The organism is Micromonospora polyrhachis, assembly GCF_014203835.1.
Lineage (GTDB): Bacteria > Actinomycetota > Actinomycetes > Mycobacteriales > Micromonosporaceae > Micromonospora_H > Micromonospora_H polyrhachis.
Genome location: NZ_JACHJW010000001.1, coordinates 2,017,508 through 2,075,178 on the forward strand (window position 1 = coordinate 2,017,508; position 57,671 = coordinate 2,075,178).

Annotated in this window: 47 protein-coding genes and 1 pseudogene (2 of these 48 running past the window's edge); 17 read left to right on the forward strand and 31 right to left on the reverse strand. The window is 70.0% G+C overall.

Annotated elements, in window-relative coordinates:
• Window positions 1-102, reverse strand: partial view of a DUF6912 family protein gene (locus FHR38_RS08290; RefSeq protein WP_184534119.1) — the beginning only. 411 nt of this gene lie to the left of the window's left edge; 102 of the gene's 513 nt are visible here — the first part of the coding sequence; the start codon lies at window positions 100-102; its stop codon lies off the left edge, out of view.
• 216 nt (window positions 103-318) lie between these two features.
• Here FHR38_RS08290 and FHR38_RS08295 point away from each other — a divergent pair, with 216 nt between their 5' ends.
• Together FHR38_RS08295 and FHR38_RS08300 are read left to right on the forward strand one after the other, a co-directional pair.
• Window positions 319-549, forward strand: a complete 231-nt coding sequence (locus tag FHR38_RS08295; protein ID WP_184534120.1) for a helix-turn-helix domain-containing protein — start codon at window positions 319-321, stop codon at window positions 547-549.
• Window positions 550-688: 139 nt separating this feature from the next.
• Entirely contained in the window at window positions 689-1,339 is a 651-nt protein-coding gene (locus FHR38_RS08300) for an Rv3235 family protein (RefSeq protein WP_184534121.1), read from the forward strand.
• 84 nt (window positions 1,340-1,423) lie between these two features.
• Here FHR38_RS08300 and secA read toward each other — a convergent pair whose 3' ends face one another.
• Complete coding sequence (secA, locus tag FHR38_RS08305; protein ID WP_184534122.1) at window positions 1,424-4,279, reverse strand: preprotein translocase subunit SecA; 2,856 nt, start codon at window positions 4,277-4,279, stop codon at window positions 1,424-1,426.
• 172 nt (window positions 4,280-4,451) lie between these two features.
• Between secA and FHR38_RS08310 the strand changes: the two genes are divergently transcribed.
• A complete protein-coding gene (locus FHR38_RS08310; RefSeq protein ID WP_184534123.1) occupies window positions 4,452-5,723 on the forward strand; it encodes a GNAT family N-acetyltransferase in 1,272 nt (423 codons plus the stop codon).
• A 90-nt stretch (window positions 5,724-5,813) separates the two neighbouring features.
• Here FHR38_RS08310 and hpf read toward each other — a convergent pair whose 3' ends face one another.
• From hpf to mtrA, 5 genes are all read right to left on the reverse strand, one after another.
• Entirely contained in the window at window positions 5,814-6,470 is a 657-nt protein-coding gene (gene hpf / locus FHR38_RS08315) for a ribosome hibernation-promoting factor, HPF/YfiA family (RefSeq protein ID WP_184534124.1), read from the reverse strand.
• 282 nt (window positions 6,471-6,752) lie between these two features.
• Window positions 6,753-7,481, reverse strand: coding sequence for a ComF family protein (locus FHR38_RS08320; RefSeq protein ID WP_184534125.1), 729 nt, complete (start codon window positions 7,479-7,481; stop codon window positions 6,753-6,755).
• Between the two features lie 70 nt (window positions 7,482-7,551).
• Complete coding sequence (locus FHR38_RS08325) at window positions 7,552-9,381, reverse strand: LpqB family beta-propeller domain-containing protein (protein WP_184534126.1); 1,830 nt, start codon at window positions 9,379-9,381, stop codon at window positions 7,552-7,554.
• Window positions 9,382-9,386: 5 nt separating this feature from the next.
• Window positions 9,387-11,093 carry an MtrAB system histidine kinase MtrB gene (mtrB, locus tag FHR38_RS08330; RefSeq protein WP_376771392.1) on the reverse strand — a complete coding sequence of 569 codons (1,707 nt, stop codon included), beginning with the start codon at window positions 11,091-11,093 and terminating at the stop codon, window positions 9,387-9,389.
• 55 nt (window positions 11,094-11,148) lie between these two features.
• On the reverse strand, window positions 11,149-11,838 hold the full coding sequence (gene mtrA, locus FHR38_RS08335; RefSeq protein ID WP_184534127.1) for an MtrAB system response regulator MtrA: 690 nt from the start codon (window positions 11,836-11,838) through the stop codon (window positions 11,149-11,151).
• Window positions 11,839-12,099: 261 nt separating this feature from the next.
• On the opposite strand from mtrA, the gene FHR38_RS08340 reads away from it, so the two are divergent.
• Complete coding sequence (locus tag FHR38_RS08340; RefSeq protein WP_184534128.1) at window positions 12,100-12,288, forward strand: hypothetical protein; 189 nt, start codon at window positions 12,100-12,102, stop codon at window positions 12,286-12,288.
• A gap of 278 nt (window positions 12,289-12,566) precedes the next feature.
• On the opposite strand, the gene ahcY is transcribed toward FHR38_RS08340, so the two are convergent.
• The 8 genes and pseudogenes from ahcY to FHR38_RS08380 all read right to left on the reverse strand — a co-directional run bounded on the left by ahcY (window position 12,567) and on the right by FHR38_RS08380 (window position 21,542).
• A complete protein-coding gene (ahcY, locus tag FHR38_RS08345; protein WP_184534129.1) occupies window positions 12,567-14,066 on the reverse strand; it encodes an adenosylhomocysteinase in 1,500 nt (499 codons plus the stop codon).
• A gap of 451 nt (window positions 14,067-14,517) precedes the next feature.
• Window positions 14,518-15,717 carry a mannose-6-phosphate isomerase, class I gene (gene manA / locus FHR38_RS08350; RefSeq protein WP_184534130.1) on the reverse strand — a complete coding sequence of 400 codons (1,200 nt, stop codon included), beginning with the start codon at window positions 15,715-15,717 and terminating at the stop codon, window positions 14,518-14,520.
• Between the two features lies 1 nt (window position 15,718).
• A complete protein-coding gene (locus FHR38_RS08355) occupies window positions 15,719-16,657 on the reverse strand; it encodes a cation diffusion facilitator family transporter (protein WP_184534131.1) in 939 nt (312 codons plus the stop codon).
• 73 nt (window positions 16,658-16,730) lie between these two features.
• Window positions 16,731-17,927: an SIS domain-containing protein gene (locus FHR38_RS08360; RefSeq protein WP_184534132.1), complete on the reverse strand. Its 1,197-nt coding sequence runs from the start codon at window positions 17,925-17,927 to the stop codon at window positions 16,731-16,733.
• Entirely contained in the window at window positions 17,927-18,112 is a 186-nt protein-coding gene (locus FHR38_RS08365) for a Trm112 family protein (protein WP_184534133.1), read from the reverse strand. Before FHR38_RS08365 ends, FHR38_RS08360 begins: the two co-directional genes overlap by 1 nt.
• A gap of 66 nt (window positions 18,113-18,178) precedes the next feature.
• A pseudogene (locus FHR38_RS08370) lies at window positions 18,179-19,683 on the reverse strand (phosphomannomutase/phosphoglucomutase).
• A 3-nt stretch (window positions 19,684-19,686) separates the two neighbouring features.
• Window positions 19,687-20,787, reverse strand: coding sequence for a hypothetical protein (locus tag FHR38_RS08375; protein WP_184534135.1), 1,101 nt, complete (start codon window positions 20,785-20,787; stop codon window positions 19,687-19,689).
• 71 nt (window positions 20,788-20,858) lie between these two features.
• Window positions 20,859-21,542 (reverse strand): GNAT family N-acetyltransferase, encoded by a 684-nt coding sequence (locus FHR38_RS08380; RefSeq protein WP_184534136.1) that lies wholly within the window; start codon window positions 21,540-21,542, stop codon window positions 20,859-20,861.
• Window positions 21,543-22,180: 638 nt separating this feature from the next.
• On the opposite strand from FHR38_RS08380, the gene FHR38_RS08385 reads away from it, so the two are divergent.
• Window positions 22,181-23,917 (forward strand): transposase, encoded by a 1,737-nt coding sequence (locus FHR38_RS08385; RefSeq protein ID WP_184534137.1) that lies wholly within the window; start codon window positions 22,181-22,183, stop codon window positions 23,915-23,917.
• Between the two features lie 643 nt (window positions 23,918-24,560).
• Here the strand turns inward: FHR38_RS08385 and nfi are convergent.
• Window positions 24,561-25,238 (reverse strand): deoxyribonuclease V, encoded by a 678-nt coding sequence (gene nfi / locus FHR38_RS08390; RefSeq protein ID WP_184539406.1) that lies wholly within the window; start codon window positions 25,236-25,238, stop codon window positions 24,561-24,563.
• Between the two features lie 334 nt (window positions 25,239-25,572).
• On the opposite strand from nfi, the gene FHR38_RS08395 reads away from it, so the two are divergent.
• A complete protein-coding gene (locus FHR38_RS08395) occupies window positions 25,573-26,535 on the forward strand; it encodes an SUKH-3 domain-containing protein (protein WP_184534138.1) in 963 nt (320 codons plus the stop codon).
• A gap of 8 nt (window positions 26,536-26,543) precedes the next feature.
• Here FHR38_RS08395 and FHR38_RS08400 read toward each other — a convergent pair whose 3' ends face one another.
• The 4 genes from FHR38_RS08400 to FHR38_RS08415 form a co-directional block, all read right to left on the reverse strand.
• Entirely contained in the window at window positions 26,544-27,983 is a 1,440-nt protein-coding gene (locus tag FHR38_RS08400; protein ID WP_184534139.1) for an aldehyde dehydrogenase family protein, read from the reverse strand.
• A 45-nt stretch (window positions 27,984-28,028) separates the two neighbouring features.
• Entirely contained in the window at window positions 28,029-28,745 is a 717-nt protein-coding gene (locus FHR38_RS08405) for a GNAT family N-acetyltransferase (protein ID WP_184534140.1), read from the reverse strand.
• Window positions 28,742-31,402: a hypothetical protein gene (locus tag FHR38_RS08410; RefSeq protein ID WP_184534141.1), complete on the reverse strand. Its 2,661-nt coding sequence runs from the start codon at window positions 31,400-31,402 to the stop codon at window positions 28,742-28,744. Before FHR38_RS08410 ends, FHR38_RS08405 begins: the two co-directional genes overlap by 4 nt.
• A gap of 135 nt (window positions 31,403-31,537) precedes the next feature.
• Entirely contained in the window at window positions 31,538-31,903 is a 366-nt protein-coding gene (locus tag FHR38_RS08415) for a DUF3499 domain-containing protein (RefSeq protein ID WP_184534142.1), read from the reverse strand.
• A gap of 146 nt (window positions 31,904-32,049) precedes the next feature.
• On the opposite strand from FHR38_RS08415, the gene FHR38_RS08420 reads away from it, so the two are divergent.
• Window positions 32,050-32,499: a metallopeptidase family protein gene (locus tag FHR38_RS08420; protein WP_184534143.1), complete on the forward strand. Its 450-nt coding sequence runs from the start codon at window positions 32,050-32,052 to the stop codon at window positions 32,497-32,499.
• A 63-nt stretch (window positions 32,500-32,562) separates the two neighbouring features.
• On the opposite strand, the gene FHR38_RS08425 is transcribed toward FHR38_RS08420, so the two are convergent.
• The 3 genes from FHR38_RS08425 to FHR38_RS08435 all read right to left on the reverse strand — a co-directional run bounded on the left by FHR38_RS08425 (window position 32,563) and on the right by FHR38_RS08435 (window position 36,835).
• Window positions 32,563-32,820 (reverse strand): WhiB family transcriptional regulator, encoded by a 258-nt coding sequence (locus FHR38_RS08425; protein WP_184534144.1) that lies wholly within the window; start codon window positions 32,818-32,820, stop codon window positions 32,563-32,565.
• A gap of 332 nt (window positions 32,821-33,152) precedes the next feature.
• Complete coding sequence (locus FHR38_RS08430; protein ID WP_184534145.1) at window positions 33,153-35,765, reverse strand: bifunctional FO biosynthesis protein CofGH; 2,613 nt, start codon at window positions 35,763-35,765, stop codon at window positions 33,153-33,155.
• A gap of 98 nt (window positions 35,766-35,863) precedes the next feature.
• A complete protein-coding gene (locus tag FHR38_RS08435; protein WP_184534146.1) occupies window positions 35,864-36,835 on the reverse strand; it encodes a hypothetical protein in 972 nt (323 codons plus the stop codon).
• Between the two features lie 96 nt (window positions 36,836-36,931).
• On the opposite strand from FHR38_RS08435, the gene FHR38_RS08440 reads away from it, so the two are divergent.
• Window positions 36,932-38,068 (forward strand): 2-phospho-L-lactate transferase CofD family protein, encoded by a 1,137-nt coding sequence (locus tag FHR38_RS08440; RefSeq protein ID WP_184534147.1) that lies wholly within the window; start codon window positions 36,932-36,934, stop codon window positions 38,066-38,068.
• Window positions 38,065-39,189, forward strand: coding sequence for a coenzyme F420-0:L-glutamate ligase (locus tag FHR38_RS08445; RefSeq protein ID WP_184534148.1), 1,125 nt, complete (start codon window positions 38,065-38,067; stop codon window positions 39,187-39,189). Before FHR38_RS08440 ends, FHR38_RS08445 begins: the two co-directional genes overlap by 4 nt.
• A gap of 106 nt (window positions 39,190-39,295) precedes the next feature.
• On the opposite strand, the gene FHR38_RS08450 is transcribed toward FHR38_RS08445, so the two are convergent.
• Window positions 39,296-39,910 carry an XRE family transcriptional regulator gene (locus FHR38_RS08450; protein WP_184534149.1) on the reverse strand — a complete coding sequence of 205 codons (615 nt, stop codon included), beginning with the start codon at window positions 39,908-39,910 and terminating at the stop codon, window positions 39,296-39,298.
• Between the two features lie 130 nt (window positions 39,911-40,040).
• Here FHR38_RS08450 and FHR38_RS08455 point away from each other — a divergent pair, with 130 nt between their 5' ends.
• The 3 genes from FHR38_RS08455 to FHR38_RS08465 are packed head-to-tail and all read left to right on the forward strand — an operon-like array spanning window position 40,041 to window position 42,195.
• The gene (locus tag FHR38_RS08455; RefSeq protein ID WP_221448954.1) at window positions 40,041-41,054 is read left to right on the forward strand and encodes an alpha/beta fold hydrolase; all 1,014 of its coding nucleotides are present in this window, start codon (window positions 40,041-40,043) and stop codon (window positions 41,052-41,054) included.
• Window positions 41,051-41,695 carry a class I SAM-dependent methyltransferase gene (locus FHR38_RS08460; protein ID WP_184534151.1) on the forward strand — a complete coding sequence of 215 codons (645 nt, stop codon included), beginning with the start codon at window positions 41,051-41,053 and terminating at the stop codon, window positions 41,693-41,695. Before FHR38_RS08455 ends, FHR38_RS08460 begins: the two co-directional genes overlap by 4 nt.
• A complete protein-coding gene (locus FHR38_RS08465) occupies window positions 41,695-42,195 on the forward strand; it encodes a DinB family protein (protein ID WP_184534152.1) in 501 nt (166 codons plus the stop codon). The genes FHR38_RS08460 and FHR38_RS08465 overlap by 1 nt, the downstream gene beginning before the upstream one ends.
• An 81-nt stretch (window positions 42,196-42,276) precedes the next feature.
• Here the strand turns inward: FHR38_RS08465 and FHR38_RS08470 are convergent, their stop codons facing one another.
• Both FHR38_RS08470 and FHR38_RS08475 read right to left on the reverse strand, forming a co-directional pair.
• On the reverse strand, window positions 42,277-43,377 hold the full coding sequence (locus FHR38_RS08470) for a mannose-1-phosphate guanylyltransferase (RefSeq protein ID WP_184534153.1): 1,101 nt from the start codon (window positions 43,375-43,377) through the stop codon (window positions 42,277-42,279).
• Between the two features lie 55 nt (window positions 43,378-43,432).
• A complete protein-coding gene (locus FHR38_RS08475) occupies window positions 43,433-44,578 on the reverse strand; it encodes a glycosyltransferase family 4 protein (protein ID WP_184534154.1) in 1,146 nt (381 codons plus the stop codon).
• A 149-nt stretch (window positions 44,579-44,727) separates the two neighbouring features.
• Between FHR38_RS08475 and FHR38_RS08480 the strand changes: the two genes are divergently transcribed.
• The gene (locus FHR38_RS08480; RefSeq protein ID WP_184534155.1) at window positions 44,728-45,501 is read left to right on the forward strand and encodes a TIGR03089 family protein; all 774 of its coding nucleotides are present in this window, start codon (window positions 44,728-44,730) and stop codon (window positions 45,499-45,501) included.
• Between the two features lie 61 nt (window positions 45,502-45,562).
• Here the strand turns inward: FHR38_RS08480 and FHR38_RS08485 are convergent, their stop codons facing one another.
• Together FHR38_RS08485 and FHR38_RS08490 are read right to left on the reverse strand one after the other, a co-directional pair.
• Window positions 45,563-47,560 carry an acetoacetate--CoA ligase gene (locus FHR38_RS08485; RefSeq protein ID WP_184534156.1) on the reverse strand — a complete coding sequence of 666 codons (1,998 nt, stop codon included), beginning with the start codon at window positions 47,558-47,560 and terminating at the stop codon, window positions 45,563-45,565.
• A 58-nt stretch (window positions 47,561-47,618) separates the two neighbouring features.
• Window positions 47,619-48,170 (reverse strand): acyl-CoA thioesterase, encoded by a 552-nt coding sequence (locus FHR38_RS08490; RefSeq protein ID WP_184534157.1) that lies wholly within the window; start codon window positions 48,168-48,170, stop codon window positions 47,619-47,621.
• Window positions 48,171-48,193: 23 nt separating this feature from the next.
• On the opposite strand from FHR38_RS08490, the gene FHR38_RS08495 reads away from it, so the two are divergent.
• From FHR38_RS08495 to FHR38_RS08510, 4 genes are all read left to right on the forward strand, one after another.
• Entirely contained in the window at window positions 48,194-48,853 is a 660-nt protein-coding gene (locus FHR38_RS08495; protein ID WP_184534158.1) for a hypothetical protein, read from the forward strand.
• A gap of 85 nt (window positions 48,854-48,938) precedes the next feature.
• Entirely contained in the window at window positions 48,939-49,772 is an 834-nt protein-coding gene (locus FHR38_RS08500) for a hypothetical protein (RefSeq protein WP_184534159.1), read from the forward strand.
• Window positions 49,773-49,799: 27 nt separating this feature from the next.
• Entirely contained in the window at window positions 49,800-50,708 is a 909-nt protein-coding gene (locus FHR38_RS08505; RefSeq protein WP_184534160.1) for a hypothetical protein, read from the forward strand.
• A complete protein-coding gene (locus tag FHR38_RS08510) occupies window positions 50,708-53,014 on the forward strand; it encodes a hypothetical protein (RefSeq protein ID WP_184534161.1) in 2,307 nt (768 codons plus the stop codon). The genes FHR38_RS08505 and FHR38_RS08510 overlap by 1 nt, the downstream gene beginning before the upstream one ends.
• Here FHR38_RS08510 and FHR38_RS08515 read toward each other — a convergent pair.
• The 3 genes in view from FHR38_RS08515 to fxsT are tightly spaced (at most 5 nt apart) and all read right to left on the reverse strand, a layout consistent with a single transcriptional unit that may run on beyond the window.
• Entirely contained in the window at window positions 52,967-54,376 is a 1,410-nt protein-coding gene (locus FHR38_RS08515) for a hypothetical protein (RefSeq protein ID WP_184534162.1), read from the reverse strand. The two genes, FHR38_RS08510 and FHR38_RS08515, sit on opposite strands and share 48 nt — an antisense overlap.
• Before the next feature lie 5 nt (window positions 54,377-54,381).
• Complete coding sequence (locus FHR38_RS08520) at window positions 54,382-55,473, reverse strand: hypothetical protein (RefSeq protein ID WP_184534163.1); 1,092 nt, start codon at window positions 55,471-55,473, stop codon at window positions 54,382-54,384.
• Window positions 55,470-57,671, reverse strand: partial view of an FxSxx-COOH system tetratricopeptide repeat protein gene (gene fxsT / locus FHR38_RS08525; RefSeq protein ID WP_184534164.1) — the 3' portion only. 1,809 nt of this gene lie beyond the right edge of the window; the window shows 2,202 of its 4,011 coding nt (coding positions 1,810-4,011); its start codon lies off the right edge, out of view; it ends in the stop codon at window positions 55,470-55,472. Before fxsT ends, FHR38_RS08520 begins: the two co-directional genes overlap by 4 nt.

The window sequence follows — 57,671 nt, forward strand, 5'->3', positions numbered from 1 at the left end:
GACGGCGTGCGCCTCGGCGACGGTGAGCACCCCGACCCGCCGTAGCTCGGCCAGGAGCGGAACGGTGGCCGGGATATACACCCGGACGGCTTGCTGTGACACCACTGGAGGACTCCTGGTTCGCCGTTGCGCACGGCCTCGGCCGCGCGGTGCCGACCACGTACGACACCGTCCCCTGTCCTACACCGGACCGGCCCGGCCGCCAAACTCATCCGTCCCGGGTGTGTCCAGCGCCGCCCCAGGTCGGGCCTTCGCCGTGGAGGCAACCAGGTGGTCGATGGCAAACTGGGGCAACCGCCCACTACCCCGGGAGTGCATGTGACGCCCAGGTTCCTGCAGTTGTCCGATGTGGCCGCCGAGCTGAACGTGTCGGACTCGCAGGTCTACCACATGGTGCGCAGCGGCGAGTTGCCCGCGATCAAGGTAGGTGGCCGGGGTCAGTGGCGGGTCGAACGCGCCCGGCTGGAGGAGTACATCGAGCAGAAGTACGCCGAGACCGCCGACTGGGTACGGAGCAACCCTCTCGTCGAACGCGAGCCAGATCAGTAATAGATCGCCGCATTTCCCGCGATTGCCGCGGTCGAGCCTGACCTCTATCACCGACCGCATTGACGCCTGCCATCACGTTGGCTACAAATAGAGCCTGTCGGAGGCAAACGAAGGCAAACGCAAGATCACGAGGAGCGGGATGCGCGCCGTCCGGTCCAGGCCCCCAGTCCGTCCAGCCGTACGGCTGCGTGCCGCACCACCACTCGACCCGCCCTACGACGACGACTCCACCCCGCCGACCTGGTCCAGTGGCTCCACCGACCAGCTGCCCTTCGAGCTGACCTCCGCCCGTGGCAGCCGACCCGGCCGGGGACGACCACCGGGCGGCCCACCCCTACCCACGGGCCCGCCCACACTGCCGGTCGAGGCGCTGGCCACCGCTTCGACGGCGGCCCGACAGGCGGCCCGTCGGTTCCTCGGCACCTGTCTGGAGATCCTCAACGGCTACCGACCGGCGAACCAGATCCGGCCATTGGTCCAGCCCGCCGACGCCACCGCGATCATCGGTCAGCTAGCCGTCGGCAACCGCCGAATGGCCGCGCAGCCTGGCCCGGTCAATCGCCCCACCGGCCAGGTCAATCGTCCTGTCGGCCCGGTCAATCGTCCTGCCGGCCAGATCAATCGCCCCGCCGACGTGGTCCGGCTCCGCCTGCTTCGGGTCTGCGAACCCCGACCCGGGGTGGCGGAAGCGGCGGCGGTGCTGCATGCCGCCGGTCGGAGCTGGGCGATGGCGTTCCGGCTCGAACGCCGCCAGGGCACCTGGCTCGGTACGGTGATCCAGCTGCTGTGAACCGTGGCGGGCAGAACCGACGAGACCCGAGGCTCCACCTGTTGTACGAGGTGGAACCCCGGGTCCCCTGGTCGCTGTCTCCGGTCAGGCGGCCCCGCCCGGCGCGCCGTGGCAGCGCTTGTACTTGCGGCCCGAGCCGCACGGGCAGGGTGCGTTACGCGACGGGCCGTTGCCGCTACTCGCCTGGCTCGACGCGGGACGCCGGGCACCGGGCGGTACGGGCGACGACTTGCCCACCCCCAGAGCCGGTGCCTGCGACTGCGGCTGCTGCACGGTCACCCCGCCGGCTCCCGCCTCGCCATCGATGGTGGGGGCGGAGTATTGCAGGCCCCTGGGCTGGGCAGACCGGCCCAGGCCCTTGGCCCGGATCTCGACCGGCGGCTGGTTGAGCACGACCGGGGCCTCCTCCTCGGCCGGCTCCGGCTGCGCCTCCTCGACCTGGACGTCCAGGTTGTAGAGGAAGCCGACCGTCTCCTCCTTGATGCCGTCCATCATGGTGGCGAACATGTCGAAACCCTCGCGCTGGTATTCCACCAGCGGATCCCGCTGGGCGTAGGCCCGCAGCCCGACGCCCTCCTGGAGGTAGTCCATCTCGTAGAGGTGCTCACGCCACTTACGGTCGATGACCTGGAGCAGCACCATCCGCTCCAGCTGCCGCAGGGCCTCCGTACCGAGCTGCTCCTCGCGCCGCTCGTAGGCGGCGTGCGCGTCCTCCTTGAGCTGGGCGGTCAGGAAGTCGGCGTCCAGGCTGTTGCGCTCGCCACCGGCCTCCTCCTCCAGGTCCTCGATGGTGACGCCGACCGGGTAGAGCTGCTTGAGGTTGGTCCAGAGCTGCTCAAGGTCCCAGTCCTCGGGGTAGCCGTCGGAGGTCGCCCCGGCCACGTAGGCGGTGATCACGTCGTCGATCATGTTCTGTACCTGGTCGTGCAGGTCTTCTCCGTTGAGCACCCGGAGCCGCTCGGCGTAGATCACCTGGCGCTGCTTGTTGAGCACCTCGTCGTACTTGAGGACGTTCTTGCGGATCTCGGCGTTCTGGCCCTCGATCTGGCTCTGCGCGCTCTTGATCTGGCGGGTGACCATCTTCGACTCGATGGGCACGTCCTCCGGGATGTTGAACCGCTCCATCACGGCCTCGACCGCACCGGCCCGGAACCGCTTCATCAGGTCGTCCTGCAACGAGAGGTAGAACCGGGACTCGCCCGGGTCACCCTGCCGGCCGGACCGACCACGCAGCTGGTTGTCGATCCGCCGCGACTCGTGCCGCTCGGTGCCCAGCACGTAGAGCCCGCCGGCGGCGGCGACCTCATCGGCCTCCGCGTCGCACTCCTGCTTCCACCGGGGCAGGATCTCCTCGTACGCCTTCGCGTAGTCGTCGGCGTGCTCGACCGGGTCCAGGCCCCGCTGGTGCAGCTCGTTGGCGGCGAGGAACTCGGGGTTGCCGCCGAGCAGGATGTCGGTGCCTCGACCGGCCATGTTGGTGGCCACCGTGACCGCACCCTTACGGCCCGCCTGCGCCACGATCTCGGCTTCCTTGGCGTGGAACTTGGCGTTCAGGACCGAGTGCGGAATGCCCCGGCGGCGCAGCAGTTGCGACAGGATCTCGGAGTTCTCCACCGAAACCGTGCCGACCAGCACCGGCTGGCCGATCTCGTGCCGCTCGGCGATGTCCTCCACCACCGCGTTGAACTTGGCCTTCTCGGTCTTGTAGATGACGTCCGGCCGGTCGAGCCGCACCATCGGGCGGTGGGTCGGGATGGTCACGACACCGACCTTGTAGACCTTGTTGAACTCGCCCGCCTCGGTCTGCGCGGTACCGGTCATGCCGCCGAGCTTGTTGTAGAGGCGGAAGTAGTTCTGCAGGGTGATGGTGGCGAGGGTCTGGTTCTCCTGCTTGATCTCCACGCCTTCCTTGGCCTCGATGGCCTGGTGCATGCCCTCGTTGTAGCGACGGCCGTGCAGGATGCGGCCGGTGAACTCGTCGACGATCAGGACCTCGCCATCGCTGACGATGTAGTCCTTGTCGCGCTTGTAGAGTTCCTTGGCCTTGATGGCGTTGTTGAGATAGCCGACCAGCGGCGTGTTCACCGACTCGTAGAGGTTGTCGATGCCGAGCCGGTCCTCGACCTTGGCGACACCGCGCTCGGTCACCGCGATCGTACGCTTGGCGTGGTCGACCTCGTAGTCGCCCTCGCCGTCCTTGCCCGCCTGCAACCGGGCGACCACCCGGGCGAACTCGCCGTACCAGCGGGCCGAGTGCTCGGCCGGGCCGGAGATGATCAGCGGCGTCCGGGCCTCGTCGATCAGGATCGAGTCGACCTCGTCGACGACGGCGAAGTTGTGGCCCCGCTGGACCAGTTCCTCCTTCGACCAGGCCATGTTGTCGCGCAGATAGTCGAAGCCGAACTCGTTGTTGGTGCCGTAGGTGATGTCGCACTCGTAGGCGGCCCGGTGCTCGGAGGAGGGCCGGTTGGGCAGGACCACGCCGACGCTCAGCCCGAGGAACTCGTGCACCCGCCCCATCCAGGCGGCGTCCCGCTCGGCGAGGTAGTCGTTGACCGTGATGACGTGTACGCCCTTGCCGGAGAGCGCGTTGAGGTAGACCGCCATGACCGAGGTCAGGGTCTTACCCTCACCGGTCTTCATCTCCGGGATGTTGCCGAAGTGCAGCGCGGCGGCACCCATCACCTGCACGTCGTAGGGACGCTGGCCGAGCACCCGATGCGCCGCCTCCCGGGCGGTGGCGAAGGCCTCCGGCAGCAGGTCGTCGAGGGTCTCGCCGGCCTCGATCCGCTCACGGTACTGATCGGTCAGGCCACGCAGCTCTTCGTCGGTGAGGTCGACGTAGTCGTCCTCGATCGAGTTGACGGCAGCGGCGATCGCCTTGAGCCGGCGCACCATACGGCCTTCGCCAGCGCGGAGGAACTTTTCAAGAATCGACACGGATCAACGCTCCCCTAGACAGTCTGCCGAACCATCGTAGGCGCTGTATCGGGCCATTCGTCAGCCGCGCCGCTGACCAGGTTGATCGAATCCGACATTCCACCCCGCTCGCCCCGATCCACGGGGCGAAAATCGGTTACGCCGAGTGCGAACAAACCGCAAGACTCGACGGATGGAACCCACCGAACTCCGCGCCGACGGCCTGCTGCTGCGCCCCTGGCGGCCCGACGACGCCGACGCGGTGTACCGCGCCTGCCAGGATCCGGACATCCAGCGCTGGACGACCGTACCCGCGCCGTACCTGATGGAACACGCCGTCGGGTTCGTGGGCACCATGGCTCCGGCCGGTTGGGCACAGCAGACCTCCGCCCCGTTCGCCGTCTGCGACGTCGAGACCGGCGAACTGCTCGCCTCCTGTGGTCTGGTCACCATCGACCCGGTCCTACGCTCCGCCGAGGTGGGCTACTGGACCGCTCCCTGGGCCCGGGGGCGTGGGGTGGCGGTCCGCGCGACCCGGATGGTCAGCCGGTGGGCCTTCGACGTGCTCGGCCTCCGACGGCTCATCTGGCAGGCCGAGGTGGGCAACCACGCCTCCCGCCTGGTGGCACTGCGGGCCGGCTTCCAGATCGAGGGCAGACTGCGGCTCGCCGACCCCCACCCGCGAGGCGGGCCGGACGGCTGGGTGGGCTCGCTGCTCCCCGGTGATCTGACCGGACCGCCCACGCCAGCGTCGGCCAGCCTCGACTCGCGCGCAGCCGAGCCGACCGACCCCGACTCGCCGGCACCGGGGCCAGCCGGCCCCAGATTGCTCGAAACCCGCCGGGCCGGTGTCTTCGGTCGGCCCCAGCCGACGCTGGCCGGCACCGCCGGAGACGTCAAGATCCAACTGCGGCCGCTGGCCGAGCGGGACGTTGACGCGATCGTCGCCACCTGCCGTGACCCGGAAACCCTGCGTTGGACCAGACTGCCCGATCCGTACCAGCGCTCCGAGGCGGAGTCGTTCGTCCGGGACTTCGGCCCGACCGCCTGGGCCCGGGGCAGCGGTGCCGAGTTCGCCATCGTCGACCCGGACGACAACTATGCCGGGTCGATGTCGTTGCGGCTCTCACCGACCGATCCCGGCCTGGCCGACGTCGGGTTCATGGCCGCACCGTGGATACGCGGCCGAGGCTACGTGCCGGCCGCGCTGGTGGCGCTCTGCGACTGGGGATTCGAGACATTGGGGCTGGACCGGATCGAGTGGCGGGCCCACGTCGGCAACACCGCCTCCCGACGGGCCGCGGAGAAGGCCGGATTCGTGTTCGAAGGCACCGCCCGGAGCGCCCTGAACCAGCGGGGGCGACGAGTCGACGCGTGGGTCGCCGCGATGCTGCCCACCGACCGGCAGCACAGCGAGCGGCAGCACAGCAACCAGCAGCCCACCGACCGGCAGCACAGCGACTGACCACGTACTCGCGTTGGTGGCGGGAATGACCAACGGGTCAGGCCGACCGGACCTCCGATCGGCCTGACCCGTCGGGTCGTACCGCTCGGGTCAGGTCCCGAGGGAGATGATCCCGTAGTCGTACGCCTTACGCCGATAGACGACCTTCGGCCGCCCGGATTCCTTGTCGAGGAAGAGATAGAAGTCGTGGCCGACGAGTTCCATCTGGAACAGCGCATCGTCGACGGTCATGGGCTCGGCCGGGTGCACCTTTTCCCGGGCGATGTGCCAGGGCTGGTCGTCGTCGTATTCGTCGTAGACCGGATCCGTGTCGGCAAGATAGGCCGACTCCTCGGATCGCTCTGGCGGCGCCTCCAGGGTGGCCAGCGAGCCGACGGCACCGGCTTCTACCACCGGCAGGTCCGCCGTGGCGGCGGCGACGGAGACCGGTGCGCGTCGACCGTGGTGCACTCGGCGGCGATCGGCGGCCCGGCGCAGCCGGGTGTCCAGCTTCGTGATCGCCACATCCAGCGCGCTGTAGAAGTCCTTGGCGCAGGACTCCGCACGGATGACTGGCCCTCGGGAGACACAGGTGATTTCCACTCGCTGACAGTGCTCGGACTGTCGCGGGTTGCGCTCGTGAAACAGTTCGATGTCAACACGAATCAGCTTGTGGTCGTACCGTTCGATCTTCGCAAGCTTGTCGGCGACATGAAGCCGGAAATGATCCGGAACCTCGACGTTGCGGCCCTTGACCACGATATCCACGGGTGACCTCCAAATGATCGGATGGTCGGGTTGAACTCCTTTTCCGGCCGCCGATCCCCCGGGTCTTCCCTTCGGCGTCGGCCGGTTGTTGACGGCACGCCTCCTTTCGGCGCCGGGGGCGGGTGAACACCCTTGGTACCCCTGGTAAAACAAACGCTAACGCTTCTTTCCTACCCAGTCACCCCTCCCCGGCAAGACCTTTCGAGAAGATTCCCACATCCGCCACGATCAGGGGAAACGGACGATACGCAGAGTCATCGGGCGTGTCACCGCCTGATTTCCTCAGCTCGGGTGTAGGCGCCGGACCAGGGCAGACCGTCGCTGGGTCGCGGCGAGTACCGCCGCCGCGTGCACCGCGATCCCATCCCCGACCAGCAACCGGTTGACAGCCGCCAGCGTCGACCCGGTGGTCACGATGTCGTCCAGCAACACCACCACCCGACCGGTGGCCGACCGACGCAGCGCCGGCACCCGAGCGGGTGGTAGCCGGAACGCCGATGCCGCCGCCGCGCTCCGGCCCACGCTGTCCAGAGCTACCGAGTCGGGCCGAGGGAGGGCGACGAGCGGCCGGGCCACCTCGACCGGCCAGGCGGCCCGACGCAGCCGGGCGGCGGCGTGCCGGGCGAGCCGACGCAGATGGTCCCCCTGCCGGGTACGGACAGCCCGCGCGGTGGCCGGCACCGGCACCAGCAGGACCGGCCGACGGTGCCCCACCGTTGCTGCCACCACCTCGGCGAGCAACTGCCCCAATGGCCGGGCCAGCCCGTGCCGACCCCGTTCCTTGTACGACAGCAGCGCCTCCCGCAGTTGGCCGTCGTACGGGCCGAGGGCCACGCAGGCGGGCAGGCCGGCTGGGGCCGGGCTGGGGCGTACCGCCCGGGGACGCAGTGCCTCCAGCGCGCCGGCACAGTCAGCACAGACGCCGTACCGCAGCGGGGTCCGGGTGGCCCGACAACCGGCGCACTCCGCCGGCAGGAGCAGGTCGACCAGTTCGGTCCAGACTCCGGTCATGTCGGTCCGCCGTCCGATCGGTGCGCCGGGTTCGATCAGTAGAAGAAAGTTCGATCAGAAGAAGGTTCGGTCAGAAGAAGAAGAACGGGGCGGTGGGGTTGCGCGCCCCGGTCACGGCCGGCGTGCTCCGGTCGGCGACCTGGTCCGGACCGATCCGCTCGAACGCGGAGAACCGCTCCGCCCGGGCGATCGAGTTCGCCTCGTACATGACCCGGCCGACGGAGGGCCGCTCCACCGGGTTGTCCGGGTAGGTGGCGAGGTGGGTCACCCGCGCCTCGGTGTCGTTCTCGAAGGTCAGCTCCAGGGCCCCGTCGACCGTGATCTCGTAGATCACCGGCCGGCCCCGGACCCCGGCGACGACGAGGGAACTCTCCCCGCTCCACTCCACCGCGGAGAGGTCCGCCAACGAGGTGACCAGACGTCGGGCCGGTCCCGGGGTGGCGACACCGTTGTCGACCGTCAGGGCCGCGACGTACAGGCCGCCGCCGGCGATGAACGCGATCCGGTGCCCGTCCAGGGACACCCCCACGGCGGAGACATCCGAGGGGGCGTTGGGCACCTTGACCTCGGTGAGCTTGGCGTCCGTACCGAAGCGGTAGAGCTTGCCGTCAGCCACGATCAAGCCGACCGACTGCGCGGGGTCCGTCCCCTTCAGCCAGACCGGCCGGCTCATCGAGCCGTACGTCTCGGCGCCCTGGACGAAGTCCTGCACCAGGTCCCTACCGGTACCGGTCGACAGCCGCCGCCGGTCGTCGCCGGTCCTGGTCACCAGGGCCGCCAGTACGCCGGCACCGCCCCGGTTCAGGGCCGCGGAGACCACATTACGGTTGCTCGCCGCAGCGATGGGCACCGACGCGGCGGTGGTGCCGGGGTCCAGCAGCGCATGCACCGCATCGTCGTAGACGCAGAACCGCTGCGGGTTGTCGGGCAGGTGGTAGGCCTTGTTCTCCTTGCGGTAGGCGTAGGCGTCGATCATCCTCCGACTCTGGTTACGGATCTTCAGTTCGATCTCGTTGCTCAGGTCCTGTAGCGACCAGGCGAGTTGGATGGCGAGCCGATCCAACTCGGCCTCCTCGTCCGGCCCGGCCAGGGTGGAGAGGTTGACCTCGATTCGATCGCCGTTCTGCAACACGTTGCCGATCGAGTCCGTCCCCTCGGGTAGCCGGAGCGCGGCTGCGGTCAGCCAGTCGGCCGGGCCACCGGTAAGCCAGTCCAACACGGTGTTCGCCCGCCCCTGGCGGGGTAGGGCCAGCGGCAGGTAGCGCATGTCCGGCACCAGTGCGGACCGGTCTGCGTTCCAGAAATAGATCATCTGCTGCTGGTAGTAGGTCTTCAGCGCCTGGGTGCTCATCAACAACACCGGGGGCGCTTCGAGCAGGTGCAGCCCCGGACTGGGCGTCTCGTTGGCACCGGATCGGTCCCGGCCGACCCGGAAGGTGTACGACGATTCGGTGGCCACCGGCGGGGCGAGGGTGCCGTCCGCGCGGAGCACCCCGACCTGCTGCACCCGGACGGTGACCAGGTAGCTGCCGCTCTCCTGCTGTTCTTCGGAGCGGGGCGTCTCCTCGGTCGGCCGCACCACGTTGATCGCGACGTCACTGCCCTGCTTCTCCCGCATCGCACCGCGTTGGTTCGGTGCGATGAAGGCGGTGACCCGGCCGTACGCACCGCTGGTCTCCCCCGCCGCCGCCTCCAGGAAGTTGCTCACGAACTGTTTGGGGTCGTCGAGACTGTCCAGCCGGTCGGGCGGCTGGCTGCCGATCCCGTCCACCGCGCCGTACTTCTGGGCCGGGCCGGGGCCGGAGACCTGCACCCCGGTCTCGTCGGGAATGCCGCAGCCAGCGACCCCCGTGACGAGCATCGTCGCCGCGGTCGCCGCCGTCAGGAGTCGACGCGTCATGTTGCCTACACCTCCGCTCGGGCGTCCTCGCCCACCACCGGGGCCGGGCCGATCGCCAGGGCCCCGCCGGGTCTCCGTACCGGGCCCGGACCGGTCACCGCCGCGTCCTCCGGCACCAGCCGCAGCGGTGAACTGGTCAGCCGGTCGCCGGCCCGGGCCGGCAGGGTGAGCCGGAACTGGGCCCCCTGGCCCGGGGCACCCCACGCCTCCAGCCAGCCGCCGTGCAGCCGGGCGTCCTCCACACTGATCGACAGCCCCAGGCCGGTCCCGCCAGTCTGCCTTGCCCGGGACGGATCGGCTCGCCAGAACCGGTTGAAGACCAGTTTCTCCTCGCCCGGCTTGAGGCCCACCCCTCGGTCCCGGACGGTGACCGCCACCGCGGTCTCGTCCGCGCCCAGGGTCACCTCGACCGGCCGCCCCTCTCCGTGCTCGACAGCATTGCCGACCAGGTTACGCAGAATCCGCTCCACCCGGCGGGGGTCGACCTCGGCGATCACCGGGGCGTCCGGCACCCGTAGCTCCAGCGCCACCCCGGCCCGGTCAGCCACGGAGCCCAGCCGGTCCACCACCCGCTGCACCACCGGTACGAGATCGGTCGGCTCGCTGTCGAGCACGGCGAAGCCCGCGTCGAACCGGCTGATCTCCAGCAGGTCGGTGAGGAGGCTCTCGAACCGGTCCAGCTCGGCCTGAAGCAGTTCGGCGCTGCGGGCCACCGCCGGGTCGAACTCGTCGCGCTCGGCGAAGATCAGATCCGCCGCCATCCGTACGGTGGTCAGCGGCGTACGCAGTTCGTGGGAGACGTCGGAGGTGAACCGCCGTTGCAGGCGGGACATCTCCTCCAGCCGGAGGATCTGGCTCTGCAGGCTGGTCGCCATCTGGTTGAACGACGCCGCGAGCAGGGCCAGGTCGTCCTCGCCGGTGACCGCCATCCGCTGGTCCAGCAGGCCCGCCGACAGCCGCTGGGCGGTCCGGGCGGCGACCCGGACCGGGTTCACCACCAGTCGGGTGACCAGTGCGGAGACCAGGCCGAGCAGCAGGACAAGAGCGACACCGGTCGCCAGCACCGTGGAGCGTGCCTGGGCGGCGGTCTCGTCCTGCCGGTTGAGCGGTACGAAGTAGTAGAGCTCCACCTGCCCGAAGCGGGTCGGCACCGGCGAGCCGTAGACGAGGTACTTGAGCCGACCGCTGCCGAGATCGCCGGTGCGGATCTGGTGCGCCACCTGGCCGTTGGCGACCACCTGCCGCAGCTCAGGACTGATCATGGGACGGACGTCGACGGTGGGTGAGGTGGCGGTCTTGATCGAGCCGGGGTGGTGCTCGGCGGTCAGCGCCACCACCGCGCCCCCGACCTGCTTCGGGTCGCCGCCGGCCAGGTAGTCGACGGTGCGCTCGAAGGTGCGTTGCAGGTTCGACTCGTAGGCCCCGGTGTGGATGTCCAGCTGGTTGGTGGCGTAGTCCCGCCCGCTCTCCAGCCGCACCTTGACGTCCTCGGTGGCGTTCTCCAACAGGATGTTCGTGATGTTGTCAGCCACCAGATAGGCGAAGCCGCCGACCAGCAGGCTCGATGCGACGAGGGTGATGCTGACGACGCGCAACTGCAACGATCGGCGCCACGTCCGGCGTAGCCCGGCGAAGAGTGCCGCGCTACGGGCGACCACGGCGTGCCAGAACGCCCGCAGCCGGGTGAAAAGGGCGGTCACGCGTCGGGTCACAATGCTCCCAGGCTATCCGGTGCTCCGAGATGCGGCCGCACTATCGCCGGCCGACCTACCCCGTCCCGGCCTTGTAGCCCACCCCACGGACCGTCAGGATGATCTCCGGCCGCTCCGGATCGGGCTCGATCTTGGCGCGAAGCCGCTGCACGTGCACGTTGACCAGGCGAGTGTCGGCGGCGTGCCGATAGCCCCAGACCTGCTCCAGCAGCACTTCCCGGGTGAAGACCTGACGCGGTTTACGAGCCAGGGCGACCAGCAGGTCGAACTCCAGGGGAGTCAGTTTCACCTCGTCGCCGTCCCGGCTGACGGTGTGCGCCGGCACGTCGATGTTGATCTGGTTACCGGGGGGACCGATCGTCAGCATCTCCGGTGCCGCGTCTTCGCCACGTCGCAGCCGGGCCCGCATCCGGGCCACCAGTTCCTTCGGCTTGAACGGCTTGACGACGTAGTCGTCGGCTCCCGATTCGAGGCCGAGGACGACGTCGACGGTGTCGCTCTTGGCGGTCAGCATCACGATCGGGACCCCGGACTCCGAGCGGATCGCCCTGGCCACGTCGATGCCGCTCATCCCGGGCAGCATGAGGTCCAATAGGACGATGTCCGGGCGGCTCTCCCGGAACGCGGCCAGTGCCCGCTCACCGTCCGCCACGAAGGAGGGCAGGAAACCCTCACTACGCAGGACGATGCCAAGCATCTCGGCCAGCGCAGGATCGTCGTCCACCACCAGAACCCGGGCTCTCATGAACCTAATATTTCATCCCTGATCCGGTTCATGGGAACCGCTCCACCTGTCACCAGCTTCGAGCCGTGCCAAGATCCCGACAATCCCGGACTTGTCATACCGGGTCGTGCCGGCAATTTGCCGATTCGGAGGTCCGTCGGCTGACCATCCGGAGGTCGACCGGCCGGCGGCTGACCGGCCGAGGGTCGACCTGCCGACAGCGCTGCCCGACGCGGACCCGGGCCGGCACCCGGTCCGTTGGCGTCATGCTGAAATTGCCCGATGAAGGCTTTCCTTCCCTGGCTCACGGTGCTCGCCGTGATCATGCTGCTGAACGCGCTACGGCTACGGCCGCTGGCCACCGCGGTAGCCGTCGGTTGGCTCGGTTACTGCATCTGGACCTGGGTACGGGGCAGTCGCGCCGACCGAGGCAGTAACGCTGAGCGGCACGGCAGGGGCAAGATCGACTGACCCGGCACCGCACGGCGCGACAGCGACCGGGCGCGACAGCAACCGGGCGCGGCAGGGACACGGCACGGCGCGACAGCAACCGGGCGCGACAGGGACACGGCACGGCAGGGACACGGCGCGGCAGGGACACGGCACGGGCGCGGCAGGGCCGGCGCAACAGCGACCGGGCGCGATGAAGACAAGGGCGCGATGAAGACCGGGAAGCAGCCGGGCCGGCTGGAGAGTCCAGCCGGCCCGATACGGCTCGCCCGACGGGTCGTTCGGGCGAAGCGTCCTGCTCAGTAGCGGTAGTGGTCCGGCTTGAACGGCCCCTCCACCTGCACGCCCAGGTAGGCGGCCTGCTCCTTGGTCAGGGTGCTGAGCTTGGCACCGAGCGCGTCAAGGTGCAGCCGGGCTACCTTCTCGTCGAGGTGCTTCGGCAGGGTGTAGACGCCGACCGGGTATTCGTCGGTCTTGGTGAACAGCTCGATCTGGGCGATGGTCTGGTTCGCGAACGAGTTCGACATCACGAAGCTCGGGTGCCCGGTGGCGTTGCCCAGGTTCAGCAGCCGCCCCTCGGAGAGCACGATGATGGCGTGGCCGTCCTCGAACTTCCAGAGGTCGACCTGCGGCTTGATGTTGATCCGCTCGACGTCCGTACGCTTGGCCAGGCCAGCCATGTCGATCTCGTTGTCGAAGTGACCGATGTTGCCCACGATCGCCTGGTGCTTCATGCGCGCCATGTGCTCGTTGGTGATGACATCGAAACAGCCGGTGGCAGTGACGAAGATGTCGGCCGTCTCCACCACGTCGTCCAGCGTGGCCACCTGGTAGCCGTCCATTGCCGCCTGCAGCGCGCAGATCGGGTCGACCTCGGTCACCACGACCCGGGCCCCCTGGCCGCGCAGCGACTCGGCGCAGCCCTTGCCGACGTCGCCATAGCCGAGGACGACCGCCACCTTGCCGCCGATGAGCACGTCGGTGGCGCGGTTGATGCCGTCGATGAGCGAGTGACGGCAGCCGTACTTGTTGTCGAACTTGCTCTTGGTCACCGCGTCGTTGACGTTGATCGCCGGGAAGAGCAGGGTGCCTTCCCGCTGCATCTCGTACAGCCGGTGCACCCCGGTGGTGGTCTCCTCGGTGACGCCCTTGATGCCCGCCGCGATCCGGGTCCACCGCCGGTCGTCCTCGGCCAGCGACCGGTGCAGCACTTCCAGGATCACCGCGTACTCCTCGGAGTCCGCGCTCTCCACCGGCGGCACCGCCCCGGCCCCCTCGAACTGCGCGCCCCGGTGTACGAGCAGCGTGGCGTCGCCACCGTCGTCCAGGATCATGTTCGGGCCCTGCCCGTCCGGCCAGGTCAACGCCTGCTCGGTGCACCACCAGTATTCCTGGAGGGTTTCACCCTTCCAGGCGTAGACCGGGACACCGGCCGGCGCCTCGGGGGTGCCCTCGGGGCCCACCGCGATGGCTGCGGCGGCGTGGTCCTGAGTGGAGAAGATGTTGCAGGACGCCCACCGCACCTCGGCACCGAGCGCGACGAGTGTCTCGATGAGCACGGCGGTCTGGATCGTCATGTGCAACGAGCCGGTGATTCGCGCCCCCCGCAGCGGCTGCGCCTGCGCGAATTCCCGGCGGATCGCCATCAGACCGGGCATCTCGTGCTCGGCCAGCTCGATTTCCTTGCGCCCGAACGCGGCCAGCGACAGATCCGCCACCTTGAAGTCGCCCTCGGCGAGGGTGCGCGGTCGGGGCTCGGTCGACGCGCCACCGGAGGGCGCCGGAAGGGTGCTGGTCATGAAAGCTCCTGTCGTACGGGTCTGCTGCGCGACCCTCCACCTTACGCTCGGCCAGCACACGGTCAGCAGAAGGCACACGGGATCGGTCTGACGCGCGTCGGTTACCGACACGGCTCGGGCTACCTTCCCAGTAGTTACCGGCGCGGTTCGGCGCGCAGCGCGCGGGGCGGTCGGTCGTGAACGGTTTCCCGTCCAGTATCCGCCCGCCCCGCGCATCCCCCCGGTTTGGTTCCCCCGCGCGGAACCACGAGCGATGAGAGATCTCCCACCGTCGCGGTAACGCCGCGTGATTACAGCTTGACCATCCATCAGGGACTAGTCAAGCAATTCGGAAAAATCCGATCTGCGAGTTTCGCCCGCCAGGCCACTTTTGCCCCAGATGCCGGATTCGCCCTCCGGACGGAGGTCACGTTGGCTGCTGCCAGCCTCGCGCCGACTGTCTGCCCTCGGATCACCTGGTGGCCGTGCCGACCGAGGCGACAAATGCCTCACCGACACCGGCCAGGGTCAACGGGGCATCGTCCGCCGCCCCGAACGCCGCCCGGCCCGGCTCGACAACGGTCGCGCCGGTGCCATCCCGGGCCTCGATCCGACCACTGCGGCACCACACCACCCGAGGGCCGGGCAGGGCCAACTCCACGCGCGGCGTGGCGGCGTCGAGACGTACGACGTGCAGGACGAAGTCGTCGACCGGCAGTGGCCAGGTGACCACCCCCGGAGCCACCTCGACCGGGGTGAGCACGGGATCGTCGAGCACCTCGAACCGCAGCACCCGCAGCAGTTCCGGGACGTCCACCGGTTTGGGGGTGAGGCCGCCCCGCAACACGTTGTCGCTCGCGGCCATGAGTTCCACCCCGGCACCGTGCAGATAGGCGTGCAGGTTGCCGGCCGGCATCCAGATCGCCTCGCCGGGGGCGAGGGTGACATGGTTCAGCAGGAGGGCGACCAGCACCCCGGGATCCCCGGGATAGCGGTCGGCCAGCCGCCGCGCCAACGCCGCCGGCGCGGCGAAGTCCTGGGTCACCTCCGCCGTCAGGACCGCCGCCAGCAGCCCGGCCTGGTCCCCCGCCGGCCAGGTCAACAACTGCTGTACGGCGGCGGCGAGCCCGGCCGGACCGGTACGCAGCGCAGCCACCACCGGGTCGAGATCGGCTACCTCGAAGGCGGCGAGGACGTCCGCCGACACCTTCGGATCGCGGAACCCGCACAGCGCCTCGAACGGCGACAGGGCCACCAGCATCTCGGGCTTGTGGTACGGATCGACATAGTTGCGTCGTACCGTCGCCGGCGCGCTGGCCGTCTCGGACCGGGCCTGCTCGGCGGCGTACCCGGCCCTGGCCTGCTCGGCGTTCGGGTGTGCCTGAAGCGACAGCGGTGTCTCCGCCGCCAGCACCTTCAGCAGGAAGGGCAGCCGCGCGCCGAACCGGCCGACCACGTCGTCACCGAGCCACCGACGGGGCTCTGCGGCGAGCAGTTCGGCCAGGCTGACCGGCACGGCGTCCCGCTCCACCGTCGCCGAGGCGGCGGGGTGGGCACCCAGCCAGAGTTCCGCCTCCGGTCCGGGGCTGGGCACCGGTCGGCCCTGCAACTCGGCGATGGCTGACCGGGAACCCCAGGCGTAGTCCCGGATCGGACCGCTCATCGGCTCCATGTCAGCCTCCGGCCGAAGCGCCGGCCCGGGCGTGGTAGATGTCCGGCTCCAGGTAGATCATCCGGGCGATGGGCACGGCGGTGCGGATCCGTGCCTCGACGGCGTCGATGTCCCGGGCCAGGTCGTCGGCCCGCTCGTACGGCTCGACCGCGACCTTGACCGCGACGAGCAGTTCCTCCGGTCCCAGGTGGAGCGTCTTCATGTGGATGATCCGGCTGACCTCCGGACCCTCGGTGATCGCCTGCTCGATCCGGCGTACCTCCTCTGGGCCGGCACCCTCACCGAGCAGCAGGCTCTTCGTCTCCAGCGCCAGCACGACGGCGATGGCGACCAGCAGGACACCGATCATGGCGGTGCCGGCGGCGTCCCAGTAGCCGCTGCCCGTGATCAGCGTCATCGACACGCCGAACAGGGCGAAGACCAGACCGACCAGGGCACCGAGATCCTCCAGCAGCACCACCGGCAGCTCCGGAGCCTTGGCCCGGCGGACGAACTGCGCCCAGGTGGCGTTGCCCCGGATCGCGTTCGACTCCTTGATCGCGGTACGGAAGGAGAACGACTCCATGACGATCGCCAGCACCAACACCACCACCGGCACCCAGTGCCAGCTGGTGATGCCGTGCGGATCCTCGAACTTGTGGTACGCCTCGTAGAGGGCGAACAGGCCACCGACGCTGAACAGCACGATCGAGACGATGAACGCGTAGATGTAGCGCTCCCGCCCGTACCCGAAGGGGTGCTGGGGGGTCGCCGCGCGCCTGGCCCGGCGCCCACCGACCAGCAGCAACGCCTGGTTGCCGGAGTCCGCCACCGAGTGGATCGCCTCGGCGAGCATCGACGAGGAGGCGGTCAGGGCGAACGCGATGAACTTGGTGACCGCGATACCCAGGTTGGCCGCCAGCGCGGCGACGATCGCCTTGGTGCCCCCGCCGGCGCTCACGCCGCCACTCCCTCACACCGCACAGCGACCGGGTTCACCGATCCGGGTTCCACGGTGCGCTCGCTACGCTCGCTCACGGGTTCGACAGCTCCTTCATCTCGGTTACGGCCGGTACGGCCATCGGGTCGAGCCCGTGGGCCAGGGCCAGGTAGATCGACGCGAAGTCGGGTACGGCGATCAGCGAGGCGAGACGTTCCAGCGCCGAACCGCCCTCGGCGGTGACCACGTCGCAGCGCACCCCGCGCCGCTCGGCGAGGGTCTGCACCGCGTCGGCCCGGCGCTCCTCCACCGCGAGTGGCTCGTCGGTGTCGTCGTCGGCGTTGAGGCCGCCGTCGCGCAGCAGCACCACCCGCAGCCGGGTGGCTTCCCCGGTCTCCTCCTCCGGGTCGGCGAAGATGTCCCGGGTCGACTCGGCCAGCCCGCCGAAGACGCCGTCGAGCAGGCCCACCCGGCCCCGACCGGCCTCGCCGAGCGCCCCGCCCACCACCGGGTAGCGGGCGTTGGCCGACAGGGTGTCGCCGAACCGGCGGGCGGCGACGGTGGCCAACGGTGACGAACCCCAGACGATCGGGATCGAGCCGGCCAGCCCCAGCGCCAGCGACTTCGCCGGATTGACGAACGACTCGGCGGTCGGGCGGCAGCGGTCGGCGTCCGCGTCGAGCCGGGCCGCGGTCTCTGCCAGGTCCGCCTCGTTGACCTTGACCAGACCGAGGGTACGGGCGGCGAGCAGCACCGGAACGGTCAACGCCCAGAGGCTGGCTCGGGCGGGGGCGCGCCGGGGCACCGGGATGAACGGTGCCCGTACGCCTTCGGCGACCGACTGGAGCTTCGAGTCCGGCGCGCCGATGGCGACCAGCCGGGCACCCCGCCGGGCGGCGGCCTCGGCCGCGCCGAGTGCCTCCGGCCCCCGGCCCGAGGCGCTGATGGCGATCACCACGTCGGCCGCGCCCACCCAACCGGGCACCCCGGCGCTGCGGTGCGGGATGACCGGCACCGGGCAGCGCGGGCCGGCGACCGTGGCGAGCACGTCACCGGTACGACCGGCGGTGCCGATGCCGGCGATCACCACCGCCCGGGGGCGGCCCTCGTCGGCGAGGACCGAGAGGTTGGCCTCCGCCGCCAGAGCAGCCGCCTCGCGCACCTGCGCGCCGGCCGAGGCGGTGAACCGCAGCATGCCGCCCGGATCGTTTTCGATCAGGGCATCCGGGTGGTCCAGCAGCGCCTCGTCGGCGACGCGCTGCCCACGGATACCGGCGGTACCTTCCATCACTACGCCTCCTGCGCGGGACCGCCGCGCGCCTCGTCCAGCAGCAGCACCGGCACATCGTCGCGTACCTCGAAGATGCGACCGCACTCGGTGCAGGTCAGGGTCTGCGCCGCCGGGTCGTAGTCGAGTGGTGCGTGGTGTGTGTCTGGGCAGGCGAGGATTTCGAGCAACTGCGGATCCAGGGCCACGGTCGGCTCCTTCCACGTCGGGCGGAATGCTGGCCGGGTCCGCGGTGGCCACCGGCGCAGGGGATCTTATCGGCGAACGATGCCGAGCACCTCGTCGCGCAGCGCCACCATCCGCTGCCCGGTCGGTGCCTCGACGTTGAGCCGCAGCAACGGCTCGGTGTTCGAGGGCCGCAGGTTGATCCAGGCCCCGTCGGCGAAGCGGATGGTCAGGCCGTCCAGTTCGTCGGTCTGCGCGTCGGGGTACGCCTGCTCAACCTCGGCCAGCTTGGCCGACTGGTCGGCGACCGTGGAGTTGATCTCGCCGGAGGCGACGTACCGCTCGTACTCGTGGGCCAGTTCGGACAGGGGCCGGGCCTGCTCGCCGAGCGCGGCCAGGACGTGCATCGCGGCGAGCATGCCGGTGTCGGCGAACCAGAAGTCCCGGAAGTAGTAGTGCGCGGAGTGTTCACCGCCGAATACGGCGTTGGTACGGGCCATCTCCGCCTTGATGAACGAGTGACCGACCCGGCTGCGTACCGGCTCACCACCGTGCTCCCGGACGATCTCCGGTACGGCGCTGGAGGTGATCAGGTTGTGGATGATCGTGGACCCGGGGTGCTTGGCCAACTCGCGGGCCGCGACCAGGGCGGTGATCGCCGACGGGGAGACCGCCTCGCCGCGCTCGTCGATCACGAAGCACCGGTCGGCGTCGCCGTCGAAGGCGAGCCCCAGGTCGGCACCGTGTTCCCGGACCGCTGCCTGAAGGTCGACCAGGTTGGCCGGGTCGAGCGGGTTGGCCTCGTGGTTGGGGAAGGAACCGTCCAGCTCGAAGTAGAGCGGCACGATGGTCAACGGCAGGGCCGGCAGTACGGCGTCGCCGAGCACCGCCGGGACCGTGTAACCACCCATTCCGTTGCCGGCGTCGACGACCACCTTCAGCGGCCGGATCGTCGAGAGGTCGACCAGGGCTCGCAGGTGGGCGGCGTAGTCAGGCAGCAGGTCCCGGCGCTCGGCCGATGACCGCGCCTCACCCACCGACTCCGTACGGTCCGACGCGTCCGGCTTCTCCGCCGGGTCCGACTTGTCGAGCAGCGCCTGGGCGCGGTCGCGCAGCTCCGCCAGACCACTGTCCTGACCGATCGGGCGAGCCCCGGCCCGGCACATCTTGATGCCGTTGTACTGGGCAGGGTTGTGGCTGGCGGTGAACATCGCGCCGGGCAGGTCGAGCGCCCCGGAGGCGTAGTAGAGCATGTCCGTGGAGCCGAGGCCGGTTTCGATGACCGACATGCCCTCGGTCCGTACCCCGGCGGCGAACGCGGCGGCGAGCCCTGGGGACGAATCCCGCATGTCGTGGGTAATCAACACCGTGTCCCGGCCGTCGGCCGAGCTGGTCAGCAACTGCGCGAACGCCGCCCCCAGCGCCTCGGCGGTCCGCTCGTCCCACTGCTCCGGGACGGTCCCACGGACGTCGTATGCCTTGACAATCAGGGACAAGTCAGACACCGGTCTCGCTCCTCAGCCGCATCTCGGTCAACGGCCTGAGCGTATCGGAGCCGCCGCCCGTCGCTCGGCCAAGGCGGATGGCCCGCCATCGTTCAGCGCGGCATCCTCGGCATGATCACGGTCGAGTCGCCGCCCCCGGCCGGCGGCGGGTAGCCCTGACCAGGCGGGGGCGGGTAGCCCTGACCAGGCGGGGGCGGATAGTTCGGCCCGGGCGGGGGCGGATAGTTCGGCCCGGCTGGGTGGCTGCCGCCGGCTGGTTGACTGCCGGACCGGTATACGCCCGACGCATATACGCCCGACGGAGCCGTCGGATCCGTCGCGCTCGCCTCCCGACCACGTCGGCGCAGCAGCACCACCAGTAGGGCGACCCCGATCCCGACCATGGCCACGCCCAGGATCATCACGACGGCGCCCACCCCGAAGGAGCCACCGTCATCCTCCTTCGACGCGCTGGCCAGTGCCGGTTGCGTCGTCGGCGCCTCGGCGTCGGGTGACCCGGCGTCCGGCGACTCGACCGGCGGCGGTGTGGAAGTGGGCGACGCACTCGGCGTACGGGTCGGGCTGCTCGTCGCCGTCGAGACCACCTTGGTGGTGTCGGAATCGCGGCCGAGCACGCTCCCGTCCTCGTCGTACGCCTCCGCCACGACGGTCGCGCGCCCCGCCGGTGCCCCCGGCAGGAAAGCCAGCCGGAACCGGAGCGAGGCGCTCTTACCCTTGCAGAGCCGAGGTTTGGCCGGGGCCGTCGGCGTGACCGCGACCAGGCCATCCCCACCACCGGAGACCCCCACCAGCTGCCAGTCCCCGTCCACCGCGATGGCCACTCGCACCTGGTCCGCCTCGAGGCCCGACAGTTTGATCGACAGCCCGATCCGGACGTCCACACATCCGTCCTCCCGGCGGCTCATCGAGACGTTCGCCGCACCTGCGGAGGACCCAGCGACAATGCTGCTGGAAACGCTGACCTTCACCCTGTCATCGGCGGCCAACGCTGGAGCCGTACCGAGCCCGAGCAGACCGGCCGAAAGTCCGGCGACCACCGCGAGTCGCGCCCCGACACGCCGCACCAGCATGATCACCTCGCCGTTTCCCGGAACATATCCGGCCGACAGGCTACCCTGACCGCCCCCATCGTCCGGCTCGTCGCCGGTGAGGACCCCCTGCGAGAAGTCGGCCTGTTCGGTGAAGTTCGGCATGGGAGACGGCCTTGTCGAACCCAGCACCGCCGAAAACGTCCCCCGGCCGCCGTCGCGGCCATCTGCGCCGCTCAGGACGGGTACGCGTGGCCGGGCGTCGTTGCGATCAGCACATCGGCCACCGGCTGCCAGCCGAGCGTCAAGTACAGGCGCTGACCGTCCTCGCTGGCGATAAGAATGCCCTGTTCGGCGCCTTCTTCGATCGCGGACCGGGCTAGTGCACCCATGACCGCGCTGGCCAGGCCCTTGCGCCGATGAGCCGGTATGGTTTCGATCCGGTCTGCGACCGCATCCGTACCGGCCAGTCCCATCGTCCCGCGCGCACCGATCTCTCCCGACTCGTGCCGTGCCCTGACCGTGACCGCGCTGTCACCGCCATTCGATTCGATCTGGGTCAGGAGCCGGTACGGTGCCACGAGCATGTTCTGCGGATGCCCGCGAAGATCGGCTGTCATCAGCAGTTCCGAGTGCTTGAGCACGATCAGGCCGGCGGCGGTCAGCGCCGAGGACGCCTTGGCCGGGTCGGTGGTGGGCACGGTCAGCCAGGTAACGGCATCCTCGCCGGCGACCAGCTCGGCCAGCGTGGTGAGCGAGGCCGGGTCCTCGCCGGCATCGAGCGCGACGTACTCGATGTCGCGGCCGGGCTGCATGCACCGGACCCGCAACGCGCCGCCCACGTCCTCGGCGGCGGGCAGCGCACGAGCCGCGCCCCAGCCGCGCTGCCAACGGACGATGAGATCTCGCAGGTTGCTCACCCATCAAGTGAATCACTTGCAGATGAGCGGCCTGTCACGCCGTAGGACGCAATGAGACCCGGTCACCTGCGCGGATCTGTTCTGATCCGCGCACACCTGTACGCCGTCGCCGTCCGTCAAGGCGTCGAAGCCCGACGCGGCGAACAGTGCGACGACTGCGCTCTCCCGGTCGTCGCGGTGAGACGGGCTGCGGATGCGCGTCGGGCTGCTCAAACGCCTGCTCCGCCGACACCCCACAGACGAACCGGTGAGCGATCACCGCGAAGCTCACGCCGCTGAACCCCTGCCTCAACACGCGTGCCCATCGATGTAGCAGCGGCGCTGGCGGGCGTACCGTGCGAGCCGTCCCAAGGCGGGAGCCCAGTTGGGTCGGCTCCGAAGCCAGCCGAGCGTCTCAGCAAGGTCCAGCACGACCGGGCAGCCGTCGACGGACTTGCCGTACCTCGTCGTAGGCCATGCCAGGACGATCCGACCCGGGTCAACCAGCAGATCTCGTTGACCACCTACCACTGATCACGCCCTTTGGGCGTGACCGCTCTGCTGCTTTGTGAACATCTGTTGCTGCTCCACGGGCTGTTGCGAAATGAAGTTGGGGGCGGTTGATCTCCTTTTTGTGCATATTTAGATAGAATGGTGGTATGGCAAAGGGGTACCGACCCGTTGATCGTGATCAACAGTTTCTGATGCCGCCGGATATGCGGCAGTGGCTGCGGGCTGATCATCCGGTGTGGGTGCTGATCGAGGCGGTGCGGCTGTTGGACACCACGCAGATACATGCCCGGTGTCGCACGGGTGGGGTGGGTCGGGCGGGCTTCGACCCGGACATGATGCTGACATTGTTGTTCTATGCCTACGCGCGGGGGATCCGCTCGTCACGGCGGATTGAGCGGCTGTGCTGGGAGGACGTGGGGTTCCGGGTGATCTGCGCGCAGGACGTGCCGGATCACACGACGATCTGGCGGTTCGCTGACATGGCCCCGCAGTTGGTGGAGAACTTGTTCGCCGAGGTGCTGCTGCTGTGCGCGAAGGCGGGGATGGGGCGGCTGGAGACGATCACGCTGGATGGGATGAAGATCGGCGCGAACGCGTCGATGAAGGCCAACCGCAGCGAGGAACGGATTCGCGCCGAGTTGGCCGAGGTGGCCGCCGAGGCGGTGGCCGAGCACCGGGCCACGGACACGGCCGAGGATGCGCTGTTCGGCGGCGCCTGCGGCGGTGACCAGCTGCCCGAGGAGTTGGCCGATGAGCGCTGTCGTGGGCCGCGGCTGCGGCGGGCATTGGCCGAGCTGGAGGCCGAGCGGACCGCCGGACAGGCCGAGGCTGGGGCTAAGGCGGATCAGTATCTGCAGCGTCAACGTCGCGGTGAGCGTATCCGCGGTAACGTGCCGGTCAACGCGGAGGTTGCCTCGGCCAGGCTACGGCTGGAACAGGCCATCGCCGCTCGGCAAGCCACGATCGCCGAGTGGGAGCAGCGCAACGCCGACAAGATCGCCGCGACGGGTAGCGGGCTGGTCGGTGCGCGGCCCCGCCCGGTCGATGAACACTTCGCGGTCGTGCGGGCGCGTACGTGGTTGGACAAGGCGCTGGCGCGGGCGGCCGAGCGGGAACGCCAGGTGGCCGATCAACGGCCGCGGGTGCGTAACGTCACCGACCCGGACAGTCGGCTCATGCCGACCAAGTCCGGGTTCATCCAGGGCTACAACCCGCAAAACGTGGTCTCGGCCGACCATCTGATCATCGCCACCGAACTGACCCAGGACACCGGTGATGTTGAACAGGCAAAGCCGATGATGGCCGCCGCCGAAGACGCCGCCAACCTCATCACCGGTGCCCATCGCGACCAGGCCGAAGCAGCGCAACTGACCTGCACCTGCCCACCAAAAGACAGCCAGGACTCACCGCCAACACCAACCGCCTCGCCGGCCACCGGTGCGACCCGCCGATCCTGTCCGCGCCACCCGAACGGGATCGGCACAATGGTCATGGACGCCGGCTACCTGTCCGAGGAGAATCTCACCGCCGCCGGACCCGACCGGCTCATCGCCACCGGCAAAAGCCACGACGTGGAGAAATCGGCCCGTACCCAACCCGCCGACCCGCCACCGGATCCCGACCAGCCCCACCACACCGATCCGGTCCAGCAGATGGCCCAGCGGTTACGCACCCCCGAAGGCATCGCCACCTACCGCCAACGCGGACACATCGCCGAGACCCCCCACGGCCACATCAAACACAACACAGGCATCCGCACCCTCACCCGCCGCGGTCTGGACCGTGCTACCGCCGAATGGAAGTTCATCTGCGCCACCTACAACATCAACCGGCTGGTACACACCCTCCGCACCACCGGCCATCTCCTACCCGGCAAGGCATAGCGCAGCCAGTCCACGAACCACCCCAACCCGCCGGCCACACCCCACAGGCCCCAACAACATCAAACCCCGAATACCACCAGCACCCGCTAACACCCCCCAACTTCATTTCGCAACAGCCCGTGGAGCAGCAACAAACGTTCACAAACCCCGGCCATCATGACCGCCGACCAGCTCGACCGGACCAGTTGAAGCGTCCTGGCCAACGAAGGTCGCGCCACCAGCTTCGGCCCGACCAACGTACGACTACACCAGGCCGCCGCGCTGGTGGTGCTGGGCCAGCCTGATCGGGCGGTGGAGGTGGGACGGCAGATTCCGGCCGACGTACTTTGCGCCCTTCCCGCCGAACGGCGAGCGAACCATCATCTCACCCTGGCGATGGCGCACGCCCAGCTCGGAGCAATGGCCGAGGCCGGGACGTGTCTGGTGGAGGGTGATCGGCTGGCACCGGGAGAGATCCGGCACCGTCCGGTCGCCCGAGATGTCCTGCGTGATGTGCTACGTGGCCTACCTGGCACGCCACCGCCGCCGGTCGCTGCGCTCGCACGAACCTGGGAGCCGGACTGTGACGCCTTCCGACACGTACCTCTGTGCCGCCTCCCGGGACGGCCGGGACTCTGTGCCGCCTCCCGGGACGGCCGGGCTGTCAGTCCAGGCCGTCGACGATCCGCGCGGCCAACGCCGTCCGGCACAGCTGGTCGGCCTGCCGGGTCGTCTCGGGCAGCCGGTACCTCGGGCTCGACGCCAGCACCCGCGCGCAGGCGTTGTCCAGGTCCATCCGGTGTCCCACCGAGACGAAGACCGGCTTCACCCCGTCCTGAGTGCGCAGCACCCGGCCGACCGTCTCGGGACCGTCCCGCAGTGGCGACCAGGATCCCCGCTGTTCGGCGGGGGCATCCCACTGGCCGACCAGCGGCGTCTTGCCCACCCCGATCGCCGGCAGACCGGTCAGCACCCCCAGATGGCAGGCCAGCCCAAACCGACGTGGATGGGCGAACCCATGCCCGTCGCAGACCAGCAGGTCGGGCTGGGTGGTGAGCCGATCCAACGCCTCCAGCAGGGTGGGCAGCTCGCGGAAGGCGAACAGACCGGGTACGTAGTCGAAGGCGACCCGCCCGGCGACCACTGCCGAGTCGACCACGGCCAGCGTCCGCGCGTCCAGGACGACCACGGCCGCGACGAGCCGCTGCCCGTCCTCGGCGTACGCCACGTCGAGCCCGGCCACCCTCCGGGGTGTGGTGGGTCCGGGTCCGACCAGATCAACCAGGGGACGCAACCGATCCTGTACGGCCTCCGCCTCGGCCACCGTACGTGGATTGGCCATCAGTCGGCGCGGAGTGCGCTGCCGATCTTCCGGTTCGTCCACCGTCAACTCCGTCACGACAGCCTCCACTCCCTCGCCGGTGTCGCCTGACCCGCCCACTCGGACGGTAGGACCCGTGGGTTCCGGCATTCTGCCCGACCCCGTACCGAACGCTGCCCGACCCCGTACCGGACGCTGCCCGACCCCGTACCGGACGCTGCCCAGCCCACCGCACGGCCCCGTGACCGCACCCGAAGTGGGGTAGTTTCGGCGCCGGTGGGGGTGTGACACATGACGGCAGTGACCAACAGTCGCCAGCAGAAGCCGGCTGGGCAGGGAACGGGGAGACTTGCACATGATCAGCCAGCAGGAGGCCGAATGGACTCCCGGTACCGCTGTCGGTGCACCGACAGCGCCGGGCACCATCGCGTACCTGACGGTCCAACACGAGCTGCACATCGCCCACAGCGTCAAGGGTGATCCGGTCTTCCACCACCATCGGTTGGTCCGCGAACACCTCGCCGGGCGGCCGACCGGTCATCTCGTCCGAGGTGGTGAGCGGCACGCGGAGCTGGTCGTACTCTCCGACGTGCTGCACGAGTACGACCGGCGCCAGACGGTCAGCGGACAACCGGTGCTGACTCTGGAAGCAGCTCAGGAACTCTTCGGCACCGCCCAGCTGGACGTGGTCCGGACCCGTGAGCCGGGTGACCCGTTCGGCGGTATCGTCGAGCGACCGTGCGCCTCCTGCCTCACCGCGTTGATCCACTTCGGCGTACTGCCCTGGTCGGAACTGGCCTTCACCGAACAGTGGCGACCCGCACCCCAGCCGGTACCGCATCCGCACCGATTTCCGGCCGAGGTCGCCGACGCCCTGGTGGACGCGGGCTGGCGGCCGAGCCGTACCGACCCGGCGACGGCGAGCGACATCATCGACCGGGTCTGCGCGGTGGCCGGCCGACGCCATCGACGTGAGGTCTTCCCGGCCGCCGAACGGACCCTGCGGGCGTTCCCGGGGCTGATCTGCGGGCGGCGGGGCCCGGGTGAGCAGGTGTGGATCAGCCGGTTCGAGATCGACCCGGTGGCCGTGGCGCACAGCGTCGACACCCTGGCCGAGTTCGCGGCGATCATCGGCGTACGACTGTTTCCGATCGGCACCGAGGGTGGGGAGAGCATCCTCGCCGTGGACGAGCACGGGCGGATCTTCGCCCTGGACCAGGCGGGCGAGTGGTTCCTCGGGGCCGACGTCGACGAGGCGCTGACGAATCTGCTCCTCGGCCGAGCACCGGTCCGGGTACGCGACGACGGCTCCTGGTGAGGTGTTCCCTACACCTCGATGCCGGTGAGGACCAGGACGCGGGGTTCGGTGTAGTCGTCCATGGCACTGCGCAGACCCTCGCGGCCGACGCCGCTGCCCTTCACCCCGCCGTACGGCATCTGTTCGGCCCGGAACGACGGCACGTCCCCGACGATCACGCCACCGACCTGGAGAGTGCGGTGCGCGGCGAACGCGGTGGTGATGTCGTGGGTGAAGACTCCCGCCTGGAGTCCGTACGCCGAGTCGTTGATCGCGGCGAAGCCGGCGGCGTCGTCGGCGACCGGCTCGACGACCAGGACCGGCCCGAAGACCTCGTCGCTTGCCACCTTCGCCCCGGCCGGCACGTCGGTGAGCACGGTGGGTGGGTAGCTGGCCCCCTCCCGCCGGCCGCCCACCAGGATGTGCGCTCCCGCCGTCACCGCCTCGTCCACCCACTGCTCCACCCGCCGGGCGGCGGCCTCGTCGATCAGCGGCCCGACGTCGGTCGTCTCGTCGAACGGGTCACCGATCCGTTGCGCCCGTACAGCGCTGACCAAGCGGGGCAGGAACCCGTCGTAGAGCCACTCGTGCACGTAGACCCGCTGCACGGCGATACAGCTCTGCCCGGCCTGGTAGTTGGCGAAGGTGGCGATCCGCTCGGCGGCCCGGTTGAGGTCCTCGTCGGAGGCCCAGTCGGCACAGATCAGGGTGGCGGCGTTACCGCCGAGTTCGAGCGTGACGTGCTTGTCCGGCACGGACCGGCGGATGCTCGCCCCGACCGGTCCCGAACCGGTGAAGGACACCACCGGCAGCCGGGGGTCCTGGACCAGTTCGGCGCTCCGGTCGTTGGTCATCGGCAGCACCGAGAACATGCCGGCCGGCAGCTCGGTCTCGGCCAGGATCTCGCCGAGCAGCAGGGCGGTCAGCGGGGTGGCCGGGGCCGGCTTGACCACGATCGGCGCACCGACCGCCAGCGCGGGGGCCACCTTGTGGGCCACCAGGTTGAGCGGAAAGTTGAACGGGGCGATGCCCAGCACCGGCCCTCGGGGCACCCGGCGGATCAGGGCGAGCCGGCCGAGCGCGGTGGGGTCGGTGTCGAGTCGCTGCAACTCGCCGGAGTAGCGCCGGGCCTCCTCGGCCGCCCAACGGAACGTGGAGACGCCCCGGGCCACCTCCGCCCGGGCCCATTTGAGCGGCTTGCCGTTCTCGCCGGTGATCAGTTGGGCGATCTCCTCGGCCCGCTCGGCCAACCGGCGCGACACGTGGTCCAGCGCCGTCGCCCGGATCTGTGCCGGCAGCGCGGCGGCCTCGTCGGTTACCGCCACGGCGGCGGCCACGGCCTGCTCCACTTGCTCCGGGCGGGCGTTCGTGGTCCGACCGACCACCCGAGCGTCGTACGGGTTCCGAATGGTCACCACGTCGTCGCCGTCGGCCGCCCGACCCGCCACCCAGAACGAAACCTGCTCCACGTCCGCAGCCTAGTCCGGCCCGGGGTCACGATTGTCCGGTCGTGCTCAACCGGTGGGCTGGGACACCTCGACCCTGGCGTACTCGGTGGCCGGCCAGCTCGGCACGCCTTCGGGGAGGTCCAGCGCCCGCCAGAGCGCGACGGTCTGGCTGTCCGTGGCGACCCGTCCCTCGGACTCCTGGAGGTATTCGGTGAGGAACGCCCGCAGCCGCGACGGATCCACGGTGTCCCCGCCACCCGTGCCGGCGAACTCCGGGTCGGCCCAGAGCGCCAGCAGCAGCATGCCGGGCACCCGCGCCAGCCCGGGGGCGAGTGCCGGTTGGAAGTACGGCAGGGCCAGCACCCGGGCCCCGTGACGGCCGTAGAACCGCAGCCGCGCCACCGGATCACCGTGCGCGTGGTTACCGGCATGGTGGCCCGGGTGTTCCACCTCGGCCAGGATCAGGCAGGGCTGGTAGCGCTCCCGCCACCGCTCGACCAGGGTGGTCAGCAGTCGGGTACCGATTCCGGTCCCGCGACCAGCGGGGGTGACCGCCAGATAGCTCAACAGCATCACCCGGGTTGCCCGTGACCAGTCGCCGACGGCGGCACCGAGGATCTGGCCGTCGTCGGCCAGCACCGCCGAGACCTGGGTCGTCCCGCTGGCCACCCCGCGCCGTAGGCCCTCTAGCGACACCAGTTCATCCGGCGGGAACGCCGGCTCCAGCACCTCGGTGTAGATCCGGCTCAGGGTCTGTCCAGCTATGGCATCGACTATCCTCACTTTAATTTCCCCTCCATGACCGATCCGCCCATCGGGGCTCGACGTCGCTGCCGCTTCTCCAGCACGCGAACGACGCTGTCCGGGTGCAACCGGTGCAGGATCCAGCCCACTACTCCGGCGGTCAGCAGCACCGTCATGACCAGGGCCATGGCGGCAAGCTGCCGCAGATCGTACCCAGCCTGAACGATCTGCATCAGACCCGAGAGGCCGACCGCGGCGATACCGCCCAGCAGCGCGTCGTTGCGGCGCTGGTTGGCCCGGTCCCGCCGTTCCTGCCGGGCCGCTGCCTCCTTCTCCCGCAGCACCCGGTCCCGTTCCTCCTGCGCCAGCCGCTCCCGCTCGACCTGCGCCAGCCGGGCCTGCTCCTCCCGGCCCGCTCGGGCCAGGGCGTCGTTGCGTTCCTGCTGCCGGCGCACGGAGGCGTCCACCAGGTCACCGATCCGATCGCCGAGCACCTTGTCAATCATGCCCTCGAACTCGCCCCGCAGGGTGTCGAACTTCGCCGCCGCGAGTAGCCGGTCGATGATCAGCCGTGCGACCGGCGAGGACATCAGCGACGGCGAGGTGACGAACATCAGGCTGAGCCGGCTCGCCATGACGAACCGGTGCAGCCGGAGGTGCTGCGCCTCCAGGGCACCCTGCATCTCGACCAGCTCCTGGGTGACCCGCTCGTACTCGGCCGACCGCAGGGCCGCCGGATCGGCCGCCGTCCCGCCCCGCTCCAGCCGTACGATCATGGCGGCCAGCTGGAACTGGAGGTGGTCGTAGTACTCGGCGATCTGGTCCTGCCAGCCGGCGAACATGCCCTCCAGCGCGGCCACGAACTCCGCCGCCTCCTGTACGGCGTTGACCGTGTATTCCGGGCTGGCCGGGATCACGATCAGGGTGCTGTTGCAGGTACGCAGCAGCAGGTCTCCGAGGAAGCCGGGCGCGTCCACGACGGGCAGTGCCGGCACGTCGACCGGATAGCGGAGCCACTCCGCCAGCGCACTGAACCCGTGCCGGACCGGATGGCACAGCGGCTGCGCCCCGACCGCCGTCGCCGTCTCCCGGGCGTCGGTCACCGGCGTGCGGCTGCCGTCGGAAGCCACCAGGGTGGCCCGGTCCACCTGGACCAGGACGTGGTACATGCCCGGTCGGCTGCTGTGTCGGACCTGCCGGCCGCTGTGCCGGGCCAACTCGGCCGACACGTCACCGGTCACCTCCGTGGCGAAGTCGGCGAGGCGCGACCAGGCGACGGTCCCCGCTGCGGCGGCGACGGGGCGCTCCGGCTCCGCGTCGTCGTCGACACACTCCGGCTCCGCCTCGCCCTCGACGCACTCCGGCGCCACGTCGTCGGAAACCGGTCGCAGCGGCGCGCCGAGGTGAACCAGGTCGCCGAACTCCGGCGCGACCCGCGCCATGGCGGCGTACACCTGCTGCGGTGTCACCTCGGACAGCTCGCACTCCAGCCGGAGGTAGTGGTTGCCGAGTTCCGACAGGCGCAGCTGAACGCTGAAGGTGGTTGGTTCCTGGTCCGGCCAGTCGGGGTCGGCCAGCTCGACGTCCGGCAGGGTCACCGCCATCCCCCGGTACTGCCGACCGAGTGGGTCGGAACCCTTCCACACGTCGTCGAGCGGGAGTTCCGCCGCCACCAGGGCATCCGGATGGGTGGCGACATCCCAGCCGGCGATCCGCCACCGGTCCGCCGTCCGCCGAGCCACCTCGACCATCCGTACGGCGAACGGGGCCGAATCCTCAACCGGCCCGGCGCTGTCCGGACCGGAACCGGGCGGCACCTCCCGCAGGTCCTCGTACAGCCCGAACGGATAGAGGTAGACGAACGTCGCCTGGTCCAGCAGGAGCCACGGCTGGTCCGCCACCGCGACGAGCGCCTCGACGCTGTACCGGTGGGCACGCAGTTCGCTGCGCGGGATGCCGTCCGGGAAGAACTCCTCGGCCGCCCGCAGCGTGGCGACCGCACCGGCCAGGTCGCTGCCCCCGATGGCGAAGTGATCGTGTACGACCTGCGCGGCGCGGGCGGTCGCGGCGTAGTAGATCTGGTCCCCGTGCGCCTCAGCCGCCACCGCCTCGGCGATCAGTGAGGGGCTGATCCGACTCGCGGCGGCTACCACCTCCTCGGCCCGGGTCGCCGTCTCGGCGGCGCTCCTGGCCCACGTCGCCAGGGCTCCGCAGGAACCGGCGTTGAAGGTGGCCATCTCACTGTCGAGCAGATCGAGCATCCGCACGGTCAGCATGGTCAGTTCCGCGTCGACGGCGATCTCCGTGGCGACGATGCCGGTCCAGGTACGGGCGGCGAACCGCATGGTGTCCAGGATCGGGGCGACGTCCCAGGCCCGCTCCCATGCCTGGTCGCACAGGTACTTCAGGTAGAGCACCAGCAGTGGGGCGGCATCCGGGACCCGGGCCGCCGCCGTCAACGCCCGGTCGAGCGTGGTCAGGATCTGGCCGTGCAGCTCCGGGTCGTTCTCCTCGGCGTTCCAGACCGCTATCCGGTCCAGCAGCCCGAAGTCGGCTTCGGTCAGGGGGCCGGTGCCGGCTTCGGTCAGGGGGCCGGCGGGCGTACACAACTGCCGGGTGAGCCAGCGGCGGATCGGGCGGGCGTCATCTTCCGCCAGCGCGGCCAACTGGTCGGCGCGGCCTGCTTCTTCGAGCAATGTGGACCCCCGGGGATCGACGATGTCGAACGTCCCCTCGAACTATCGCGGATCAGGTCAACGGCAAGGCAGACCCCCTCGTCATCGCAATCAGCCTGGAAAGGGGCCCCTGCTGACAGCTAGGGCCGAGTCTGATCACCGCGAGGGTGGAATCACCCGGAGATGGCCCCGTCGTCCGGTCTGCTGCCCCGGGTTCGGATCGGGTTCGATCTCCTCGTGCCGCTGCACCGGACGGGCGGCTTCGCGTACCGCCTCGGCGAGCGCCACCAGATCGTCGGTGCTCGGCGGCGGCGGCTGGAACTCGCCCTCGTGCCGGACCACCTCCCAGCCCCGGGGCGCGGTCAGGTTCCGGGCATGCGGCTCACACAGGTCGTACGTGTGTGGCTCGGCGAATGCCGCGAGCGGCCCGACGACCGCTGTCGACTCGTTGTAGACATAGGTCAACGTAGCGACGGCTTGTCGGGGGCAGCCGTTGCGGGAGCAACGCCGGGTTGACCTCACGGCGGCACGGTATCTCCATTACCGGCTTCCGCGCCCGGCTTCCCGATCCGACACGCCGAAGACGGAGATCACAATTCGTCTGAGGGCGTGCGACACGAGCGGTCCCACGGACGGTCGACGCCGTGGAGCGGGGATACCCTGAGCCCATGACCAGCCCGAACCACCGCCGGCCCAGCCCCGGACGCCGCCCTCGACGGGACCGCCACGGTCGAGGGTTGCGCGGGCGACTCGTACCGGCCACCGTGCCGCTGGCCCGTACCAAGGCCGAGGTATTCGATGATCTTGTGCTGGACACCGTAGAGACCCTGGAACGACGGTTCGCCCGCGAGTTGGCCGGGGTGGAGTTCGCCGTCGAGGACGTACCCCCGGACCTCAACGTCTACGACTCGGACGTCCTGGAGGACGGCGAGGTGCCCCTCGCCCGCCTGCTCCCGGGCCGGCCGGGCCGGCAGGAGATCCCACCCCGGATCGTGCTCTACCGGCGACCGCTCGAATTCCGGGCGACCGACCACGATGACCTGGCCGACCTGATCCACGACGTGATCATCGAACAGGTGGCCAACCTGCTCGGCATGGATCCCGACGAACTCAGCTGACGTAGCGCAGCTGGCTGGATCCGGAGGCCCCCAACCTCCGGCCCACCCCGCATCGTGCTCGGATCAGGCAGCCCGGCGCTTGAGCTTGCGCCGCTCCCGTTCGGACAACCCACCCCAGATGCCGAACCGCTCGTCGTGCCCGAGCGCGTATTCCAGACACTCGGCCTTGACCTCGCAGCGAGAACAGATCCGCTTTGCCTCGCGGGTCGAGCCGCCCTTCTCGGGAAAGAACGCCTCCGGGTCAGTCTGCGAGCACAGCGCCCGCTCCTGCCACTCCGGCGCATTCCCGAGCAGGTCGGCCACCTCAAGTCGGCCGTCCATCAGATGCCTCCTTATCGCGCATCGGCGTCAAGCGCCGCTGCAACCCCCCACGCGGAAGGCGTGTTTTTGTCCGTCCGGTGGCAATTTGATGCGCTCCGTTCGAACGACCCCATCGGAAATTACACGCGTGTAATGCGTGCGCCGTCAAGCCGAACCGTGGTAGACGGGGTCGCCCTCGCGGTGCGCCTGTAACGGCTTCGGAAAGCCGCACAGCCTCGCAACCTGCCCTATCGATTCAGCCCTGGCGGGGGTAACGCCCACCCCGGCGAGTTGCCCGCGATATCGGCGTGTCGCTGGGACGCCACGCCGATATCCGGTATACGCACGCCCCGTCAGCCTGCCGTGCCGTAGGCCGTACTCCGCCGTCGCGCGGGCCGCCCGGCCGTCGCCGCGATCCGCTCCAACTGCGCCTCGGTACGCACCGATCCGTTGCCAGAACCGGCCATTCGGGAAATGGTCTCCTCCATCAGGGTGCCGCCCAGGTCATTGCACCCGCTACGCAGCATCTCGGCGGCCCCCTCGTCGCCGAGTTTCACCCACGAGCACTGGATGTTGCTGATCCGACCGTGCAACAGCAACCGGGCCATGGCGTGTACGACGCGATTCTCCCGCCAGGTGGGGCCGGGTCGAGCAATACCAGCCAGATAGATCGGGGCGTTGGTGTGCACGAACGGCAACGCCACGAACTCGGTGAAGCCGCCGGTGCGGTCCTGCACCCCGGCCAACACCCGGAAGTGCCCCAACCACTGGCCGGGATGGTCGACGTGGCCGTACATCATGGTGGAGCTGGACCGGATGCCCAGCTCGTGTGCCGTGGTCACCACCTCGACCCAGGTCGCCGCCGGCAGCTTGCCCTTGGTGAGCACCCACCGCACGTCGTCGTCGAGGATCTCGGCGGCGGTGCCCGGAATGGTGTCCAGTCCCGCGTCCCGCATCAGCATGAGCCAGTCCCGTACCGAAACCCCGGCCTTGGCCGCCGCGGTGACGATCTCCATCGGGGAGAAGGCGTGCACATGCATCCCGGGGACCCGGCCCTTGACCGCCCGCACCAGCTCGGCGTACGCGGTCACCGGCAGTTTCGGGTCGATTCCGCCCTGCATGCAGACCTCGGTCGCCCCGGCCCGCCATGCCTCCTCGGCCCGGTCGGCAACCTGCTCGGCGGAGAGCCGGAAGGAGTCGGCGTCCCGCTCCCGTTGGGCGAAGGCGCAGAACCGGCACCCCACGTAGCAGACGTTGGTGAAGTTGATGTTGCGGTTGACGACGTAGGTCACGTCGTCCCCGACCGCGTCCCGCCGAACGTCGTCGGCGATGCGGCACAGCTCCTCCAGGGCCACGCCGTCGGCGGCGAAGAGCGCCAACGCCGCTGCCTCGTGCTTCGGGTCCAGCAACGCGGCCGGATCGTCGGCGGCCAGCCGCAGGCCGACACGTAGGTCCTCACCGGCCAGCACGGAACCAGTCGGGAATGCGGTGTCGACACCCGAGCGGCCCGACTCCGAGCCCGGCTCCGAGTCAGGTGTCGAGTCCACCGGGCCGCCGGCCAGGCCGCCTGCCGTCCGGCCTACCGGGACCTTGGTGGCGACCTCGGACCAGTCACCGTAGACGCTGTCGAAGTCCCCGCGCCGATCGCCGGTACGCCCCGTCGTGTCGATGCTCGCGTGCAGGTCGGTACGGCCACCCGCGACGTACGCCTCGTCCGGCTCCTGCCACGGGCGGCCGGTCGGCCGGACCGCCTCGACCGCCAGCCCGGTCACCGGATCGGCCAGCGCGGACACGTGCGGCAGCAGGCGCGGGTCCAGCCAGGGATCGCCACGCCGGACGTACCCGGGGTAGATGGTCAGCCGCTCCCGCAGGGAGAAGCCGGCGGCAGCCGTGTGCCGGGCGAGTTCGTCCAACTGCGGCCAGGGCCGTTCCGGGTTGACGTGGTCGGGGGTCAACGGGGACACCCCACCCCAGTCGTCGATACCAGCACGCAGTAGCAGGTCGTACTCGCCGTCGATCAGGTTCGGCGGGGCCTGGAGCCGGACCCCGGGGCCCAGCAGGATCCGGGTCACCGCCACCGTGGCGGCCAGGTCGTGCAACTCGGCGTCGGGCATGCCCCGCATCGCGGTATCCGGCTTGGCCCGGAAGTTCTGCACGATCACTTCCTGGATGTGGCCGTACTCGCGATGGGCCCGGCGGATCGCGAAGATCGCGTCGACGCGTTCGGCGGGGGTCTCCCCGATGCCGATCAGGATGCCGGTGGTGAAGGGGACACCCACCCGGCCGGCGTCCTGGAGCACCCGCAGCCGTACCGCCGGCTCCTTGTCCGGCGAGCCGTAGTGCGGCCCGCCCGGCTCCGACCAGAGCCGCGTCGCGGTGGTCTCCAGCATCATGCCCATGCTCGGCGCCACCGGCTTGAGCCGCTGCAACTCGGCCCAGCTGAGCACCCCCGGGTTGAGGTGCGGCAGTAGGCCGGTCTCCTCCAGCACCGCCACGGCGCAGGCCCGGAGGTAGTCCACCGTGGAGTCGTAGCCGCGCTCGTCCAGCCACTGTCGGGCCGCCGGCCAGCGCTCCTCCGGCCGATCCCCCAACGTGAACAGGGCTTCCTTGCAGCCCTGGGCCGCCCCCTCGGCGGCGATGGCCAGCACCTCGTCCCGGTCGAGGTAGGCGGCGGGGAGCCGGTGCGGGACGGTGGCGAAGGTGCAGTAGTGGCACCGGTCCCGGCAGAGGCGGGTCAGCGGGATGAAGACCTTCTTGGAGAAGGTGACCACGCCGGGACGGCCGACGTCGCGTAGTCCGGCGTCCCGGATCGCGCTGGCGATCGCGAGTAGCTCGTCGAGGAGTTCGCCACGGGCGGCCAGCAGCGCCACGGCCTCATCGGAGTCGATGGCCCGACCGTCGGCCGCGCGACGCAGCGCGCGCCGCAGGCTGGCCGGGCTGGGCGAGGAGACATTGCGATCGGACACCTGTGCAGCCTAGGCGGTAAGCCGGGACCGGCTCCGGGGCCACCGGCGCATCGGCCGGGGAGGACGCCGGTACGACGCTCTCCCCGGCCGATGGACGGTCACCGGGGGTAGGACCCCGGTTCGTAGCCCGATCCGGGAGCCGGCGGCTGCCCACCCGGGTTGAGGTACTGGGTACGGTCGCTGGCGTCGGACCCGCCGCCCGGCTGGCCGATCACCTGGGTAGCCTCCGGGGCCGGGGGTGCCGACTGCGGGGCCGGGGGTGCCGACTGCGGGGCCGGAGGTGCCGAGGACGGGGCCGGTGGAGCCGACTGCGGTGCGGGCGGTGCGGACTGCGGTGCGGCTGCCCCGTACTGCGGGACGTACTGCGTCGCACCGGCGTCCTGTCCGGCGGCGGGCTGGCCGTACACGCCCGGCTGGCCGTACGCCGAACCCTGGCCGTAACCCTGCTGCTGGCCGTAACCCTGCTGCTGGCCGTAGTCCTGCGGCTGACCGTAGCCCTGCTGCGGGTAACCCGCCGGGTAGCCCTGCTGTGGCTGGCCGTACGCCTGGGGCTGGCCGTACATGCCGGGCTGCGGCTTCGGCTTCGGCACGTAGTAGAGGGTCCGCCAGATCTTGAAGATCGCGAGAGCCGCGACTCCGAAGATCGCCAGGTAGGCGACCCGACCCAGCAGGCCGGTGAAGGCGGCCCGGAGTTCGACATCACTCAGGGTGCCGATCAGCCAGCTGAACAGGGCGATCACCCCGAAGAACGCGGACACCGCGTACTCGACCAGTGCGATGATCGTGATCAGCTTGGCCTTTGCGGTGGCCGGCTGGATGTGGGTGACGAGCAGTACGGCCAACAGCGGGAGCACGATCGCCAGCAGGCCGATGAAGTCGAGGAAGGCGGTGCCGGCCCGATCGGTGAACTCCGACCCCTCGAACCGCGGGATCATCATGTCGATCAGCGCAACGAAGAGCAGTAGGGCGTTCGCCCCCACCAGGATCAGGGCGGCGAGTTCGCGAAGCGGCTTGGTTATCTGACTGGCCTGCGCCTCACCGGTCGGCGTGGGCTCGGGTGGGCTGGTCAAGTCTCCCCCTGTGGCAATGGTGGACATTGGCGACGAAGAGCCTAGTCTGCCAACCCACCGAGAGCTGGGCCGCATCGCATGGGCGAGGATGGTCGGATGCGGATCGTGGTGCTGACCGGCGGAATTGGTGGGGCTCGCTTCCTGGTCGGGGTACGTGCGTACGCCCGCGAGGTGGGCGCCGAGGTGACCGCCGTGGTCAACGTCGGCGACGACGTCGTACTACACGGGTTGCGGATCTCCCCCGACCTGGACAGCGTGCTCTACACCCTGGGTGGCGGCGCGGACCCGGAACGGGGCTGGGGCCGGGCCGGTGAGACCTGGACGGTGAAGGAGGAGCTGGCGGCGTACGGCGCGGAGCCGACCTGGTTCGGCCTGGGCGACAGGGACATCGCCACCCACCTGGTGCGGACCACGATGCTCAACGGCGGCTACCCGCTGTCGGCGGTGACCGAGGCGCTCTGCACCCGCTGGCAGCCGGGGATCCGGCTGCTGCCGGCCAGCGACGACCGCCTGGAAACGCATGTCATCGTGAGCGCGAGGAGTGAACGAGCGGAGCGAGAGAGCCCCGCAGTCGCGAACAAAGACGGGCTCGTGAGCGCGAGGAGTGAACGAGCGGAGCGAGAGAGCCCCGCAGTCGCGAACAAAGACGGGCTCGTGAGCGCGAGGAGTGAACGAGCGGAGCGAGAGAGCCCCGCAGTCGCGAACCAGGCCAGCACAGCCACTATTGACGGCGAGCAGCGGGCCATCCACTTCCAGGAGTGGTGGGTACGCCACCGGGGCGAGCTGCCCACCCATCGTTTCGTCTTCGTCGGTGCCGACACGGCGACCCCGGCGGCCGGGGTCCTCGACGCCCTCGCCGAGGCCGACCTGGTGCTGGTGGCACCGAGCAACCCGGTGGTGAGCATCGCTCCGATCCTGGCCGTGGCACCGCTGCGCGACGCGCTGGTCGCCGGCCGGGCACCGGTGGTCGGGGTCTCCCCGATCATCGGGGGCGCTCCGGTGCGTGGGATGGCCGACCGGTGTCTGGCGGTGCTCGGCGTGCCGTGCGACGCGGCCGGGGTCGGCACGCTCTACGGTGCCCGGTCCAGCGGTGGCATCCTGGACGCCTGGCTGGTGGACACCACCGACGCCGGGACCGAGGTCCCCGGCGTGACCGTGGGGGCCGCTCCGCTGTGGATGACAGACGAGGCGGCGACGGCCGACATGGTGCGCGCCGCGGTGAGGTTGGCATGAGGCTGGAGATCCTGCCGGTGCTCGGCATCGGTGACGTCGTACCCGGCGACGACCTGGCGGAGCTGATCGCCACCGCCGCACCCTGGCTGCGCGATGGCGACGTGCTGGTGGTTACCAGCAAGATCGTCTCAAAGGCGGAGGGTCGGTTGGTCGACGTACCGGCCGACGGGCCGGAGCGGGCGACGGCCCGGGAGGAGGTCCTGGTCGCCGAGACCGCACGGCCGGTGGCCACCCGAGGCGCGACCCGGATCGTGCAGACCCATCACGGTTTCGTGATGGCGTCGGCCGGTATCGACGCCTCCAATGTGGATCGTTCGCAGCTGGTACTGCTGCCGAAGGACCCGGACGCCTCGGCGCGGTCTCTCCGGGCCGCCCTGCGCGAGCGGCACGGCGCGGACGTCGCGGTGATCGTCTCCGACACGATGGGGCGACCGTGGCGTAACGGACTGACCGACGTCGCGCTCGGCGTCGCCGGCATGGACGCGCTCCGCGACCACCGGGGTGAGGTCGACCCGTACGGCAACGAGTTGAGCATCACCCAGATGGCGGTGGTCGACGAGTTGGCCGGCGCGGGTGAGCTGGTCAAGGGCAAGTGCGACCAGGTGCCGGTGGCGGTGGTACGCGGCTATCCCGGCCTGCCCACGCCGGAGGACGGTGCCGGGGCCACGACGCTGGTCCGGGACGCCGCGCACGACCTGTTCTCCCTGGGCACCGCCGAGGCCCGGGTCGCCGGTCTGCGGGCGGCGGCCACCCTCGGTGAACTGGAGCCGACCACCGGATCGAAACCCGCCACCCCCGTTCCGGCCACCGCCGGTCCAGACTCGGCCGCCGTAACCCGGGCGATCGCCACGGTAGCCGGGGTGATCGCGCCCGGCACGGTCTTCACCCCGGTCACCGACCCCGAGGTACGCCACCGGATCGCGACCACGCTGCCGGATTGGCCCCCGGCCGCGACCGGCATGATCCGGTGTGGCCTGGCGGCACGCACCGATCCAGCCGCCCTGGTCCGGTTCGGTGCCGACGTGCACCGGCTCCGGGCCGCGCTGGCCGCCGAGGGACTGGCGTCGACCCTGCTGGTGCCCCCGCCCGGCAGCGCCGAGAGCGCTGTCGTCGCAATCTAACCCCTGACCTGTCCGACCATCGTGGGCTCCGAGCGGAGTCGTGGGTGCTGACGTTAGGGCCGGAAATGCGCGCTGAACACATTCGCAAACGCCACGTGCGGCCCGTTCAACTCCGCGCGTCAAGCCGACCCGGGCCAGTCCCGAGTGTGGAGGGGGGTGATAGGTGGGCGCGTTCACCTTGGGCACCGAAGAGAGTGAGCAGTTCCGCAGGCTGGGTGCCGGCGCTGCCGATCTGGTGCGGTATGCGGGTGTCGAACTCTGCGGCTTCGCCCGGGCCGAGCTGGTATTCCTGGTCGCCGAGGACGAGCCGGACCTGTCCGTTGAGCACGTAGAACCATTCGTACCCGTCGTGGGTTTGCAGTGTCGTGGTGGGTGACTTTCCGGCGGGCGGATAGATCACTTTGTAGGCCTGGATGCCGCCAGGGCGCCTGGTGAGCGGCACGACAGTAAAGCCGGATCGCCGGACAGGGCGTAGGTGGATACGCGGATCGCCGGTGGGTGGTGCCGCGACCAGATCGTCGAGTGGTACGCCATGTGCCCGCGCCAGCGGCAGTAACTGCTCGAGCGTCGGGCGTAGCTTCCCGGTCTCGAGGCGAGACAGTGTGCTCGAGGTCAGCCCGGTCTCGCCCGCCAGGGCAGCCAGCGAGGTATTCCGCGCCCGGCGCAGCGCGCGCAGGCGTGGGCCAACCCCGGCGAGGACATCTTCTGGGGTGACGTTCATGGCCCCATGATGCGGATCCGCAACGTTTCTCGCAAATCGGTAACACTGCTGTTCATGCTGGCTGCGGAGGTAACAACTGATGCTTAGAACAGCAGCAACTTCAAGAATCGCAGCCCGATGGTTGCGCACCGTGGCAGCCGTCGCAGCCGCACTCGTCCTGACGACAGCGTGTACGACGGCTGATGGACAGGCGCGGAACGCGACGTCCACAAAGGCGACCGCGGCCCCCACTCACCCCTACGACTCGGCCACCCGCGACGACACCGAGTTCAACCGTCAGTTCCGTCACGAGACGGCCGACATCGACGGCGTGCAGATGCACTACGTCACCGGCGGGACCGGCGAGCCGCTCGTCCTGCTGCACGGCTGGCCGCAGTCTTGGTATGAGTGGCGTGGGATCATGCCGGCGCTCGCCGAGAAGTACACGGTGTACGCGCTGGACTTGCCGGGGCTCGGTGACAGCGTGGGGGCACCATCCGGTTACGACAAGGCTACCCTCGCCCGGTACGTCCATGGGCTGCTCGCCGGCAAACTCGGCCTGCGCAAATTCAACCTGGTCGGGCACGACCTCGGTGCCGGCGTCGGATTCCAATACGCCGTACAGTTCCCGGACGAGGTTGGCAAGTACGCCCACCTGGACTATCCGCTACCGGGCCCGGCGCTCGGCGCGGACAAGTACCGCCAGGCGAGCTGGCACATGTCGTTCCACAGCCAGGACGGGTTCCCCGAGACGCTTGTCGACGACGACGTACGGGACTATCTCTCGCTCTTCTTCGGGTACGTCGCCTACGGTGGGACCAGCTTTGGTGGGCCGGGCGCGAAGGCTCCGTTCACCGATCGGCAGATCGACGAGTACGCCCGCACGTACCAGCGTCCGCAGGTACTGACCGGTGGCTTCGAGCTCTACCGCACCCTGGACCAGGATGAGCGGGACAACGTGGCGGCCGCACCGATCAAGATGCCGGTGATGCTGATGACGGCCGAGGGCAGCCTTGATTTCACGCGGTCGACGGTCGAGCCCAGCATGTCCAACATCACCCATGCCGTCGAGGTTCCCAAGTCGGGCCATTGGCTGCCCGAAGAAAACCCGGACTTCGTCACCGCCGAGCTGGTGAAGTTCTTCGCAGACGGAACGCGCCGATGACTGGAGCTCTATCCCCCAATGCCGAGTCATTCTGGGAGCAGCATCACCGCGCCCGGCGCGATGGCGGCATCGGGCGGGTCAACCCTCTGCTGAAAGAGATCGCCGGATCACTGCGTCCCGGCGCGGCCCTGGACCTGGGATGCGGTGCCGGCGGCGACACCATCTGGCTTGCCCGGCACGGCTGGCAGGTCACCGCCGTAGACATCTCCCGAAGCGCGGTCGAACGGGTACGTACGCACTCTCGTGCTCTCGGCATCACCAGCCGGGTCATCGGCGAACGTCACGATCTGGCCCGAAGCTTCCCGGCAGGGGAGTTCGACCTAATCTCCGCACAGTACTTCCATACCCCCTTCACGCTGGATCGTGCCCGGGTTCTGCGTAACGGGGCGCACGCCCTGCGCCCCGGCGGCCTGCTCCTGATCGTCGATCACGGCTCGACCGCGCCCTGGTCATGGAACAGGGATCCCGATACCCACTACCCCACCCCCGGCGAGATCGCCGCCGAACTTGCTCTCGATGCTGAGGAATGGCCCATCCTGCGCGCCGACATGCCGCGCCGCCGGGCTACCGGCTCCGGCGGCCAGATCGCCACTGTCACCGACAATGTTCTGCTCATCCAACGCCGCGAACGGAGAGGCTGATGACACCCTCCAGCCGAAGCCGAAAACGGAAGGACACCGGGCCCGCGTGGACCGCGCCCGATGAGAAGGCCACCTTGGTGGGATTTCTCGACTACCTGCGCAACGCGATCGCGGACAAGGTGGCCGACGTGCCGGAGCCGCAGGTGCGCATCGCTGGCGTACCGTCCGGCACCAATCTCCTCGGGCTGGTCAAACACCTGACCGCCGTCGAGCGGTTCTACTTTCTTGAGGAACCGATCACCGACATCCGCCGCACCTTTCGGCCCGCCCGTGAGGACACCGTTGCGGGTCTGCTCGCCGGGTATCGGGAGACCACCGCGCAAGCGAACCAGATCATCGAAACCTGGACCGACCTGACACAACCCGCACCCCGGCCACCTGGCCGCAGCCTGGCACCGTCGCAGCGATGGGTCCTGGTGCACATGATTGAGGAGACCGGGCGGCATGCCGGCCACGCCGACATCCTCCGCGAACAAATCGATGGTTCCACCGGACGGTGACGACGCCCCAGGCGCACCTGTGAATACGTGATCGGCCCTCACGGCATGCCTGATCTTTGGATCAGCAACTGCTTCGACTGATCAGACGTACCCCTCTTCGCCCCGGGCCTTGAGGTCGTCGACCAGCTTCTTGACGTCCTGGGCCCGGTCGCGGGGGCAGACCATCACCACGTCCGGGGTGTCCACCACGACCAGATCCTGTACGCCGAGCGCGGCGATCAGCCGACCCGAGTGCGGCACCACCACCAGGCCGCCGCTGTCCCGCAGCAGGACAGTCGGCTTACCGCCGCCCTCCTCGGCACCCAGCACGACGTTGCCCGCGTCGTCGCCGGGCAGCACGTCACCGAGGGTGTGGAAGTCGCCCACGTCGTTCCAGCCGAAGTCACCCGGAACGGTGGCCACCCGGCCAGCGGCGGCGGCCCCCTCCATCACGGCGTAGTCGACCGAGATCTTGGGCAGGGTCGGCCACACCGTCCCCAGTACGTCGTCCTGCTCGGGGGTGTTCCACGCCTGCGCGATGGCGGTCAGGCCGGCGTGCAGTGCCGGCTGCTGACGGGCCAGCTCAGCGAGGAAGACGTCGACCCGCCAGACGAACATGCTCGCGTTCCACAGGTGCTGCCCGGAGCGCAGGTAGCCCTCGGCCACCTCGGCCGCCGGCTTCTCCTTGAACTCCCGGACCCGGCGCAGCGGACCGGAGTCGATCAGGTCGCCGCATTCCAGGTAGCCGTACCCGGTCTCGGCCCGGGTGGGCGTGATCCCCACCGTCATCAGCAGGCCCTGCTCCGCACCCACCACGGCCTGCCGTACCGTCTCCGCCCACCGCGTCGGGTTACCGATCAGGTGGTCTGCGGCGAACGAGCCCATCACCGCCTTGGGCTCGCGTAGCGCGATCACGGCGGCGGCCAGTGCGATCGCCGCGCAGGAGTCCCGTGGCGAGGGTTCCACCAGGATGTTCTCCTCCGGCAGGCCGGTCAGCTGCCGCGCCACCGCGGCGACGTGGGCCACGCCGGTCACCACCATGGTCCGGTCCGGCGTGGTCAACGGCGCGACCCGCTCGACCGTCGCCTGCAGCAGGGACGAGGAGGTGCCGGTGAGCGGATGGAGGAACTTGGGATGTCCGGCGCGGGACAGCGGCCACAGTCGGGTACCGCTACCACCCGCCGGGATGACGGCGAAGAACATCAGCACATCATGCCGGACGGACCGACGTCAGTACGTTCGGTTACCACCTGGCCGGTCACGCGCGGGCCCGGGCCCAGGCGGCGATGTGCACCTCGGCACTGGACTCCCAGGTGAATTCCTTGGCCCGGTCGAAGCCCGCCTTCGCCAACGCCAGCCGGCGCGACTCGTCGTCGAGCAGCGCGCCGAGGTCGGCGCCGATCCGCTCCGGGTCCTCGCTGGTGTAGGCCACCGCGTCACCGCCGACCTCGGGCAGGGACAGCCGGGGCGTGGTGAGCACCGGAGCCGCGCAGGCCATCGCCTCCAGGATCGGTAGGCCGAACCCCTCCCCGTACGACGGGTAGGCGGCGACCAGGGCACCGCCCAGGAAGCCGGGCAGGTCGGCGTAGCGCAGGTAGCCGGGGCGCAGTAGCCGCAGGTGGGCGGGCACCTCGGCCACGGCTCGGTCGATCTCGTCGTCCTGGCCCTGCCCACCGGCGATCACCAGAGCCGGCGGGTGGGGCCGGTCCTGCACGGCGAGCACCCAGCCCCGGATCAGGTTCGGCACGTTCTTGCGGGGCTCCTTGGCCCCCAGGAACGCGATGTAGCTGCTGCCGCCGAGACCGAGCCGGGCGCGTACCCGGGCCTTCTCCTCCTCGGTCGGCGCGTGGAACGCCGCCTGGTCGACCCCGTGGTAGGCCACGTCGATACGGGTCGGGTCGGCGTCCAGCAGGCGGATCAGCTCGTCGCGGGTGGCCTTGCTGGGCACGATCACCCGGTCGGCCCGGCGCAACGAGGTCTTGATCGCGCTGCGGAAGAAGGTACGGCGGGACTTGTCGTAGTGCTCCGGCTCGGTGAAGAAGGTGGCATCGTGCACGGTCACCGTCACCGGACAGCCCGCCCGTAGCGGACAGGTGTAGAACGGCGAGTGCAGCACCTCGGCCCCCACCTGCTGGGCCAGCAGCGGCAGGCCGGTCTGTTCCCACGCCAATCGGGCCGGCCGGTGCGCCAACGCGGCCGGGGCGGAGATCACCTCGGCGGTGGGCAACATCCGGGTGTATCGCTCGGTGTCGGTCCGCAAGCCGACCACGACCAGCTCGACCGCGGTCCCGGCGACCTTGCCGAGGGCACCGAGCAGGCCGTCGACGTATCGACCGACACCGCCACGATCAGCGGGGACGCTCGTGGCGTCGATGAGCACGCGGGGCGGGCGGCCGGCGGTCACAGGGCAACTCCTCAAGTCTCAGGAACTGTGTGAAACAACACTCGCGCCAAGCCTACGCCGGACCGCTCTCGCCGTGCCGACTGCGACCCGACCGATGGTTGCCTTTCCGGCGGCACCACTGAACGACGACACCGGGTATCGTGCCCGCGATGGCCGACAACATTGCCCGGATGCTCGCCGCCGCGATCGCGCCCGACCCGGCTCGCCCCCTGCTCACCTGGTACGACGACGCGACCGGGGACCGGACCGAGCTGTCCGGGGCGACCCTGGACAACTGGGTGGCCAAGACCGCCAACCTGTTGGTCGACTCGGCGGGACTGGCCCCTGGCGACCTCGTCGGCGTGTCGCTCCCGCCGCACTGGCAGTCCGCCGCCGTGCTGCTCGGCAGTTGGTCGGCGGGTGCCGAGGTGACGGCCGTGCCGGGTACACCGGTGGAGGTGCTCTTCGCCGCCGCCGACCGAATCGACCCTGTGGCCGGCGAGCCGGCCACCAACCAGATCGACGCGGTGGCCGGCTCGCCCGCCACCAACCAGATCGACGCGGTGGCCGGCTGGCCGGCTGGCGAGCGGTACGCCCTGGCCCTGGCCCCGCTCGCCGCACCACTGCGTACGGTGCCCGCCGGCTTCACCGACTACGTGGTGGAGGTACGCGGCCACGGTGACCACTTCACGCCGTACCCGGCGGGTGGCCCGCAGGACGCCGAGTTGTGTGCCCGCGCCACCGAACGGGCCAGCGCGCTCGGCATCGCCACCGGGGACCGGGTGCTGGTCGACGCGGCCCGTCACCCGGATCCGGTGGACTGGCTGCTCGCCCCGCTGGCCGTGGGGGCGAGCGTGGTGCTGTGTGGGCACCTCGACCCGGCCCGACTCGCCGACCGGTTGGCCACCGAACGGGTGACCGTGGACCTGTCGCGGGCCGGCTGAGGCGGCACCGGCCGCAGTCCGGCTCGCGGCCGGGCGGCTGGCGGCACGCCCCCGGGCGGGATCAGTGGCCGGTCCGCTCACGGGCGAACCGTTCGAAGGCGACCAGTGACTCCGGATTGGCCAGCGCGCCGGTGGCCGCCGCCGAATCCACCGGCGTGCCGGTCAGGATCTTCTTGACCGGCACCTCCAGTTTCTTCGCCGACAACGTCCGGGGCACCGCCCGGACCTGGTGGATCTCGTCCGGCACGTGCCGGGGTGAGAGGGCGGTACGTAGTTCCCGGGCGATCCGGGCCCGCAACGTGTCGTCGAGTTCGAGCCCGTCCGCCAGGACCACGAAGAGCAGCAGGTCACCGGCCCCGCCCTCAGCATCTTCCAGGTGCACCACGACCGAGTCGACGACCTCGTCGAGCGTCTCGACGACCGAGTAGAACTCGGCGGTGCCGAGGCGTACCCCACCCCGGTTGAGGGTCGCGTCGGAGCGTCCGGTGATGACGCATCCGCCCCGCTCGCTGATGGTGATCCAGTCGCCGTGCCGCCACACCCCCGGATAGACGTCGAAGTACGCCTCCCGGTAGCGCCGCCCGTCCGGGTCGTTCCAGAAGCCCACCGGCATGCTCGGCATGGGGGCGGTGATGACCAGCTCGCCCAGTTCGCCGACGACCGCCTTCCCCTCGGTCGAGCGGGCCTCCACCCGGGCACCCAACGCCCGGCAGGTGATCTCCCCGGCGTACACCGGTAGCAGTGGCACACCGCCGACGAAGCCGGTGCAGACGTCGGTGCCGCCGGAGAGCGACTGGAGCTGGAGGTCCCGGCCGACCGCGTCGTACACCCAGGTGAAGCCCTCGGCGGGCAGCGGCGCACCGGTGGAGCCGAGGCCGCGCAGCGCGGAGAGGTCCACCGTCTCGCCGGGGCGCAGGTCGGCCTTGCGGCAGGCCAGCAGGAACGGTGCCGAGGTGCCGAAGTAGGTGGTACCGGTGTCGGCGGCGAGCCGCCACAGGCTGCCGAGGTCCGGCTCGGCCGGCTTTCCGGGCTCGGCCCGGACGGCGGGGTTGCCGTCGAAGAGCACGATCGTCGCACCGACCGCCGGGCCGGAGACCAGGAAGTTCCACATCATCCAGCCGGTGGTGCTGAACCAGAAGAACCGGTCGGCCGGGCCGAGGTCGTGGTGCAGGGCCAGCATCTTGAGGTGTTCGAGCAGGATGCCACCGTGCCCGTGCACGATCGGCTTGGGCAGGCCGGTGGTGCCGGAGGAGTAGAGCACGTAGAGCGGGTGGTCGAACGGCACCGGCTCGAACTCCAGCGCCGCGTCCGTCTCCCCCGCCAGCTCCGCCCAGGTCGATGTCCCGGCCGGCGGCGCGGCGTTTGGGTCCAGGTAGGGCAACATCACCGTGTGTACGACCGACGGCAGCGCCGTACGGATCGCGACCACCTCGGCGCGCCGGTCGATCGGCTTGTCCCCGTAGCGGTAGCCGTCGACCGCGACCAGCACCTTCGGCTCGATCTGCTGCCACCGGTCGGTGACGCTGCGGGTGCCGAACTCGGGGGCGCAGGAGGAGAAGATCGCGCCGAGGCTGGTGGTGGCGAGTAGCAGCACGAACGTCTCGGGGATGTTGGGCGCGTACGCCGCCACCCGATCGCCCCGGCCGACCCCGAGCCGGCGCAGTCCGGCCCGGACCCGGCGGACCTGTTCGCGCAGCTCGGCCGTGGTGAGGGTGACCGGTGCCCGGGTCTGGCTGTGGGCGACGACGATGGGATCGGCGTCCGCGCGGCTGGGCATGCGCAGCACGTGCTCGGCGTAGTTGAGCGTCGCGCCGGGGAACCACCGGGCTCCGGGCATCGTGGGGTCGCTCAGGGTCGCGGTCGGCTGGTCGTACGCCCGGACGTCGAAGTAGTCCCAGATCGAGCGCCAGAAGCCGGCCAGGTCGGACACCGACCACTGCCAGAGTTCGTCGTAGTCGGCGAAGTCGAGGCTTCGTTCGGCCCGCAGCCAACGCAGGTAGTCACCGATACGCGACTTCTCCCGGACGTCGGTCGGTGGCGTCCACAGCAGCTCACCCACAGTCCACCCCTCCCCTGGTCCGGCACCACGCCGTGCCGGCCCGTGGCGTCATCTTGCCCTACCCGGATGCGCCGTCCCGCGTGCCCGGCGTCGTGACTCCCCGGTGTGCCTGGATTGCCTGGCGTTTGGCCAGCCGGTGTGCCCGGCGGATCTCTGCCTCCCGGTAGCGCCGCTCGTCCTCCGGGGTCTCCGGCAACACCGGCCGCACCGCCCGTGGCCCGCCGGCCACGTCCACCCCGACGAAGACGAGATAGGCGGTGGCCACCCGAACCGGCTCCTCTCCGGCGGTGTCCCAGCGCTCGGCGAGCACCTTCACCCCCACCTCCATGGAGGTGTAGCCGGTCCAGTTGATCTGCGCGTGCGCGTGGACCAGGTCGCCGACGCGTACCGGTTCGGAGAACACGATCTCGTCGATGGCGGCGGTCACCGCCGTGCCCCCACAGTGCCGCGCCGCGGCGGCCCCGGCCACGTCGTCGACGAACTTCATCAGTACGCCACCGTGCACCGTCCCGTAGAGGTTTACATCGACAGCCGTCATGATACGACTCAGGGTGACCCGAGAATACGAGGTCGGCTTGCCCATGGGATCGGGCGCTGGCTGCTCGGTCATGCCGGAAACGGTACGGTGCCGGAATGCGACATCTCTGGAGCTTCCTCACCGGGATCGTGGTGGCGCCGCTCACCTGGGTGCTACTCACACTGGGGCAGGACGGGTCAAGCCGGACAGTCGACCGCTGGGTGGAGCTCGGCACCTTCACCACGGCCAACCTGATCGGGCCGGCCGTCTACCTCGCGGTCGCCGGCATCCTGCTCGGTCTGCTCGGCACGCTGCGGGTCTCGCCACTCGGACCACTGGTCGCGGGGCTACTGCTCGTCGCCCCGTACGTCAAGCTGGTCTTCGACCCGTTCGCGCTTCGGGAGGCGATCCCGGGCGACCTGCGGATCCTCGGTGACCCGCTGCCCCTGTTCCTGCCCGTCCAGAACGGCACCCTGTTCCTGATCGGTACGCTGTTGTTGATCGCCACCTTCAGCCGGCAACGCTGGCGGCGGTGGCCGGCGCGGGCTACGGCCAGCGTCCCCGCGCCCGCATCTTCGCCGGTGTCCACCGACGACGAAGAACCGGCCCGTCCTGACTGGTCGGCGTTGAACGCGGAAACCTACGACCCCGACACCGCTCCGCCGACGTTGGGTTACCCGGACGCCGACACCACCTCGCCGTTGCCCCGCCGGGAGGGCAACACCTCGCCCTGGTCCTCGCCGCCGCGCGGTACGACCCGGACCGACACCGAATAGCCGCCCCATACCCAAGGAGGTGCGGGACCGGGTGACCGATCGCCCGGTCCCGCATCCTGGCGGCGGCACACTACAGTGTCGGTCTATGCGATCGGGGGCGACGGATCGATGGCGGTCGGGCGTACGCGGCCTGCTTCCGCTCACCGCAGCGGCCCTGCTCGTCGTCGGCCCACTGCCGACACCAGCCGCCGCCGACGACCGGGCGGCGGACGCCGCACTGGTCTTCTGTCTCTCCTCGGACCAGCGTCCACGCCTGGTCGAGGCGGCCGTGGTCCTGGGCCTGGCCCACCCCGGCTCGGCCCCGGACCGATTGGCCACCGACGGCCAGGACCGGACCATCGAGCAGTGGCGAAGCAGCCACCGGGCCGACTTCGACCGGGCCTGCCGCGCTCTCGTCGGAGCCCAGCGACACGAGACCGGATCGTCGACCGAGCAGTCGAACGGCCTGCTCGCCCTGCTGGTGCCGGCGCTACTCAGCGGCGCGGTGGGCTGGTTCTTCAGCGCCCAACTGGCCACCGCGGGAGCCCGTCGGGTGCAGGCCGACGGGCTGCGTACGGCGAGTCGGGCGTTCGTCGACGCCGGTGAGGCGTTCGTTCGCCAGCAGCAACAGGCCCGGACCGGCCTGCCCCCCGACGACGAGGCGGTACACACCCGCCGCGCCGAACTGGCCGCGACGCTGAACCAGGTCGCCTCGGCACGCCGCTGGTGGCGGATGCCCCGACGGCTCAGCGCGACGCTCTACGGCCCCCAACTGGGCCCGGCGATGACCGAGGACTGGTTCCCACTGGACACCGCTGAGCGGGCTACTCGGGCAACGACCCTCAGATCCGCGCTCGGCCGGTTCGCCGCCGAGGTGGAGCAGGTGGCCCGGTCGGTACAGAGTTCCGGTCTGCCGCGTACCCGGATGTGGCGACGGTGAGCGACGAGGTGGGGGCGCGGTAGCAAGATGTCAGTGAACCCGTTTGCCGTACCCGGATTGAACCGGCCGGACGATCCGCTCAATCCGGTACGGGAGATGAAACATACGAACTACTACGTGGACGTGGACAACACTGCGGCGGCATTCGGCCTGTTCCAGGACCGGCTGAGCGATCCCACCAGCCTGGTCACCGATGGTCGGCTGGTGATCGTCGCCGGGCCGGAGCAGTGTGGCAAGTCGGCGCTGATCAACCGGTGCGCCCACTGGGTGCAGGAACGGCTGCTCGGCTCGCGGCACAGCGCGAGGGTGTTCGACCTGACCCGGCTGGTGGAGCTGACCGAGACGAAGGCGGACCGCCGCCGCAGCGTCTGCCGGGCGCTGATCGACCGGCTCTGGCAGGCCGGGGCGGTGACCGATCAACGACTGCTGGAGTTGCGTGGGCAGCCCGACGAGGCGTACCTCTATCTCGCCGGCGCGGTGCAGGAGAAGTTCGTCGCCATCGTGCTCCTGCCCCCCTCCGGGGAACTGGCCCGGGAACTCGTCCAGTACGCCCGGGACGCACACAGCAAGATCCTGTTCTTCGGGGAGAGTTCCTACGAGTCGTACGTGGAGACGGCCTGGCCGGAGTTGGAGCATGCCGGCTCCGCCCCACCGATCTATCTCACCGTCGGATCACTGACCAAGCAGGACGCCGGGCGCTTCGCACACGACCGGCTGCGCAGGTCACCGGCCGGGCCGCTACTGCCCCCGGTCACCGCCGCCACCCTGGACCGGGTGACCGAGAAACGACCTATGTCCATCGGTGAGCTGCAGACGTTACTCTACGGTCTGTACGAGGAGCTCCGGCTACAGCCGGATCTCACCGAAGAGGTGACCTACCAATACATCAGCGAGTTCTATCTGCGTAAGGCCAGACTATTAGGGAACCGTTACTGATGGACCGCTTCGAGAGCGTACGTATGACCGGTGAGGTCAACCCGTATCCGTCGAGTGCGGTCGCCCAACTCGCTGAGTTCGGTTCGACCTCGGTAACCATCCAGACCCCCGCCATCCGCGAGGCCGTCGCCGCGGTGGAGCAGTACCTGTCCCGGGGCGATCATGAAGACGAGGGGCAACCCCCGCCCGGCCAGGTGATCGCCGTGGTCGGTGACTTCGGCACCGGCAAGACCCACCTGGTCACCCACCTCATGCGCTACGCCACCCGGCGCAGGGGCAGTTCGGTCCAGTCGCTCTACCTGAACGCCCCACCGGACACCTTCGTCTCCCTCTACAAGACCTTCATCGACAAACTCCAGCAGCGCAGGGAAATCGTCCTCACCCGGGTCCGGCAGTACTACGCCGACATCGTCGCCGAGACGCTCAGCCGCTCCGAGGCGACCGCCGGGCTGGCCCGGCAACTCAGCGCCGGGGAGATCGACCCGGTCCAGGTCGTCCGCGAGTTCGGCCTGATGGAGAGCGTGTTCCTGCAACAACTCCAGGAACGGCTGCGGGGCGTGACCGACAACGCCACGTTCAGCCAGGCCCTCACCCTGCTGCTCCGGGTCGGCTTCGAGGACGCGGTCTGGGAATGGTTCAGCGGCCGTCCGCCCGCCGACATCCTGCGGGAACGTGGCATCGCCGGCTCGATCGTGGACAGCGAGACCACCGCGTTGGAGGCGATGGGGGTGTTCGCCCTACTGATCGGGCATCGCCGACACCGCTTCGTGCTGGTGATCGACGAACTCGACCAGTTGCTCACCGCGGCGGGGCGACGCGAGGGCGAGGCCATCGAGGCGTTCAAGCAGTTGCTGGCGGTCTTCGCCGCCTCCGGTGCCTTCCTCGTCCTCGCCGGGCTGCCGGACCTGCTGAACGTGCTCCGTCGGGACGTCCGCGAACGCATCGGGACCCAGATCAGGATGTCCCGGCTGACCGCCGGCGACGCGCGGGACTACATCCTCGCCCGGCAGAACGGGCGGCTGGCCCCCTTCACCGACGAGACCATCCGCTACCTGGTCGAGGTGGTGAACGGCTCGCCGCGCGGGATCATCTCGCTCTGCTACCACCTCTACCGCCGGGCTCGGGAGCAGCGCGGCCAGGTCACCCACGCGATGGTGCGGCAGGTGGCCCGGGACGTCTACGACGCGGGCAACGCCCAGGACGCGCACGCCGACATCCGGCAGGTGCTGGTCGCCGAGGGCCGGGAATACTGGACCGCCCACCTGCTCGGTGACACCCGAGAGACCGAGGTCGACTACTGGCTCCCGGTCGGCGGCCCGGATCGGGGCTGCGCCGTACTGCTGACCGAGTCGCTGCTCTACGACGCCGACGTGGAGACGATCCGGGACCGGGCGCTGGCAATCCGGGCGCTGCGCGAGTGCGAGCTACTGCTGGTGGTCGTGGGCCGGTTGCCTGACAAATACCTACGCGAGCTGACCACGGCGGTCGGCCGGGAACCGTTGAGCTACACCCGCCGATCGTTCGCCGACCAGTTCAGCGTCGAGGTCAAGGCGATGGTGGACCGGCTGGCGGAGTTGCCCGGTGACGACCTGCTGGACACCCTCCGGCAACGGCTGGAGCGGTTCGGCCGGCAACAGTCCAACACCCAGAATCTCCTCGGCCGGCTGGCCGGGCACCTGGACTCGCTGCGCTCCGCCTCCGACCAGCAACTCGCCGCCATCCACCACGAGTTACACGTGCTTCGGCGTACCCTGCCCGCCACATCGGGCCAGGGCGGTGCCACCGCGCCGACCGTACCGCCCCTGCCGGATGCGGTCTCCGCCCTGTTCGACCAGGCGCTGGCCTCGGTGGACGTACTGACTCCGGTGGCGGCGGTGCTGCACAACGCGTTCGACCCGGACGACGACGACGTCGGCACCGATGCCCGGATGACTGTCCGGGCCCGGCTGCCCCGAGACGACGTCCAGCAGGCTGCGGGCGTGGCCACGTTGCTGACCACCCTGGTCGAGACGTTCGGCGACGCGGTCAGCGAGTGGTACCGGTCGGTCGTCGCCGAGCAGCCGCCCCAACTGCGCCCGCACGACCGGGACCAGTTGGACGCACTCTGCCAACTCTTCGACGCCGCCTGCGAGCACCTGCCGGTCTACCGCCTGGAGAGCTTGCAGGACTTCGTCGACGCCACCGGCCGTACCGGGTCGGACGACCTACCGTCTGCCCGCCCGCCCCAGGATCCACAGGAGGTCCTCGGCGGGCTCAGCTCACGGGTCCGGAACACCATCCTCACGCCCTTCGCCACTGCCGGCTGAGCCGGTCGGCGAGGTCGGCCCAGTCGTTCCAGTCGGCACGGTCGTTCCAGTCAGCCCAGTCGTTCCAATCGCTATGAGCGGCATGCTCGGTCCGGCCTGGCCGGTCGCCACGCTCGGCGCGGTCGGCCGACGAAGAGCCTCGCGGATCCCGTTGCTCACCGCGTGCAGCAGGTTGATCGTCACCACGGCGGGAGCCACCACCGCCACCGTGCCGGGAAAACTCGGTTCGAGCAGGAGCGCCAGGATGATCGCGGTGATGCCGTTCTGCTGTCCGAGTAGCAGGTCGATCCGGTCCGGCCGGGGTAGGCGGGCCCCGATCACAGCGGCGACCAGCGCATGGGCTGCGAAGGCGGCAACCCCGAGCACGATCCCCGGAGCGAGTCGGATGCCACCGACCAGCACCAGGCCGAGCGCGAAGGTCGCCAACAGGAACGCCGCCTGGGTGAGCCGGTTCAACAGCCGCTCGATCGGGGGCCGGTAGAAAAGGCCGGTGATGGCCAATCCCAGCAGGAGGAACTGCCAGACCGCGAAGCTGACCAGCCCGACCAGTAGGAGCAGCTGGAGCGCCAACCGAACGCGCCCCCACCCACCCCGCCAGCGCCATCCATCGTTACGCAGTGGGCCATCGCCCGGCGCATCGACCTCGCCCGACCGACCAACGCGGCGGCCCGGCAGCTCGGTCAACCACCAGAGTCCACAGGCGACCACCGCGAAGATCAGATTCTGTGCGATGGACAGGCCGAAGACGGCGATGCCATTCGGCTCCGGCTGCCCCACTTGCCCGCCGATCGGGTCGAGCATCGGCAGTACCCAGGCCGAGACATAGACGGTGAGCAGAATGGTGATCGGATCGTCGAACGATGCCCAGGCCGACAGGATCGCCTTCGCCCGCTCCGACATCCGGCTCTGTAGGCGCGCCGCCGCGAAGCTGAGCGGGTCGATCTGCGCCACCGCGACGCCCAGCACCAGATACTCGGGACGGTGGAAGGCCAGGTACAGGACGCCCGAAATCAACAGGGCCTTGACCACCACCCCGAGGCTGACCGCGACCACCACCAGCCGGATGTTGCCCCGAGCCGCCCGCAGGTCGATGCCGTACGTGCTGGCGAAGAGCCCGACGGCCAGCAACACAGTGGCCACCAGCAGGTAACCCGGTTCCCGATGGATCCCGGTCAGCCCGCCGATCCGGGCGACCAACCAACCACCGACCAGCACCGTGAGAAACAGCAACATCCGCCGGGCGGCGGGCCACACCACCTCCGCGACCCGGGGCGGCAACAGCGGTTTGGACCCGCCGGGCCGCCACCATCCGGACCGCCACCATCCGACCCCGGTGCGGTACGTCTCCGGTGTGCCGGCCACGCTGCTCAGTCTCCGAGGTCGCGGGCGAGTCGGGCGACCTTGTCGTCGGCGGACCCGACCCGGTTCTGGTCGAGGGTCACCCCTAGCAGGAACTCTCCCGGGCGGATCGGATAGCAGTACAGGGCGCCCTGCTCGACATCGAAGACCGCTCGGGCCAGCCGCCGTCCCACCACCGGGTAGACGCTGCGCAGCAGGCCCCGTAGCCGGGACTCGATCCGGGCACCGAAGTCCCGGTAGAACCGTCGCCGCTGGGCCACGGTGATGCTGTCGAAGAAGGGACTCAACCGGTCGTCGCCCAACACGTCGACCGAGAAGCTGACCGCGCCGTACCGGCACACCGCCGCGAAGTGCAGATCCTCGACGTCCAGGGCGTCCCGGCACCGCGCGATCCGGTGCTGGACGTCCTCGTCGTCCTCCGCGAGGTCCGGATCGCGTACCTCGGTGGGCGGATTGCCAGGCGAGTTGCTCGGCGCGGCCAACGCGGCAGGTTCGACCAGATCGCGCTCGCTGAGCCACAGCCAGCCGCCGTAGTCGGTGGGGCGTTGACTGACCACCGCCCGTAACCGGTTGGCCAGCGCCGAAACCTCGATGTCCGCCGCCCGGATAGCCGGCACCCGTGGGGCCGGACAGGGCTCCACACCGGGCGGCGGGGTGTGGGCCAGTCCGACCAGGAACCGGTTCCGGAGTACGGAGAAGCCGAACAACGCCGCCTGGTCGGCGTGCACCACGAGCCGGATCAGGTCACCGCTCTGCACCTGTTGCAGTTCCTCGTCCAGATCGGCCATGTCGTGCACGAGGTTCCGCCCGGCCGACCGGTAGTCGTCCAGCGTCCCCTCCGATGGGCCACCATCGCCGGAGCCGTCGATCCGGTCCACCGTGAAGTCACCAACCCCGGCCGTGTACTGCGCGAGGTGCACCAGGTCCCGACTGTCGCCCAGCGACTGGCGGCACAGCTCGAACGCCCGCTGGTGGCCCGGCCCGTAGTGGGCACCCAGGTACTCGACCAACCGTGCCGAGTCCGGCCCGTCAACGTGACCAACCGCGTCCACGCCCACCTTCTCCCCCTCGCTCCGGTCCACCGGCCGGCGATTGGTCACGTACCCGGCACCTCAAGATCGAGGTAGTCGACGGAAAGGCCGCGATCGCCGGTCGTCTCCAGTCCGTCACGACGACTGACGAGCACGCCGAGTGCCCGCTCGGCGACCTCCACGTACCGATGCTCGGTGCCGAGCAGGTCCCGACTGATCTCCAGGGTGGTGCGCAGCAGCGTCGCGGCGGCGGTCAGGTCCCCGGCGGCGACCAGGTTCCCGGCCTGGTTGATCGCGGCGGCCAGGGCCCACGGATGGGCCTCCTCCCCGAGCCCGGTACGCAGCCCGACCAGCCCTTCCTGGCCGGAGGTGACCGCCTCGTCGACCCGGCCGGAGCCCCGTAGGAAGACCGCGAGGTTCACCCGGCAGATCTGGGTGAACGGATGTGCGTCGTCGTACTCGTCGCGGTAGCCACGCAGGCACCGGCTCGCCATCTCGACCGCCGTCACCGTCTCGCCGGCCAGGTGGTAGTCCGCGGCCAGGCTCAGCGTGCAGGACCGGGTCCGTGGGTGGTGCTCACCGACCGTCCGGCGGTACGCCAGCAGCGCCCGACTGTTGAGGTCCTTGGCCCGGCTGTGTTCACCCCGACGTCGCTCGGTGACCGCCAGCGCGCGGACGATCCGCAGGGTGTCCGGATGATCGTCGCCGCCGATGCGCAGCATCCGGGCGTACGCCCGGGTCAGGGTCCGATAGGCCGCGTCGAGTTGCCCGAGCTCACGCTCGTAGGTGCCGACGTCGGAGGCGGACCACCAGGTGTACGGGTCCTCCTCACCGAAGAGCCGGATCCGGCGGTGCAGGGTGTCCCGTTCCCGGTCCAGCGCCTCCTCGGTGAACCCGGCCAGGTACGACGCCAACGCCAGGTTGTGCGCGGCCCGCAGGGTCTGCGGATGGTCGTTGCCGAGCGCGTCCCGGAAACCCCGCCAGGTGGCCCGGTCCTCGATCAACGCCGCCCGGAACTGGCCCAGTCCACGTTGGTCGGCGGCCATGCCCCGGCGGGTGACCAGGGTCCGTAGATGGTCGGGACCGAGCAGGGCCGAGGAGGCGTCCAACGCCACGGTGTCTAGTTCGTAGGCGGTGGCCTCCTGGCCGAGCAGGCGGCGCAGGTCGGCCAGGGCGGTCGCCAGCCGGAGGGTGAGCCGGTCCCGCCACCCGTATACGGCCACCCACCGGTCCAGCACCGATTGCCCGAGACGCACCCCCTCGGCCAGGGCTTCTCCCCGCGTCGACGTGCTCAGGTAGCCGAACTGGGTGACCACCCACTGGCGTACCGCTGGCGGATCGTCGGCCTCCAGCGCGCCGGAGCGCAGCAGGTGCCGGTGCAGCTCGACAAGGTCACCCATCCGGCGGTCGCCCGCCTCGGTGAGGCCGGTGCCGGGAGCGAACAGCGCCAGCCCGACGAGCAGCTGTCGCTGGCGGCGCTGCCGCTCGTCGGCGGTCATCGTCGCGGCGACCGCCGACTGCATCGCCGAGTGCATGATCAGCCGGGAGTCGGCTCCCCAGTCGACGGAGAAGAGGCCGAAGCGTACCCCGGCCGCCAACGCCCGCTCGACCTCCCAGCCGTCCTGGCGCAGCACCTCCCCGTCGCTGGTGCCGGTGGGCTCCCCGCCGGTGTCGTCGGCCGCCCCGTCCACGACCTCGACTGCCCCGGCGTCGGTCGCCTCGTCGACGGCATCGGCGAGCTGCGCGAGCAGTTCACGGGAGCGCACCACCCGCAGGGTGATGCCCTCGGTGGCCACGAAGACGCACATCTGGGCGAGGGCGATGGCGACCCGCCCGGCGAAGTCCTCCCGCATCATCGGGAACGACGCCCGCAGGACGTCGTTCAGGCCGACCGGCGCCTCGGGTCGGGCCGAGGCCGACGGTACCGCGGCCGGTTGACCTGTCGAGCCTGCCGGGGCCGGCGTCGGCCGTACCGCGGCGAGAAAGCCGGGCACCGCGACATCGGTGGCCTGCGAGCGGGCCACCCCGTGCCGGGCGTGCAGCAGGATCCCCGCCTGCCAGAGCACCCCGGCGGTGGCCCGCAGCGTCAACGGCATGCCGCCGACCACCTCGGTCACCTCGGCGGCCCGGTCGGCGGAGAGGTTCGGGGTCTGGGCCAGCAGGACCTCGATGCTGTCGTCCCGGCTCAACGGGGTCACGGTAAGGTCCGACCGGCTACCGTTCGTCGCCTCGGGTCGGGCCGGCCCCCGGGTCACCAGCACGTGCCC

What these genes read in the sequence shown, in the direction of transcription:
- nfi (WP_184539406.1), bottom strand. Translation starts at nt 25,238, where the DNA reads ATGGCCAATCCACGTACGGTGGCCGAGGCGGAGGCCGTACAGGATCGG.
- FHR38_RS08425 (WP_184534144.1), bottom strand. Translation starts at nt 32,820, where the DNA reads ATGGACGGCCGACTTGAGGTGGCCGACCTGCTCGGGAATGCGCCGGAG.
- FHR38_RS08470 (WP_184534153.1), bottom strand. Translation starts at nt 43,377, where the DNA reads ATGTTCTTCGCCGTCATCCCGGCGGGTGGTAGCGGTACCCGACTGTGG.
- FHR38_RS08490 (WP_184534157.1), bottom strand. Translation starts at nt 48,170, where the DNA reads ATGACCGAGCAGCCAGCGCCCGATCCCATGGGCAAGCCGACCTCGTAT.
- FHR38_RS08375 (WP_184534135.1), bottom strand. Translation starts at nt 20,787, where the DNA reads ATGCCGAACTTCACCGAACAGGCCGACTTCTCGCAGGGGGTCCTCACC.
- FHR38_RS08340 (WP_184534128.1), top strand. Translation starts at nt 12,100, where the DNA reads ATGAAGGCTTTCCTTCCCTGGCTCACGGTGCTCGCCGTGATCATGCTG.
- FHR38_RS08465 (WP_184534152.1), top strand. Translation starts at nt 41,695, where the DNA reads ATGACACCCTCCAGCCGAAGCCGAAAACGGAAGGACACCGGGCCCGCG.
- ahcY (WP_184534129.1), bottom strand. Translation starts at nt 14,066, where the DNA reads ATGACCAGCACCCTTCCGGCGCCCTCCGGTGGCGCGTCGACCGAGCCC.
- FHR38_RS08385 (WP_184534137.1), top strand. Translation starts at nt 22,181, where the DNA reads ATGGCAAAGGGGTACCGACCCGTTGATCGTGATCAACAGTTTCTGATG.
- FHR38_RS08480 (WP_184534155.1), top strand. Translation starts at nt 44,728, where the DNA reads ATGGCCGACAACATTGCCCGGATGCTCGCCGCCGCGATCGCGCCCGAC.
- FHR38_RS08395 (WP_184534138.1), top strand. Translation starts at nt 25,573, where the DNA reads ATGATCAGCCAGCAGGAGGCCGAATGGACTCCCGGTACCGCTGTCGGT.
- FHR38_RS08460 (WP_184534151.1), top strand. Translation starts at nt 41,051, where the DNA reads ATGACTGGAGCTCTATCCCCCAATGCCGAGTCATTCTGGGAGCAGCAT.
- FHR38_RS08310 (WP_184534123.1), top strand. Translation starts at nt 4,452, where the DNA reads ATGGAACCCACCGAACTCCGCGCCGACGGCCTGCTGCTGCGCCCCTGG.
- FHR38_RS08325 (WP_184534126.1), bottom strand. Translation starts at nt 9,381, where the DNA reads ATGACGCGTCGACTCCTGACGGCGGCGACCGCGGCGACGATGCTCGTC.
- FHR38_RS08510 (WP_184534161.1), top strand. Translation starts at nt 50,708, where the DNA reads ATGGACCGCTTCGAGAGCGTACGTATGACCGGTGAGGTCAACCCGTAT.
- FHR38_RS08450 (WP_184534149.1), bottom strand. Translation starts at nt 39,910, where the DNA reads ATGAACGTCACCCCAGAAGATGTCCTCGCCGGGGTTGGCCCACGCCTG.
- FHR38_RS08420 (WP_184534143.1), top strand. Translation starts at nt 32,050, where the DNA reads ATGACCAGCCCGAACCACCGCCGGCCCAGCCCCGGACGCCGCCCTCGA.
- FHR38_RS08445 (WP_184534148.1), top strand. Translation starts at nt 38,065, where the DNA reads ATGAGGCTGGAGATCCTGCCGGTGCTCGGCATCGGTGACGTCGTACCC.
- FHR38_RS08440 (WP_184534147.1), top strand. Translation starts at nt 36,932, where the DNA reads ATGCGGATCGTGGTGCTGACCGGCGGAATTGGTGGGGCTCGCTTCCTG.
- FHR38_RS08320 (WP_184534125.1), bottom strand. Translation starts at nt 7,481, where the DNA reads ATGACCGGAGTCTGGACCGAACTGGTCGACCTGCTCCTGCCGGCGGAG.
- manA (WP_184534130.1), bottom strand. Translation starts at nt 15,717, where the DNA reads ATGGAGCCGATGAGCGGTCCGATCCGGGACTACGCCTGGGGTTCCCGG.
- FHR38_RS08505 (WP_184534160.1), top strand. Translation starts at nt 49,800, where the DNA reads ATGTCAGTGAACCCGTTTGCCGTACCCGGATTGAACCGGCCGGACGAT.
- FHR38_RS08500 (WP_184534159.1), top strand. Translation starts at nt 48,939, where the DNA reads ATGCGATCGGGGGCGACGGATCGATGGCGGTCGGGCGTACGCGGCCTG.
- FHR38_RS08300 (WP_184534121.1), top strand. Translation starts at nt 689, where the DNA reads ATGCGCGCCGTCCGGTCCAGGCCCCCAGTCCGTCCAGCCGTACGGCTG.
- mtrA (WP_184534127.1), bottom strand. Translation starts at nt 11,838, where the DNA reads ATGAGAGCCCGGGTTCTGGTGGTGGACGACGATCCTGCGCTGGCCGAG.
- FHR38_RS08495 (WP_184534158.1), top strand. Translation starts at nt 48,194, where the DNA reads ATGCGACATCTCTGGAGCTTCCTCACCGGGATCGTGGTGGCGCCGCTC.